The 57,671-nt window shown below is 36.5% G+C and carries 43 protein-coding genes and 1 other annotated feature (1 of these 44 running past the window's edge); of the genes, 35 read left to right on the top strand and 8 right to left on the bottom strand.

Going from position 1 to position 57,671, the window contains the following annotated elements:
* A partial coding sequence (locus AC6F8J_RS07620) for a diguanylate cyclase domain-containing protein (protein ID WP_500722220.1) occupies positions 1-2,365 on the top strand: 2,365 nt, incomplete at its 5' end.
* Entirely contained in the window at positions 2,325-2,756 is a 432-nt protein-coding gene (locus AC6F8J_RS07625) for a signal peptidase II (RefSeq protein ID WP_500722223.1), read from the top strand. The genes AC6F8J_RS07620 and AC6F8J_RS07625, both read left to right, overlap by 41 nt.
* Before the next feature lie 29 nt (positions 2,757-2,785).
* On the opposite strand, the gene AC6F8J_RS07630 is transcribed toward AC6F8J_RS07625, so the two are convergent.
* Complete coding sequence (locus AC6F8J_RS07630) at positions 2,786-3,682, bottom strand: diguanylate cyclase (RefSeq protein WP_500722225.1); 897 nt, start codon at positions 3,680-3,682, stop codon at positions 2,786-2,788.
* Between the two features lie 264 nt (positions 3,683-3,946).
* On the opposite strand from AC6F8J_RS07630, the gene AC6F8J_RS07635 reads away from it, so the two are divergent.
* Positions 3,947-6,259 (top strand): EAL domain-containing protein, encoded by a 2,313-nt coding sequence (locus AC6F8J_RS07635; protein WP_500722228.1) that lies wholly within the window; start codon positions 3,947-3,949, stop codon positions 6,257-6,259.
* A 162-nt stretch (positions 6,260-6,421) separates the two neighbouring features.
* Here AC6F8J_RS07635 and aroC read toward each other — a convergent pair whose 3' ends face one another.
* The gene (gene aroC, locus AC6F8J_RS07640; protein WP_500722231.1) at positions 6,422-7,522 is read right to left on the bottom strand and encodes a chorismate synthase; all 1,101 of its coding nucleotides are present in this window, start codon (positions 7,520-7,522) and stop codon (positions 6,422-6,424) included.
* Between the two features lie 178 nt (positions 7,523-7,700).
* Between aroC and AC6F8J_RS07645 the strand changes: the two genes are divergently transcribed.
* From AC6F8J_RS07645 to yajC, 3 genes are all read left to right on the top strand, one after another.
* Positions 7,701-9,119, top strand: a complete 1,419-nt coding sequence (locus AC6F8J_RS07645; RefSeq protein WP_500722234.1) for an FAD-dependent protein — start codon at positions 7,701-7,703, stop codon at positions 9,117-9,119.
* Between the two features lie 49 nt (positions 9,120-9,168).
* Positions 9,169-10,296, top strand: coding sequence for a tRNA guanosine(34) transglycosylase Tgt (gene tgt / locus AC6F8J_RS07650; protein ID WP_500722236.1), 1,128 nt, complete (start codon positions 9,169-9,171; stop codon positions 10,294-10,296).
* A 136-nt stretch (positions 10,297-10,432) separates the two neighbouring features.
* Entirely contained in the window at positions 10,433-10,774 is a 342-nt protein-coding gene (gene yajC / locus AC6F8J_RS07655) for a preprotein translocase subunit YajC (RefSeq protein WP_275843484.1), read from the top strand.
* A gap of 33 nt (positions 10,775-10,807) precedes the next feature.
* Here the strand turns inward: yajC and AC6F8J_RS07660 are convergent, their stop codons facing one another.
* A complete protein-coding gene (locus AC6F8J_RS07660; protein WP_500722239.1) occupies positions 10,808-11,689 on the bottom strand; it encodes a PHP domain-containing protein in 882 nt (293 codons plus the stop codon).
* 248 nt (positions 11,690-11,937) lie between these two features.
* Between AC6F8J_RS07660 and scfA the strand changes: the two genes are divergently transcribed.
* The 11 genes from scfA (at position 11,938) to aspS (ending at position 28,740) form a co-directional block, all read left to right on the top strand.
* Positions 11,938-12,087, top strand: coding sequence for a six-cysteine ranthipeptide SCIFF (gene scfA, locus AC6F8J_RS07665; RefSeq protein ID WP_500722241.1), 150 nt, complete (start codon positions 11,938-11,940; stop codon positions 12,085-12,087).
* Between the two features lie 204 nt (positions 12,088-12,291).
* On the top strand, positions 12,292-13,653 hold the full coding sequence (scfB, locus tag AC6F8J_RS07670; RefSeq protein ID WP_500722243.1) for a thioether cross-link-forming SCIFF peptide maturase: 1,362 nt from the start codon (positions 12,292-12,294) through the stop codon (positions 13,651-13,653).
* A 59-nt stretch (positions 13,654-13,712) separates the two neighbouring features.
* Positions 13,713-15,875, top strand: coding sequence for a protein translocase subunit SecD (secD, locus tag AC6F8J_RS07675; protein WP_500722245.1), 2,163 nt, complete (start codon positions 13,713-13,715; stop codon positions 15,873-15,875).
* Positions 15,876-16,029: 154 nt separating this feature from the next.
* Positions 16,030-18,078, top strand: coding sequence for a single-stranded-DNA-specific exonuclease RecJ (recJ, locus tag AC6F8J_RS07680; protein ID WP_500722247.1), 2,049 nt, complete (start codon positions 16,030-16,032; stop codon positions 18,076-18,078).
* A gap of 183 nt (positions 18,079-18,261) precedes the next feature.
* Positions 18,262-18,774 carry an adenine phosphoribosyltransferase gene (locus tag AC6F8J_RS07685; protein WP_275842579.1) on the top strand — a complete coding sequence of 171 codons (513 nt, stop codon included), beginning with the start codon at positions 18,262-18,264 and terminating at the stop codon, positions 18,772-18,774.
* 343 nt (positions 18,775-19,117) lie between these two features.
* Complete coding sequence (locus tag AC6F8J_RS07690; protein ID WP_500722333.1) at positions 19,118-21,337, top strand: RelA/SpoT family protein; 2,220 nt, start codon at positions 19,118-19,120, stop codon at positions 21,335-21,337.
* Positions 21,338-21,487: 150 nt separating this feature from the next.
* Entirely contained in the window at positions 21,488-22,117 is a 630-nt protein-coding gene (locus AC6F8J_RS07695; RefSeq protein WP_500722249.1) for an MBL fold metallo-hydrolase, read from the top strand.
* 18 nt (positions 22,118-22,135) lie between these two features.
* Complete coding sequence (gene hemZ, locus AC6F8J_RS07700; RefSeq protein ID WP_500722251.1) at positions 22,136-23,566, top strand: coproporphyrinogen dehydrogenase HemZ; 1,431 nt, start codon at positions 22,136-22,138, stop codon at positions 23,564-23,566.
* 399 nt (positions 23,567-23,965) lie between these two features.
* Entirely contained in the window at positions 23,966-25,264 is a 1,299-nt protein-coding gene (locus AC6F8J_RS07705; RefSeq protein WP_500722253.1) for a glutamate-5-semialdehyde dehydrogenase, read from the top strand.
* A 101-nt stretch (positions 25,265-25,365) separates the two neighbouring features.
* Positions 25,366-25,585, top strand: a binding site (T-box leader).
* 87 nt (positions 25,586-25,672) lie between these two features.
* On the top strand, positions 25,673-26,929 hold the full coding sequence (gene hisS / locus AC6F8J_RS07710; protein WP_500722255.1) for a histidine--tRNA ligase: 1,257 nt from the start codon (positions 25,673-25,675) through the stop codon (positions 26,927-26,929).
* Between the two features lie 11 nt (positions 26,930-26,940).
* Complete coding sequence (gene aspS / locus AC6F8J_RS07715) at positions 26,941-28,740, top strand: aspartate--tRNA ligase (protein WP_500722257.1); 1,800 nt, start codon at positions 26,941-26,943, stop codon at positions 28,738-28,740.
* Between the two features lie 97 nt (positions 28,741-28,837).
* On the opposite strand, the gene AC6F8J_RS07720 is transcribed toward aspS, so the two are convergent.
* Positions 28,838-29,038 carry a cold shock domain-containing protein gene (locus AC6F8J_RS07720; RefSeq protein WP_500722259.1) on the bottom strand — a complete coding sequence of 67 codons (201 nt, stop codon included), beginning with the start codon at positions 29,036-29,038 and terminating at the stop codon, positions 28,838-28,840.
* 563 nt (positions 29,039-29,601) lie between these two features.
* Between AC6F8J_RS07720 and AC6F8J_RS07725 the strand changes: the two genes are divergently transcribed.
* Positions 29,602-30,168: a hypothetical protein gene (locus AC6F8J_RS07725; RefSeq protein WP_500722261.1), complete on the top strand. Its 567-nt coding sequence runs from the start codon at positions 29,602-29,604 to the stop codon at positions 30,166-30,168.
* A gap of 97 nt (positions 30,169-30,265) precedes the next feature.
* On the opposite strand, the gene AC6F8J_RS07730 is transcribed toward AC6F8J_RS07725, so the two are convergent.
* Positions 30,266-31,084 (bottom strand): mechanosensitive ion channel domain-containing protein, encoded by an 819-nt coding sequence (locus tag AC6F8J_RS07730; protein ID WP_500722263.1) that lies wholly within the window; start codon positions 31,082-31,084, stop codon positions 30,266-30,268.
* Between the two features lie 223 nt (positions 31,085-31,307).
* Here AC6F8J_RS07730 and AC6F8J_RS07735 point away from each other — a divergent pair, with 223 nt between their 5' ends.
* Genes AC6F8J_RS07735 through AC6F8J_RS07750 form a run of 4 tightly spaced genes read left to right on the top strand, consistent with a single transcriptional unit; the run spans position 31,308 to position 33,304 of the window.
* Complete coding sequence (locus AC6F8J_RS07735) at positions 31,308-31,901, top strand: hypothetical protein (RefSeq protein WP_500722265.1); 594 nt, start codon at positions 31,308-31,310, stop codon at positions 31,899-31,901.
* Between the two features lie 33 nt (positions 31,902-31,934).
* Positions 31,935-32,132, top strand: a complete 198-nt coding sequence (locus AC6F8J_RS07740; RefSeq protein WP_500722267.1) for a hypothetical protein — start codon at positions 31,935-31,937, stop codon at positions 32,130-32,132.
* Positions 32,133-32,135: 3 nt separating this feature from the next.
* A complete protein-coding gene (locus AC6F8J_RS07745; protein ID WP_500722269.1) occupies positions 32,136-32,786 on the top strand; it encodes an isochorismatase family protein in 651 nt (216 codons plus the stop codon).
* A gap of 17 nt (positions 32,787-32,803) precedes the next feature.
* A complete protein-coding gene (locus tag AC6F8J_RS07750) occupies positions 32,804-33,304 on the top strand; it encodes a GNAT family N-acetyltransferase (protein WP_500722271.1) in 501 nt (166 codons plus the stop codon).
* Positions 33,305-33,335: 31 nt separating this feature from the next.
* Here the strand turns inward: AC6F8J_RS07750 and AC6F8J_RS07755 are convergent, their stop codons facing one another.
* Complete coding sequence (locus tag AC6F8J_RS07755; protein ID WP_500722273.1) at positions 33,336-33,509, bottom strand: DUF4250 family protein; 174 nt, start codon at positions 33,507-33,509, stop codon at positions 33,336-33,338.
* A 131-nt stretch (positions 33,510-33,640) separates the two neighbouring features.
* On the opposite strand from AC6F8J_RS07755, the gene AC6F8J_RS07760 reads away from it, so the two are divergent.
* From AC6F8J_RS07760 to pyrG, 10 genes are all read left to right on the top strand, one after another.
* Positions 33,641-34,021: a CoA-binding protein gene (locus AC6F8J_RS07760; protein ID WP_500722276.1), complete on the top strand. Its 381-nt coding sequence runs from the start codon at positions 33,641-33,643 to the stop codon at positions 34,019-34,021.
* Between the two features lie 27 nt (positions 34,022-34,048).
* Positions 34,049-34,783 carry a peptidylprolyl isomerase gene (locus tag AC6F8J_RS07765; RefSeq protein WP_500722278.1) on the top strand — a complete coding sequence of 245 codons (735 nt, stop codon included), beginning with the start codon at positions 34,049-34,051 and terminating at the stop codon, positions 34,781-34,783.
* Between the two features lie 246 nt (positions 34,784-35,029).
* Complete coding sequence (locus AC6F8J_RS07770) at positions 35,030-39,946, top strand: alpha-2-macroglobulin family protein (protein WP_500722280.1); 4,917 nt, start codon at positions 35,030-35,032, stop codon at positions 39,944-39,946.
* Positions 39,947-40,308: 362 nt separating this feature from the next.
* The gene (locus tag AC6F8J_RS07775) at positions 40,309-41,082 is read left to right on the top strand and encodes a hypothetical protein (RefSeq protein ID WP_500722282.1); all 774 of its coding nucleotides are present in this window, start codon (positions 40,309-40,311) and stop codon (positions 41,080-41,082) included.
* Positions 41,083-41,527: 445 nt separating this feature from the next.
* On the top strand, positions 41,528-42,583 hold the full coding sequence (locus AC6F8J_RS07780) for a D-alanine--D-alanine ligase (RefSeq protein ID WP_500722284.1): 1,056 nt from the start codon (positions 41,528-41,530) through the stop codon (positions 42,581-42,583).
* 11 nt (positions 42,584-42,594) lie between these two features.
* Entirely contained in the window at positions 42,595-43,017 is a 423-nt protein-coding gene (locus AC6F8J_RS07785; protein WP_500722286.1) for a DUF1934 family protein, read from the top strand.
* A gap of 303 nt (positions 43,018-43,320) precedes the next feature.
* Positions 43,321-46,293 carry an S-layer homology domain-containing protein gene (locus tag AC6F8J_RS07790; RefSeq protein WP_500722288.1) on the top strand — a complete coding sequence of 991 codons (2,973 nt, stop codon included), beginning with the start codon at positions 43,321-43,323 and terminating at the stop codon, positions 46,291-46,293.
* A gap of 14 nt (positions 46,294-46,307) precedes the next feature.
* Positions 46,308-47,798 carry an S-layer homology domain-containing protein gene (locus tag AC6F8J_RS07795; protein WP_500722290.1) on the top strand — a complete coding sequence of 497 codons (1,491 nt, stop codon included), beginning with the start codon at positions 46,308-46,310 and terminating at the stop codon, positions 47,796-47,798.
* Between the two features lie 21 nt (positions 47,799-47,819).
* Complete coding sequence (locus tag AC6F8J_RS07800) at positions 47,820-49,205, top strand: S41 family peptidase (protein WP_500722292.1); 1,386 nt, start codon at positions 47,820-47,822, stop codon at positions 49,203-49,205.
* A gap of 137 nt (positions 49,206-49,342) precedes the next feature.
* Positions 49,343-50,950, top strand: coding sequence for a CTP synthase (gene pyrG, locus AC6F8J_RS07805; RefSeq protein WP_500722294.1), 1,608 nt, complete (start codon positions 49,343-49,345; stop codon positions 50,948-50,950).
* A 136-nt stretch (positions 50,951-51,086) separates the two neighbouring features.
* Here pyrG and AC6F8J_RS07810 read toward each other — a convergent pair whose 3' ends face one another.
* Positions 51,087-51,851: an ECF transporter S component gene (locus AC6F8J_RS07810; RefSeq protein ID WP_500722296.1), complete on the bottom strand. Its 765-nt coding sequence runs from the start codon at positions 51,849-51,851 to the stop codon at positions 51,087-51,089.
* Positions 51,852-52,007: 156 nt separating this feature from the next.
* On the opposite strand from AC6F8J_RS07810, the gene pdxR reads away from it, so the two are divergent.
* A complete protein-coding gene (gene pdxR / locus AC6F8J_RS07815; RefSeq protein WP_500722298.1) occupies positions 52,008-53,456 on the top strand; it encodes a MocR-like pyridoxine biosynthesis transcription factor PdxR in 1,449 nt (482 codons plus the stop codon).
* A complete protein-coding gene (locus AC6F8J_RS07820; protein ID WP_500722300.1) occupies positions 53,419-53,901 on the top strand; it encodes a response regulator transcription factor in 483 nt (160 codons plus the stop codon). The genes pdxR and AC6F8J_RS07820 overlap by 38 nt, the downstream gene beginning before the upstream one ends.
* A gap of 96 nt (positions 53,902-53,997) precedes the next feature.
* Here AC6F8J_RS07820 and AC6F8J_RS07825 read toward each other — a convergent pair whose 3' ends face one another.
* Positions 53,998-54,948: a diguanylate cyclase gene (locus tag AC6F8J_RS07825; protein ID WP_500722302.1), complete on the bottom strand. Its 951-nt coding sequence runs from the start codon at positions 54,946-54,948 to the stop codon at positions 53,998-54,000.
* 202 nt (positions 54,949-55,150) lie between these two features.
* On the opposite strand from AC6F8J_RS07825, the gene AC6F8J_RS07830 reads away from it, so the two are divergent.
* Positions 55,151-57,671, top strand: partial view of an acyl-CoA dehydratase activase-related protein gene (locus AC6F8J_RS07830; protein WP_500722304.1) — the 5' portion only. Its footprint extends 1,766 nt past the window's final position; the window shows 2,521 of its 4,287 coding nt (coding positions 1-2,521); it begins with the start codon at positions 55,151-55,153; its stop codon lies off the right edge, out of view.

The raw sequence follows: 57,671 nt of genomic DNA on the forward strand, positions 1-57,671 counted from the left end.
GCGCGGTAATATTTTTGTCCGTAAAAACAACACAGAAATCACATCTGAAGACGACTTGTATGGCAGAGAAATCATTGTCATGAGAGGGGATAATTCTCAAGAATATGCCGAAAGGATGAAATTTACGGACAAGTTAATTCTCGTCGATACATACGCTGAAGCCTTTGAATTGTTAAGCTCTGGTGCACATGATGCTGTTCTTGCCCAAAGCCTGGTAGGGCAAAAACTAATAAATGATCACAAGATTACCAACGTTGAGGCGGTCACTAGAATGTCAGACGATGGTATTGATAGGATTAAAATTACGCTTGAAGGATTTGAACAAAAATTCAGCTTTGCTGTTAAAGAAGGCGACAAAGAATTATTAGCCTTATTGAATGAAGGCTTGGCAATCGTATCTGAAAATGGCACGTATGAGTCTCTTTATGTAAAATGGTTTCCATTTTTGGTGAATGTAACACCGGATTACAAACAAATTGCCTATTATTTTACTTTGGCGCTATCTGTTGTAATCGTAGCCTTGCTATTTTTTTCTTTTCTAATGATACGAAAAGAAGTCAAAAGGCAGACAGCAAAGTTGGAAAACAATCTGTATAGAAACACCATAATGTTCAATGTCATGAATCAGGAATATAGCTCAATTACAGACTGGTTAGATTACGTTCTAAACGAATTAATTAGGATGACGGGTAGTGAATATGGTTATGTATATTTGTTTGACGAGGCAACAAATGAGCTCACACTTAACTCATGTTCAAGAGGCCTTATGGCAAAGAGCCAAGATGCAGAGAAACAAAGGGTTTATCAACTGGATCAGACCGGCCTTTGGGGTGAGGTCATAAGACAACGAAAACCCATGGTTATCAATGATTTCACCAAATCAAATGACTTCAAAAAAGGTTGCCCTAAGGGTCATGTCAAACTGGATAACTGGATGGCCATCCCTATTTTTGAAGATAAAGATATAGTTGCCACAGTTGGTCTAGCTAATAAACAGGATAATTATGACGACAATGATATTTATCAGGTCACCGCTTTGATGAGTGGTGTTTGGAACATGATTGAAAGAGCCAAATACAGAGACAAGCTTGAGATAGAGAAGAATAAATATTTATCCACATTGGTGTCTATCGGTGATGGTGTTATGGTCGTCGGACTAAATGAGAGAATCGAGATGATTAATCAGGTCTGTGCAGATATAACCGGATGGACTGAAGAAGAAGCAAATGGGATGTATTATAAAGACGTCTTTAGAATATCTCATGAGAATCATGGGTATGATATTCTAGATCCGGTTGCGGAGGTCTTAAAAACAGGAATATCCCATGAACTAAGCAATCATGCGGTACTGACATCAAAGAATGGGAGTGTTTATATGTTAGAAGACAGTGCCGCACCAATAAAAAATCTTCATAGTGAAATGTTGGGTGTGGTACTGGTTTTTAGAGATGCGACACAGAAACTTAAACAGAGAAGACAGATAGAGTTCTTGAGTTTTCATGATGCATTAACCGGTCTATATAATAGAAGATTTTTTGAGGAAGAAATCAAAAGACTCGATACATCAAGAAACTATCCCCTGACCATCATAATGGCCGATTTGAATGGACTGAAGCTTACCAATGATGCATTTGGACATCATGAAGGAGATGCGTTGTTGAAACAAACTGCCAACCTTTTTAGAACATACCTTAGGTCTGAAGATATAGCTGCCAGATGGGGTGGAGACGAGTTTGTTATACTGATGCCAAAGACAAGCTTAAAGGAGGCTGAAAATATAGTACAAAGGATAATCCAAGGTAGTGAAAAATTAAACACGAATAAGGGTATTTTGTCCATAGCCTTTGGATGGGAAACCAAAACAGACCGTTCTATGAATGTGGAAGATGTATTCAAGAATGCAGAAGAATATATGTATAAAAAGAAAATCAGCGAGAGTCAAGGTGTACGCGGCCTGACCATTAAAACCATTATCAATACGTTATTTGAAAAGAGCCCAAGAGAGGAAAAACACTCGAAACGTGTCAGAGAATTGTCCATGAATATTGCCAAGGGACTGAATTTATCTCAGCATCAGCAAGACGATATCGCCACTTTGGGATTGCTGCATGATATAGGTAAAATCATCGTTCCAGGTGAAATACTTGAAAAACCGGGAAGATTAACAGATGAAGAATACGAAGAAATCAAAAAGCATCCGGAGATTGGGTATAGAATGTTAACAGCAACCAACGAATTTTCTAGCATAGCAGAGGGCGTCTTATGTCATCATGTGCTATCATATTTAGAAAGTGACGTAATAATACTTGAGGAGGATCGTCAGGATGTTGACATTATGGGTATGGACCATAGATCAAATTATTAAAAAAATTGCCATAAATAAGTTGTCGGGACAAAAACCAGTGTATTATCTTAATGAAAAAATCAGTTTTAGTCTGGTAAAAAACAGAGGTGCATTTTTAGGTTGGTTGAAAGACAAACCGGCTTATCTCCATGTTTTAACAATCCTATCTATCATTATGATTCTACTTATAGGTATACCTTACTGGACAACTGGAAAAGGTAAGTGGACTGGTATAGGGCTAGCGCTCATGCTGGGTGGTGCTCTTGGAAACCATACGGACAGAATCAAAAGAGGCTATGTGGTGGATTATATTGCCTTCGCACCCAAACACAACCTATATTTCAATTTAGCGGATTTTGCTATTTTTGAAGGGGCCTTTTTAATGTTCATTGGTAAGTGGATTGGAAAATAGATTCAGATAATACTTCGAATGCTCTTTCTTCATACAGCTTCTTCCTCATCGTCGTTAATCAATACACCATTTTTACCTGAATTTTTGATTTTATACATATAGCTGTCTGCTTTATAAAAAAAGTCTCTTGTTGACTCTCCTTGCCATTTTGCTACACCACAACTAAAAGATAGTTTATCCTCTTGGAATTCTACTTTGTTTAATTCTATCAATACATTTTCCATAATGTGACTGACTTCATTTGTTTCAAGATTCTTAAACATAAGAACAAATTCGTCACCACCATAGCGACCTACAAACTCAGCTCTTGGTAGATTATCTTTAATGATATTAGCAATACGACATAGTACCTTATCTCCAAAAGCATGTCCGTAGTGATCGTTTATTTTTTTGAAGCCATCTAAATCAATCACAGCTAAAAAAAGGTTTTCTTCGAAGGAGGCCACTTGTTCAATGTATTTTTCTATATACACATTAATCATGCGTTGATTATATAGCCCGGTTAGTGCATCCCTTTCAGATAAGTATTTTAATTCTTCATTCTTTTTTTCTATTTCTGTTTTGTCTTCTAAATAAGCAACGGCATAAAGATATAACATACGTGATATAAAAAATGCGATTATATTAATAACAAGTCCGTTAATCAGATGGGGAACGAGAAAAGACATATTTGATTGGAAAAAGGGTAAGCCAATAGCAAAGAAACTATAGCTTATTAAAAGTATAATACTAATGGTCCTAGGACGAATCCTAACGGCACTAATGACTGAAAATAGTACTAAGATATAAATACTAATATCCGAACTTATATCCTGAGCAAAAAATGTATTAAGAATAGACATACCAAGAATAACAAGCACAATGGCACCAATATATACATTTGAATGTTTGGTTAAGGTGTCAAAACTATATAGTTGAACTTTCACCTACCATATGTAGTTATGAATGTATCAACGTAATCTACATATGGTAGGCGAATTTAGTGAAACTTAGTTTTGACCCTTTAACCATAAATGTTATTTATATAATTTGGAATGTTGTTTGTATAATAGAGTTGACATATTATAATGGTTGCTTCAGAATGATGATGAGGCGTATGCTAAGTGAGAGATAAGATTGCAGAAGTTGCCGTTTATGTAAATATTAATAAGTAAGACGACTAAAATATACATGCATAAGGTGGTATAAATATGTTTAAGCAGTTAAATAAAAGTCTAAGAGTACGTATTACCTTTTTTTCTTTTATCGCAATTATCGTCATTCAATTAATATTTATTCTGGGAACATATACCATATATGGCAAGTATGTAATTAATAACAGTCTAGATACATTAAGTATTACGACGAATGAAACCTCAATCTTTCTTGAAAAAATCATAGCAAGCTATATGAAACCATTGAACAATTTATCAACGATACCGAATCTTAATAAGCTAGAGTGGGAAGAACAACGTAGTCTCATTGATAGTAATTTTAGTGGCTTTTATGATGAGATTGCGATGGTCGACATAGATGGTCATGCAAAATACTATGATGGCATGGTTCTAAATCTTAGTGATCGTAATTATATAAAAAAAGCCTTAATGGGTCAACCAGCAATTTCAGAGATGATAATCAGCCGTAAAACAGGTGAGCCTGTTATTGTTGCAGCTGTACCAATTGTTGATCTCCATAATGATGTTGTTGGTGCTGTTCTTGGTCGACTGGAGATGATATCATTATTTAATGATATTAAAACAACGGGTTACAAGCAGTCATCTCAAAGGTTTATCATTTCTTCAGGTGGAAGCGTCATCTATTCGGAGCTTGATGAATATTGGTTTATAGATAATAATTTTAAAAAAGAACTAAAAGGTTTTCTGAATACTGAGAATAACGATGGGTATGGCGTTAAAATACAAAAATATGAAGATGAAAACTATTATATTTTGTACAGTCAAATAGGTGATTATCAGTGGGGTCTTTATACTGTTATCTCGGAGTATAATATTTTAAAACCTATAAGAAACTTATTATATATATCGCTATTCTGCTCACTTATTTTTTCCTTCTTCATCATGCTATTCACATATATAGCAATAAAAAAAGCTTCCATGCCAATTAATGAATTGGATCAACTTATGTTAAGAGGCTCAGAGGGCGATTTTTCTGTTAGAGCCAAGTTTAATCGGCAAGATGAAATAGGACGCTTGGGTGACAGCTTTAATGTGTTGATGGATAAAATTAAGTCACTCACTTATTTTGATGTGGAGACTTCATTACCAAATGCCATAGTATTTGAAGAAGACTATCAGATACTCGCAAATATGGATCATAGTAAAGATAAATTAGGCCTATTAATGATAGAAGTGGATGAACTTATTAGTATAAAAAACAAACGTTCAGTTATGTATGCTACAATTGTTGAAAAAATTGTGAAGAGACTGAAGCGGTTTGTCCCAGCAAATAGTATTTTGTACAAGTACACAGATCATGCTTTTGCAATATTGATACCAGATTCTATGAGCATTATTACGCCGGTATTTGAAGAAAAAATATCGAAGTTTCTTGACGAATTTGAAAAGAAAAAATCATTAGACAACCATTTTATAGTCAATATTGGGTACAGCTTTATGAAGGATAACTCTCCATATATTGATTTAATCAATGCTGTAATAGCTGCGACAAAGTATGCAAAAAAAGATCAATATTCCAGTATCAAGCGGTTCACTGAATCCATGCTAGATGAATTAAATTATGATGCTGAAATGAAACTTTCCATAGCCAATGCTTTGAGAGAAAAGCAATTTTATTTGTTACTTCAACCGATTGTTTCTTTGAAAAATCAAAAAATTGTAAAAGCTGAAGCACTAATTAGGTGGTTTCATCCGGAAAAAGGGAATATCATACCGGATAAGTTTATTCCCATAGCAGAGACAACAGCTTTAATTATGGATATTGATTACTTTGTAATTGATGAAGTATGCCAATTACTAAGAAATCGGCAAATAAATAAAGACAAATTGTTTCCGATATCTATAAATATCACGTCAAAGACATTGGAGCAAGATGATTTTGTTCGTAAGCTTGAAGCTATACTTATGTCATATCAAGTAAATCCTAGTTATATAGAAATTGAAATTACAGAACGTGTTGTCATGAATAATTTTGACAAGAATATTGAAACATTGTTGAACCTTAGAAAAATGGGTATCAAAGTTTCTCTAGATGACTTTGGTATAGGCTATTCATCCTTAAGCTATTTATCAAAAATACCTTTGGATTTTGTTAAAATTGATAAGTCATTTATTGAGGCGATTACAGACAATAAGATGGCTGAACAAGTAATCAAGTCTATAATTCAGATGTGTGAAAATATGAGTCTTTCCGTTATTGCAGAGGGCATAGAAACAATAGATGAAGCCAGATTTCTTTTGAATAATGCGTGTTTATATGGTCAAGGTTATTTGTTTTCAAAACCCCAATCCATTAAGGATTTAAAGTTTGAATTTAATGTATTATGAGCATAATAGTATTTGTTATCTTATTGCAAAAATAAACTATTAAGCCTTGGAATACTTATTAGAAAAAAGAGGTTATTTCTCGCTTTGCAAAATAAATCTTTCTTAGAGAATAAGAAAAAGCAAGTACTGGAAGTTAGTCCTTGCTTTTTCCTGTCTTATGTTTTATTGTTTATAGATTTTCCTCAGGTAATCCATCTTTGCGGTCATATTCATCATCAGTGCATCTACGAGCACCAATGCAGTCATAGCTTCTAATATGGTAACTGCTCTTGGGACGATGACTGGGTCATGGCGACCTTCGATCATGATTTCTTTGTTCTCTTTTTGCCTTGTAATGCTGGGCTGTTCAATGTGGATAGAAGCGGTTGGCTTAACAGTGGCTCTAACGATTATAGGACTACCATCGCTCATACCTCCTACAATACCGCCAGCATGGTTGGTTTCTTTTATCAGCTTTCCGCCTTCATAGCGAGAGAAATCGTTGTTGTCGAAGCCTTTTTTGTCAGCAACACCAACACCTGCTCCAATTTCCACAGCTTTGATTGCTCCGATGGACATGACGGCTTTTGCAAGGTTAGCATCTAATTTGTCAAATACTGTCTCTCCAAGTCCGGTTGGAACGCCCGTTACGATACATTCTATAGTACCACCAATAGAGTTGCCTTCTTTAATGATATCATCTACATAGTGTCCGGCTTCTATTGCTTTTGCTTCATCCGGCATTCGAAATAGATTTTCATGAATCTGAGAAGCATCAAAATCAGCCATATCAACAATTACAGGTCCAACTGATCTTGTATAGCCAAGTAAGGTGACACCAAATTCGTTTAGTATTTTCTTGGCGATGGCACCGGCAGCAACTCGGCCTATGGTTTCTCTGGCAGAAGAACGTCCACCACCACGGTAATCACGTAGTCCATATTTTTCATCAAAAGTAAAATCCGCATGTCCGGGTCGATAGATATCTACAATGTTAGAGTAATCCTTTGGACGTTGATCCGTATTTTTGACAATTAGTGATATAGGGGTACCGGTTGTAAGGCCTTCAAAAACACCAGATAAGATTTCGACTTTGTCATTTTCCTTCCTAGGTGAAGCATATTTATTTTGACCGGGCTTTCTTTTATTTAATTCAAGTTGTATATCTCGCACTTCAAGTGATAATCCGGCAGGACAGCCGTCAATAACAACACCGACGCCTTGACCATGAGACTCACCCCAAGTAGATATTCTAAAAAGTGTACCAAATATTGATCCTGGCATAGAGAAATCCTCCTTTGCAAATTCGTTAGGGTTCTTATGATTATAATCAATTTAAAGTTATAAAGCAAGTAAGAGCCTTCCTATAATGTATGAATTGAATTGGAGGAGACGACCTCATAATTGAAGTTATATCTTTTTATCCATTAAGAAAAATGATATAATGGGGTGAAATAATGATATGGAAGTTAATGATAGAATGAATAAAAGAGGTGGATCAATGTATGATGTTATATTAATCGGTGCTGGTGCAGCAGGCATTTTTGCGGCCTATGAGTTTGCTAAAGACAATCCGGGTATGGAAATATTGATGATTGAAAAGGGTTATGCTTTGGACAAACGGTTCTGTCCCAAGACCAAAAATCCCACCATAACCTGTAGGTGCAAGACTTGTAGCATTATGGAAGGTTTCTATGGAGCCGGTGGTTTTTCGGATGGTAAATACAACATTACCAATAATTTTGGCGGCGAACTCTACCGTTATATCGGTGAAAAAGAAGCCATTGATCTAATGTGGTATGTGGATCAGATTAACTTAGAAATGGGTGGCGCAGAAGCGAAGCTCTATTCAACTGGCAACAGTACTTTAAAGGCGGAAGCCCTTAAACACGACTTACATCTTCTAGATGCCAAGGTGCGACATCTGGGTACAGACCGTAATTTTGTTATTGCCGGTCAGATGTATGATTTTATTAAGGACAAAATGACCATCCTGTTTGAAACAGAAGCAGAAACCGTCGATAAGGTCGAAGATCATTTTGTCATTAAGACCAAAGACCAGATTTTTGAAGGGAAAAAGCTCATTCTTGCAACAGGCCGAACAGGTTCCAACTGGATTAACAAGATCTGTGATCAATTTGGCATCGAAACAGAAAACAACCGTGTGGACATCGGTGTGCGTGTCGAGTTACCGGCACTTGTATTTAAAGAAATAACAGACCAAGTTTACGAGAGCAAGATTGTATATCGAACAGACCGTTACAATGACTTGGTACGAACATTTTGTATGAATCCTTATGGTGAAGTTGTGACAGAAAACTATGGTGACATCGTGACGGTTAACGGACACAGTTATTCAGATCCATCTAAGCATACAGAAAATACAAACTTTGCCTTATTGGTGACCAATAAATTCACAGAACCCTTTAAAAACAGCAATGAGTATGGTGAGCATATCGCCCGTCTTAGCAACATGCTTGGTGGTGGGGTTATTATGCAGCGCTTTGGAGATTTGATTAAAGGAAGAAGAAGTTCAAAAAGACGTATGCTTAAATGCTTTACAACACCAACCTTACATGCGACGCCTGGTGATTTGAGTCTGGTATTGCCCAAACGACAATTGGACAACATCGTGGAGATGATTTATGCTCTAGATAAGATTGCACCTGGTACCGCCAATGAAGATACACTCCTTTATGGCGTTGAAGTGAAGTTCTACAACTCCAAAGTAGAAGTGGACCAGAATCTAGAAACCATTATAAAAGGGCTTTATATACTTGGCGATTGTTCCGGTGTTACCCATTCCTTATCCCAAGCAGCAGCCAGTGGTATCTATGTAGCCCAGCAATTAAAGGAAGCTTATAAGAACAATGAGATATAAGTTATAGACAGTTTTTATCAGACAATGGAAAACGAGAGGTTAGTGCATTATGTATGAATTGTTAAAGAAGGATGGCATGGCTAAGCGCGGTACGTTTCACACAGTACATGGTCCTATACAGACGCCTGTTTTTATGAATGTAGGAACAGCAGCGGCAATAAAGGGGGGTGTATCCACCAATGATTTAAAAGATATAAAATGTCAGGTACAGCTATCCAATACTTATCATCTTCATGTTCGAACCGGTGATGCCACCATCAAAAAACTAGGTGGCTTACACAAATTTATGGTTTGGGATCGTCCGATTCTTACGGATTCTGGTGGTTTTCAGGTGTTTTCTTTGGCAGCCCTAAGAAAAATCAAAGAAGAAGGGGTTTATTTTTCTTCGCATATTGATGGACATAAAATATTTATGGGTCCTGAAGAAAGCATGCAGATTCAATCCAATCTAAGCTCAACCATAGCCATGGCTTTTGATGAATGCCCACCGATTCCGGCAACACGTAAATATGTAATAGACTCCGTGGATCGAACGACCCGTTGGCTAGAACGTTGTAGAAAAGAACTGACCCATTTAAACACCCTTGAATCTACCATTAACAATAGGCAGATGCTTTTTGGTATTAATCAAGGCGGTGTCTACGATGATTTACGCATTGAGCATGCAAAAGTTATTGGTGATATGAACCTAGATGGCTATGCAATCGGTGGGTTGGCCGTTGGTGAGAGTCATGATGAAATGTATAGAATATTAGAATCCACAGTGCCCTTTATGCCGGAAAATAAACCGACCTATCTGATGGGGGTCGGAACGCCGGAGAATATCCTTGAGGCTGTAGAACGAGGTGTTGATTTTTTTGACTGCGTCTATCCAACGAGGAACGGCCGCCATGGTCATGTCTATACCAATCATGGAAAAATGAACATATACAACGCCAAATTCGAATTGGACGAAAGACCCATTGAAGACGGTTGTGCTTGTGAAGCTTGTAAATCATATAGTAGAGCCTATATCAGGCACTTAATGAAGGCCAAAGAGATGCTTGGTATGAGATTGTGTGTCATGCATAATCTGTATTTCTATAATACCATGATGGAAGAAATTAGAGATGCAATCGAAAATGGTAACTATAAAACCTATAAAAGAGCTAAAATAGAAGGCATGAATTCTAATTAAAAAATAGGTTTTAAAGCTGTTAAATAGAGGATTACACATCTTAAAATTCTATAAAAGTGTTGACACAAGAGTTTTTAATGTGTAAGCTTAAGAAAGTTATCATGAATACATAATAGGAATCATTAGGAGGCAATATATGAATTTTTTACCATTATTAGAAGCAGGCGCAGGTACCGGTAGTACGGGCATCGCTTATTCACTTTTACTTTACGGAGCTTTATTTGCATTTATGTGGTTTGTCTTGATTAGACCACAGAAAAAAAGACAAAAGGAAACAGAAGCTTTACAAAATTCCATTAAAACAGGCGATTCAGTTTTGCTGAGTGCTGGTATTTATGGAAAAGTCGTTGATACAGTCAATGATATTGTAATTGTTGAACTTGGCACAAATAAGAGTGTTAGAGTACCAGTACAACGTGCCGGTATTATCTCAAAAGCAGAACCGGATTTATCCATCGTTAAATCAGAAGAAGAATAAGACAATTCATATGAAAAACTTAAGAAGGTTATCTCAACTCGTAGATAGCCTTCTTTTTTTGTTCATCAAATGTGCTTGGTAGAGTTCATCTCTAATGGAATAAGGTACCTGTAAGTCACCATAACCGGTACCAAGGTCTATACCCGGCTTATGGGCACCGTGAAAGTCAGAACCACCTGTGATAATCAATCCATGATCTTCTGCCATAGCTTTTATATATTGGGTTTCGTGAGTTTTATAGGTTGTATAAATACCTTCTATACCTTGTAAGCCATAATTAACCAGTTCACCTAGAAGATGATCTAAAGTTTTTAAGTTTAGTTTATAGAGTACAGGGTGAGCTAAAACAGGGACGCCACCATTTTCAAGAATCATTTGGATGGCCATTTTTTGAGTCACTTTTTCCCGTTCTATATAAAAACGACCGTTATTACCAATGTATTTATCAAAAGCTTTACGCATATTTTTGACAATGCCTAGGTTTTCCATGGCTTTTGCAAAGTGTGCCCTTGTGATGATGCCATCTTCAGAAGTTGCCAGAACATCTTTCATGGTTATCTTCAACCCTCCTTCTTGCATTTTTTGAATCATTTTTTCATTTCGATGGGTTCTAGATGCAATCAAGTTTTTTAACTGATTTTGGAACTTTGGGTCGTTTTCATCAATATAATAGGCCAATATGTGAATGTCAGAGCTACATAGGTCTGAGTGTGTGGAAAACTCTATGCCGGAAATGATTTCAAGATCAGGGTAACTAAGAGCATGAGTTTTGGCTTCTGCCAAGGCTTCGGTTGTATCATGATCTGTTATTGCAAGAACACTTAATCCTTTCACATGAGCGTAATCGACCAATTTTTTTGGGCTATATGTACCATCAGAAGCGATGGTGTGACTATGAAGATCAATTGTTTTCATTCGTATTCACCTTTTCTCTTTGTTTAGATGGATAGTGTAATTTATTATATCATATAGAATTCTTAATGTCATAAGGCTAAAAAGAATCTTTCAATAACATGAAGAATTCTAATTTTATCCATGAAATAAAGGTTTTATTCCATCAGGGAATATGTTATAATGATTCAGTTAAAAGTTACCTCTAACATAGGTGGTTAGGGTGCGTATTTTAAGATTATAAAATAACCAAAACACTTGGAGGAATGAATATGAAACATATAAAAACACTAAATGCAACCGTATTAAAAGAAACTTTGAAACATGGTGGATGCGGAGAATGTCAAACTTCATGTCAATCGGCCTGTAAGACGTCCTGCACCGTAGGTAATCAATCTTGCGAAAATGGAAAAATGAGATAGCAGTGAAATAATCACAGCTTCTTGATATAGTTAGAATATTCGTATAGGCTGCCTAAGGTAAACTGAAAAGACGAAGGTCTCTTTCAGTTTCTTTTTGTAATGTATTAGGAAATGATACTTTAACCATAGAACCATATTTAAAACAGATAGACTTAAAGTGGTTGAGAATAGAAATCAACTTCTTTTCATTGAAAGGGTAATGTAATGATACACCAGTATAAAATACAAGATATAAATATCGTCATGGACATTAACAGTGGTTCGATTCATGTGGTAGATGACATGAGTTATGATTTGATAAAGGATCTAGACAATGGTGTATTAATAGAAGACGCCATAAATGGACTGAATGAAAAATATACTAAAGAGTTACTTGTGCAAGCCAGAGATGAGATTAATGACCTTATAAGTGAGGGCTTGCTCTTTTCTAAGGATGATTATGAACAGGTTGTCCTAGACTTTAAAAATCGAAGCACAGTTGTAAAAGCTTTATGCCTTCATGTGGCACATGATTGTAATTTGGCATGTACCTATTGTTTTGCTTCAGAAGGTGAATATCATGGAGATCGAGATTTGATGTCCTTTGAAGTAGCTAAAAAAGCAATCGACTTTTTGGTGGCACATTCTGGAAACCGTCGTAATTTGGAGATTGACTTCTTTGGTGGAGAACCTTTGATGAATTTCGAGATGGTGAAAGAAACCGTACACTATGCCAGAAGCTTAGAACAAGAAAAAAATAAACATTTTAGATTTACTTTAACTACCAATGGCGTATTGCTTAATGATGATAATATGGCATTTATGAATGAGCATATGTATAATGTTGTTTTATCTGTTGACGGACGTAAAGCGACACATGATAAAATGCGACCAACACCAAATGGCAAAGGGAGTTATGATTTGATTATGCCTAAGTTTAAGGCTTTTGCCGACGCGAGAGGGCAAAAAAGCTATTACGTTAGAGGCACTTTTACCCATGAAAACATGGACTTCTCAGAAGATGTATTGCACCTTGCCGAGGAAGGCTTTGAGCAAATATCGGTGGAACCGGTGGTGGCACCTGATGAGATGAATTACGCTATTAAGGAAGAAGATCTTCCATACCTAAGAGAACAATATGAAAGATTAGCACTGGCAAAATTGGAATATAAAGAAAAAAATAAAGATTTTAATTTTTTCCATTTTATGATTGATTTATCACAAGGACCATGTGTTGCCAAACGTCTTGCCGGCTGTGGATCCGGCATTGAGTATTTAGCCGTAACACCGACTGGTGACTTGTACCCCTGCCATCAATTTGTAGGGATAGATGAATTCTTATTAGGTAATGTTAATCAAGGTATTACAAACACCCTTAAACAAGATGCATTCAGAGGATGTAATGTTTATGCAAAAGAAGCGTGTAGAGGGTGTTGGGCAAAATTCTATTGTAGTGGTGGTTGCAGTGCCAACTCTTATAATTTTCATGGTGATTTGCTTGCAACTTATGAAATCGGTTGTGAGTTAGAAAAGAAAAGAGTGGAGTGTGCCATTTATTTAAAAGCCAAAGAAATGCTGGCAAAATAAAAACGCAATTCAAAGCCATTATGCTGATATGGCATAGGGCAATACTAGGAGGATATGTGATGAAAGGGAAATATGTAGTAGCACTGATTATTTCACTAGTGCTTATTGTGGGTACAGCTTATGTAGCTATAGTAGGTGTGGGAGAGAACAAGAGTGGAAGTGTAGAAGAAATTAATCTTGGTCTCGATTTAGAAGGTGGGGTTAGTATTACCTATGCACCCAGTAAAGCTGATCCAACATCTGTGGAGATCCAAGACACGCTGTACAAGTTACAGCTTAGACTGGATGAATATGGATATACAGAAGGTGAAGTGTATCTTGAAGGATCCAGCCGTATCAATGTGGATATACCAGGCGTAAAAAATGCAGATCAAGTATTACTTGAGATGGGTAAGCCCGGTAAACTTGCTTTTATAGATGAGGATGGTATTGTCTGGCTAACAGGTGCAGACGTTAAGAACGCCGAGCCTGGAACGGATACTAGTGGCATGACAAGAGATTATGTTGTTCATCTTGAATTCACGCCGGATGGTGTAACGAAATTTGCTGAAGCAACAACCAAGAATGTGGGCAAACCATTGTATATATATTATAATGATGAGCCTTTACTGGCACCAACGGTTAACGAACCTATTTTAAATGGACAAGCGGTCATCAACAATATGGGCAGCTTGGTTAATGCGAGTCAACTAGCGGCAAATATCAGGATTGGCGCATTGCCACTTGAGTTGATTGAACTAAGATCAAATGTAGTTGGAGCCAAAATGGGACAAGATGCTATACGTACCAGTATATTAGCAGGGCTTATTGGTATATCGCTCGTATTCTTATTTATGATTGGTTTCTATAGATTACCAGGTGTGGTTTCTTCCATAGCATTGATTTTTTACGCATCCTTGATGATTGTGTCACTTAGTCTGTTTAATGTCACATTAACCTTGCCGGGTATTGCAGGGATTATACTCTCAATTGGTATGGCGGTGGATGCGAATGTCATTATTTTCTCCAGAATCAAAGAAGAAATTGGTTCAGGTAAAACTTTAAAAGCCTCTGTTAAGTCAGGCTTTAAAAAGGCCACATCAGCTATAGTAGATGGTAATGCTACCACATTAATAGCTGCCATTGTACTTTATATTATGGGAACAGGTACCATAAAAGGGTTTGCCATTACCTTAATGATTGGTATTGCAGTTTCCATGTTCACATCATTGGTGATGACAAGATTACTCTTATCTAGTTTAGTAGGCATGGGTCTTAGAGATAAGAAGTTATATGGTGTGGATCTTGGTCACAAGTCGGTTCAAGTCATTGAAAAGAGAAAAGTATTCTTTGCTGTATCTGTGGTCATTATACTAATTGGTTTGGTAATGATGCCAGTTAATCAAGCAACTAGAGATTCATTCTTGAACTTTGACATTGAGTTTGTAGGTGGAACTTCGACACTGGTTAGTGTGGGTGCAGGTCAAGGCTATTTAACTCCCGAAGCTCTCCAAGAAGCTGTTAAAGATTTGGTGGTTGAAGCTACAGGACAAACAACACCTCAATTTCAAAATGTTACAGGTAAAGATGAATTTATCATTAAAACACCGAGTTTAACCTCAGAAGAAAGACTGGCACTGTCGGAAGCATTAATTGAAAAGTACAATATTACATCCGATGACATTGAAAGCGAGAGTATTAGTGCGACAGTCAGTGGAGAGATGCGAAGAGATGCCATCATTGCCGTTCTAGTAGCTTCCTTATGTATTTTGATTTATGTAAGTTTTAGGTTTAAGGATTTCTGGTTTGGTATGGCAGCCGTGGTTGCTTTGGTCCATGATATTTTTATTGTCTTTGCAGTATACTCTATAGGTAATGTACCGATAAATAATTCCTTTATTGCGGCCATGCTTACCATTGTTGGTTACTCCATCAATGATACAATTGTCGTTTTTGACAGGATTCGTGAGAATATGTCATTAGAGAGAAAGTTCAGTTATAAAGATCTAATTAATATGAGTATCAGTCAAACGATGGGGAGGTCCATTAATACATCATTAACCACTTTCATCATGGTAGGTGTCTTGTACATCGTTGGCGTCACATCCATAAGAGAGTTCGCTTTACCCCTTATGATTGGTATACTTAGCGGTACCTATTCATCCATATTCATTGCAAGTCCAATGTGGTATATTTTCAAAATTAATCATGATAAAAAACTCAAGAAAAAAATCATTGAGTAATATGAAGCAGAAAAGCTAAGTCTAGGGAACAAGGCAGACCATGGGGAACATGTTTTGCCTTGTTCTTATTAATGAATGGATTAAAGCAGATGCTGTTGATTCATAGCAAAATAGTGTATAATATTTTCTTGAAGAGTCTTGTGGAGGTGTCATATTGAAAAAAAAAATATGGAAAATTAGAGAAAGTGATGATGAAAAGGTAATTAAGATCATGTCTGAGACGGCCCTATCTCCTATCATTGCCCGTCTATTAATAAATAGAGGTGTAGACTCTAAAGAAGCGGTATATCAGTATTATAATGCGACAACAGAGAGTTTTCATGATCCTTTTATGTTAACCGATATGTCAAATGCGGTTGAAAGAATTCTAAGAAGCAGGGATAATGCTGAAAAAATAATGGTTTATGGTGATTATGATGTAGATGGTGTGACCAGCACATCTATTCTATACATGTTCTTGGAGGAACTTGGATGTTTGGTGGAATATTATATTCCTGATCGACATGAAGAAGGTTATGGAATTAATAAAGAAGCTCTATCTGAGATTAAAGAAAGAGGCTTTGAGTTACTAATTTCAGTGGACACAGGTATAACGGCGGTCAAGGAAGTGGCATATAGTAATGAGATTGGATTAGATGTGATTATAACAGATCATCACGAATGCCAAGAAGTGCTTCCGAGTGCGCTAGCTGTAATCAATCCCAAAAGAGAGAAGGATAAATACCCCTTTAAAATGTTGGCTGGTGTAGGTGTCACCTTTAAGTTGATACAAGCACTGGCAAGAACAACGGGTATGGAAAATAAGATATGGAAATATCTTGATTTGGTAGCGGTAGGTACCGTTGCAGATATTGTGCCTATTTATGGTGAAAATAGGACCATAACGAAGTTGGCTTTTAAGTCTATGCCTACGACATGGAACAAAGGACTCGGAGCCTTGATGAAAGTCTCAGATTTGGAAGGAAAAAAAATGACAGCAGGGCGTATTGGTTATGGTATAGGCCCAAGGCTTAATGCAGCCGGTAGAATTAAGCATGCAAAAGAAGCGGTAGAACTGTTTATTCTTAATGATACAAAACAATGTTTGAAAATAGCTGAAGCCCTAGATCAAGACAATAAAAACAGGCAAGACTTGGAAAAGAATATTTTTGAAGAAGCAGTAGTCCTTATAGAAACAAGTTCGAATCATTTAGATAAGAAAGTTATTGTCGTTGCATCGAAAAACTGGCATCATGGTGTCATCGGCATCGTTGCTTCTAAGTTGGTAGAAAAGTATTACAGACCCATCATCATCTTATCTATTAGAGATGGGGGTGCATCCGGGTCCGCTAGAAGCGTGGAAGGCTTTAATATATATATGGCTTTAAAAGCCAATGCCCATTTATTTAATAAATTTGGCGGACATGAGATGGCAGCAGGTATGTCTTTGGAAGAAACCAATATAGAAGCCTTAGAAAAGGGATTAAACGCTTATGCCACCAAACATATGGAAAAGGATGTATTAATACCTAAACTAAAGGTGGATATGGTTATGAAGATGGAAGATATCAATCTTGAGTTGATAGACGAAATTCAAAAAATGGAGCCTTTTGGGATAGGTAACCCTGAACCTACATTTATATGTAAAGGACCTGTCAATCATATTAAAAGGATAGGTAAAGACCTGAATCATCTTTCTCTGGAAATGGGAATTGATTCGAAGATTAAAGGCGTTGGATTTTCTTTAGGTGAAGTAACAGAATGGTTGGATGATGGACAGCTTGCCGAATGTGTCTATAGTTTGGAAATCAATGAATGGCATCAACGAAAATCGCCTCAAATGATGGTGAAAGACATTAGGCATATTGAAGATACCCTTAAGGAAATAGAAAAGCAAATCACGAAGCATAAAAGCATTGACTATATAAAGGACTATGTAGTAGAGGATAAAAATCGCCTTAATCGAGATATGTTGACGGATTTTTATAGATTTTTGATGCAAAAAGATAGTGCCCTTAATCATCAGATCTATTTCACTAAAATCTTGGCTTACTTTGACTTAAAACGACCTCAACTCCTTAGTAAATACTTAATGATGTTGGAAATTTTCAAAGAACTTGGACTGATTCAATATCAGATAAATGGTTTATCCATGACTTTCAGTCTGAATAAGGGAAAAAAAGTTGATTTACATGATTCAAAGCTGTATAATAAATTCTTGTGATAGTATATGTATAATAACTCAACTTTCTCAGATGTTTTTCAAGCTCTTGGTTAGCAAGTTAGCCGAAAATCACTAAGAAATCCTTCAAGTGGGAAAGCCGAGTTGATACCCTATAAGCTATCCTTAAGATATTCTAAAAGGGGTATAGTATTAAAATCTGCGTAGCATTAAAGGAGAGATATTATGGATTTGAAATCACTGATTAGAGATGTTTATGATTTTCCTAAAGAAGGTATCGTATTTAAAGATATAACGACAGTGTTACAAGATCCAGCGGGATTAAGATTTGCGGTTGATGAATTTGAGAAGGCATTAAAAGATGTGGATTTTGACTTGGTTGTCGGTCCTGAATCCAGAGGCTTTATTTTTGGTGTACCTTTAGCGTATAATATGAACAAAGGGTTTATACCGGTTAGAAAAGAAGGTAAATTGCCTTATAAAACCAAATCAAAAGAATATGATTTAGAGTATGGTAGTGCGATTGTCGAAATCCATATGGATGCCATTAAACCGGGAGATAAAGTGGTTGTTGTTGATGATTTGTTAGCAACCGGTGGCACATCTAAAGCAATGGTAGAGCTTATTGAAGAAATGGGCGGTATTGTTGTAAAAATGGTCTATTTGATTGAGTTATCATTTCTAAAGGGTAGAGAAGTTCTTGAAGGTCAAGATGTTGAAGCAATTATAAAATACTAATTAATTATGTAGTGAAGGCTGTCAGACGATAAGATTGTTCTTATCAATAGACAGTCTTTTAATTCCTTGCAATTTCCTTAAAATATCTTTATAATAGAAATAATTCTGGTTAAAGAGTCAAAACTAAGTACCTCTATATTAACACACGATATATAGATTACTTTGATACATTCAGAACTATATATTGTATGTGAAAGTTGAATAATATGGTTTTGACGCCTTAACCAATTCTTATTGTAGAAACAAGTCATTTACATTATAATTCCTTAAAAACCCAAGTATAGGGTGGCTTCGAAATCGAGGATAAGGTAAACTTAATACTGAAAAAGTGGTGATAGAATTTATGCCGGAACAATTGTATATTGATCTTATTAATCAAATGAAAAAATACCATCCGTCTGATGATTTCTCAATGATTGAGAAAGCCTATCAGCTAGCAAAGAATGCCCATGTAGAACAAGTACGAAAATCGGGAGAACCTTATATTATACATCCGTTGTCCGTGGCTAAAATACTTGCAGAGCTAGAGTTGGATAAGGAATCTATTGTTGCGGGTATTCTTCATGATGTGGTTGAAGACACTTCTTATACAACTGCGGAAATAGCACTAGAATTCAATGATGAAATAGCATTGCTTGTTGATGGTGTCACCAAGTTGACACAGATTTCATATACAACAGATAAAGAAGAGATACAGGCAGAAAACTACAGAAAAATGTTTCTGGCTATGGCCAAAGATATTCGTGTTATTTTGATTAAATTAGCAGATCGCCTTCATAACATGCGAACCTTAAAATTCATGACTCCGGAAAAACAAAAAGAAAAAGCACGTGAAACATTGAACATCTATGCGCCTTTAGCCCATCGTTTGGGGATTTCTAAGATTAAGGTTGAGTTGGAAGATCTTTGTTTAAGGTACTTAGAAGAAGAAGCATACTATAAGTTGGTAGAGAGTATAGCTCAAAGAAGAGATGAACGAACAGATAACGTGGAAAAAATAGTTGCAAAGTTAAAGGAAGAATTGGATGCGGTTGGGATTGAAGCTACAGTGGAAGGCCGTCCTAAACATTTCTTCAGTATATATAAAAAGATGGTTAATCAAAATAAGGATTTGGATCAGATCTATGACTTATATGCTGTACGTGCTGTGGTTAAGACCGTAAAGGACTGCTATGGTGTATTAGGCATTATTCATGAGTTATATAAACCAATTCCTGGTAGATTTAAGGATTATATTGCCATGCCAAAGCCGAACATGTATCAGTCTTTACATACCTCTCTTCTTGGACCGGAAGGTTATCCGTTTGAAATACAAATAAGAACGATAGACATGCATAGAACAGCTGAGTATGGTATTGCTGCCCATTGGAAGTATAAAGAAGGCAAATTATCCGCCCAAGAATCCACAGAGCGTAATGCAGAACAAAAATTAAATTGGCTTAAACAAATACTCGAATGGCAAAGGGATATGTCGGATAACAAGGAATTCATGGATGCCTTGAAGTCGGATTTAGATGTTTATCAAGAACAAGTTTATGCATTTACACCAACAGGTGATATTGTCAACCTTCCGGCTGGTTCTACACCGATAGATTTTGCCTATCACATTCATAGCGCTGTTGGTAACAAAATGGTTGGCGCAAGAGTGAACGGAAAGATTGTCACATTTGATTATGTCGTTAAAACAGGTGACCGTATAGAAATTATAACCTCACAAAACTCAAGAGGACCTAGTCGAGATTGGCTTAAGATTGTAAAAAGTTCTCAAGCAAGAAGTAAGATTAATCAATGGTACAAAAAAGAGTTCAAAGATGAAAATATATCAAAAGGCAAAGAACTGATTGAAAAATACGCTAAACAAAAGGGATTTAATCTATCATTGCTTTTAAAGCCTGAATGGATGAAGTTGGTTCAATCAAAGTATGGTTTTAAAGACTGGTCAGCAGTTTGTGCTGCAGTCGGCCATGGTGGTTTGAAAGAGGGACAGATTGTTAATCGGTTACATGAAGAATATCGAAAAACCATTAAGGACGAGATTAAAGATGAAGATATATTAAAAGAAATTGTAGATCACCCCACTAAAAACCAAGTCAAAAAATCAAAAAGTGGTATTGTAGTCAAAGGCATTGAAGATCTTGCAGTTAGATTTTCGAAATGTTGTAGTCCGGTACCGGGAGATGAGATTGTAGGCTTTATTACACGAGGCCGTGGTGTATCAATACACAGAACAGACTGTGATAATATGATTCACTTAAATGAGATTGAAAGACACAGGATGATAGATGCTGAATGGGGTGGGAATGTCAAGAATTCCGGTGACATGGTGTACCGCGCTGATATTCAGATTTACGGATCGGATCGAGGTGGGCTATTATTTGATGTATCTAAGGTTCTTACAGAAGAGGATATCAAGGTGAAAGCACTTAATGCTAGGTCTATTAATAAAGAACGATCAGTATTTAATCTGAGTCTTGAGATTAAAGGCGTCGATCAGCTTAATAAACTAATTAAAAAATTACAGATGCTTCAAGGTGTAGATGATATTGTCCGAACCAATAATTAAATAAAGTGTCCCCAAAATGTATAGACTTGATGATGTGAGTTTCCATTTTTGATTTGTAAAAGACATATCACTCATGTATAATGAGTGTGTATAAACAAATTATAACTGTAACATGAATAGATATTGATAGAAATAGCAGGTGATGAAAATATGCGAATAAAAAGAATGGTATTAGGCCATATGAACAATAACACATATATCATTATTGGAAACGACAATAAAACGGCCCTAATTGTAGATCCTTCATATGAACCGGAGCGAATAATTGAATATATAACTGGCTTGGGTCTGGAACTCAAGGCAATGCTAATCACGCATGGTCATTTTGATCATATAGGTGCCGTCGACAAAATCAAAAATCACTATAATATACCGGTCATTACCCATATAGAAGAAGCTAAAATCATGGAAGATAGCATCAAAAATCTATCGACTTATTTTCTTGCTCGTGAAGTGACAGCTAATGCTGACACCTATATTGAAGACGGTAATCAATTGGAGTATGGTGATGACTTGGTATTTAGAGTCATCACCGTGCCGGGACATTCAGTAAAAGGTGTTTGTTTTTATAATCAAGAAGAGAATGTTGTTTTTACTGGAGATACACTACTTGCAGGTTCTATTGGCCGGACGGATTATTATAATGGTAATCAGAATGATTTGGTAGAAGCAATTAATAATAGGTTGATGTTTTTACCCCTTGAAACCAAGGTATACCCAGGACATGGAAACAATACAACCATAAGAAACGAGAAAAAAAATAACCCATTTTTGCAATAATGCAACTTGAGGACAGTTATGAATATTCGAATGCATCATACCCTGTATAGTAGGGAAATATTAAGCTATTTGAAAGTGTTTTATCCCTTGGAGAAGATTGAAGTCAACAACAACAAACAACCTTTATATGAGATAACCATAGGGTCATCTTTTATAGAGGTTATTTATTGTGGAGATGATTATGAGGATGTAAGACGGTATTGTAATCTTGAAAACAATGTACGTTATAATGACAGGCATATCTCTTATATAGCCAAAGCAACAGTCATCCTAAAAGGGATGCTCTATGATTTATGCAGTAAAGTGACCGGCATTGTACCCACTTGGGGGGTGCTGACAGGTATAAGACCTTCCAAATTAGCCTACAAACTTTGTGAAAGTTATGGACAAAAAGAAGCAGCATATATATTAGAACAGTACTACAAGGTTAATTCAGATAAAGTGAAGCTATTGTTCAAAGTGGTTGAAGTTCAAAAGCAATATTTTAAGCATCAACGTGTTCAACATAGCGTTTATATTGGCATACCCTTTTGCCCCACACGATGTAGTTATTGTTCTTTTACATCCCAGGAAATCAAGTCTCAAGAGACGGCATATAAAAGGTATGTGGATGTCTTAATTCGAGAGATGGTTGCAAAGAAAGATGCTTTTAAACATTTACGTTCCATTTATATTGGCGGTGGCACACCAACCAGTCTGACGGAAGATGATTTTAATAGATTACTGTGTAAAACAAGAGAACTATTAGGTAATCAAAAAGTTGAATTCACTGTAGAAGCAGGACGTGCGGATACGATAACAGAAAATAAGCTTATTAGTATGCAACGTTATGGCGTGAATCGAATATCCATTAATCCTCAGACAATGCAAGACAAGACTTTGGTTAAGATCGGTCGAGGGCACAATGTACAGACATTTATTGACTGTGTGCATATGGCGAGGCGGTTGGGATTTGATCATATTAACATGGATATAATATTAGGTTTACCAGAAGAAAAAGTCTCAGATGTTGAAGATACAATACGTAAAATTATTAGCCTAGAACCGGAAAGTATAACAATACATACCATGGCCCTTAAAAGAGGCACAAGACTTCTTGAAGACGAAAAGATGTATAGAATATTAATGAAGGATCAGATTGATGGCATGCTAAAAATCAGTCAAAAAATTATGGAAGAAGCAGGCTATGGAGCATACTATTTATATAGACAGAAAAACATGATTGGTAATTATGAAAATATTGGTTATTGTAAAGAAGGCTATGGGTGTATCTATAATATTCACACAATGGAGGAAAAAGAGTCTATTGTTGCTTTTGGTGCAGGGGCCATATCAAAAAAGGTGACTAAGGATAGATTGATAAGAAAAGACCATCCCAAGGATGTCAAAACGTATCTTGATAACATTGATGATATTATAGGCGCCAATAAAGCATTCTGGGAAAAATAATAAGTAGAATAACATCTTCTTTTCATATGCGCATAGCACGCGTAAAAAGAGAAGGCCATCCTTTAGGATGACCTTCTCTACACTTTAGAAGAATAAAATGTGTTAATTAACAGAGCGAATCAGACTCTGTGTTTATGGAGGTTAAAAAATGTAGTTAAGTACTTAATGTTGTCAAGGCATTAAGTTTAATAAATAGTTGACTATAAATGATAACTAATCTCATAAATATAATATCACGAATGAGAATCAATGTCAATACTATTTTTAATATTTTTTCTTTTTCTTTTCTTTAGGATGAAGGATTGCTATAATTAAGGAATATTATTTGATATCAGAAACAGGGTATGATACAATGATGCATATTTTCAATTCATAAAGCAGTAAAGTCGAGGTGATATTATGAGTATTTTAAATGCAGCAAAAGAAGCGAAAGCAGCTTCCGTTTTAATGGCTACGGCTGATGAAACTATAAAAAACAATGCACTTTTGGCAATTGCCGAAGCCTTAGAAGCCAATAAATATGCCATCATGGAAGCCAATGAAGCAGATTTGAAACGATCAGAGGAAGAGAATCTATCAAAACCTTTACTAAAACGTCTAAAATTTGATGAAAATAAAATTAATGACGTGATTGAAGGTCTGAAAAGTTTAATAAGCCTTAAGGAACCGGTTGGTGTGACACATTTTGCAAGAGAACTAGACCGGGGTTTAGATTTGTACCAAGTCAGTTGTCCAATTGGTGTCATTGGTGTTATATTTGAATCCAGACCGGATGCCTTTGTGCAAATATCAGCTCTATGTCTTAAAAGTGGCAACGCAGTGTTACTTAAAGGTGGATCTGAAGCAGCTTTAACCAATAAGGTACTATCAAACATCATAAAAAAAGTCACAACCTCAGTAGGCTTACCAAAAGGTTGGATAGGGTTATTAGAATCTCGTGAAGAAGTTACATCCATGTTAAAGTTGGATGAAGAAATCGATCTTATTATACCAAGAGGATCCAATGAATTTGTCCGTTATATTATGGACAACTCCAGAATACCCGTACTTGGTCATGCAGACGGAATATGTCATACCTATGTAGATCAATATGCGGATCTTGATATGGCCGTTGATGTTGTTCTTGATGCCAAAACACAGTACGTTGCTGTTTGTAACGCTACAGAGACCTTATTGGTCCATGAGAAAGTTGCAGCATCTTTGTTGCCAAGATTGGACCTTGAATTCAAGCAAAAAAAAGTAATTGTCAACGGTTGTAATCGAACAAGTTTATATATGGATGCCAAACCGACTACAGAATCCACGTGGAAAAATGAGTACTTGGATTACGAGATATCAGTCAAAGTAGTTGATGATTTAGATGAAGCGATTAGACATATAAATCGATATGGGTCAGGTCATACGGATGCAATAATTACTTCAAATCAAGAAGTGGCACTTAAATTTATGGATCATGTAGATACAGGAAATGCTTTTTGGAACTGTTCGACAAGATTCAGTGATGGCTTTCGCTATGGCTTTGGAGCAGAGGTTGGTGTTAGTACCAATAAAATTCATGCCAGAGGGCCGGTTGGCTTAGAAGGCCTACTCATCTATAAGTATAAAGTCATTGGTCATGGACATAAGGCCGGAGACTATGCCAGTGGCATCAAGTCATTTACCCATAAGCCCCTTGATAAAACATTTAAAACTCAGTAAAATTCAGACCTAAATCAAGAACTGAGACCAACCCCATTATAGGAAAGAATAAAAAAAACTTGACAAAAACAAGTCTACTCATTAGAATAAAGTAAATCATAAACAAATCGTTGATAAGGAAAAGTAGAATAAAGTCCCTCAGTATAAGGGAGAAAAGCCGAGACTGAAAGCTTTTTACTGATACCTATTTGAAAGACACCTTTGAGTGGTTGAGCGAAAACTATGCTAGTAGCTTAATCCGGCCGGTCATCGTTATAAGACCATTGAGTGGAGAGCAATCTCTATTAGGGTGGTACCGCGGGTTAATAACTCGTCCCTGACAACATATGTCAGAGACGGGTTTTTTATATTATCGAAATGTGTACTGGATAAAAACAGTACATAAGAAAGCAGAATTGGAGGATTCAAATGATTACTCAAATGCCAAGAGGCACCAAAGACTGGTTCGGAGAAGAAATGGTGATTCGTACCCGTTTGGAAGAAATAATACGTGAAATCTGTGTACAGTTCAATATCAAAGAAATCTCAACGCCGGTCTTTGAACATACCGATTTATTTTTAAGAGGTGTGGGTGAAACGACAGACGTTGTCCAAAAAGAAATGTATACCTTTATGGACAAAGGTGATAGAAGTATAACTTTAAAACCAGAAGGAACTGCCGGAGTGGTTCGAAGTTTTCTGGAACAAAAAATGTTCAATGAAGTTCAGCCAACCAAACTATTCTACATTACGCCTGCCTTTCGATATGAGAAACCACAGGCCGGAAGGCTCAGGCAGCATCACCAGTTTGGAGTAGAAGTATTTGGAGCGCCGGGACCATTGGCTGAGATTGAAGTCATTACGGTTCTTAGGACTTTATTTAATCGTATAGGCATTCAAAAAGCGAAGCTACACATCAATAGTATTGGTTGTGGGACTTGTCGATTAGACTATAATAAAGCCCTTATGGCATATTTGAATCAACATAAAGAAGGTCTTTGTGGTACATGTAAAGAACGTATGGAAAAAAATCCTTTAAGAATCATTGATTGTAAAGTAGCAGGCTGTAAAAAAATTGTCAAAGAGGCACCAAGAACCATTGATTATCTGGATGAAGATTGTAAGGTGCATTTTGATACTTTAAAAAAATGGTTGGATGCCCTTGATGTTTCTTATGAAGTGGATACAGATATTGTAAGAGGACTAGATTATTACACCAAAACCGTATTTGAATTTATTGATCAGGATGGTATGACCATTTGTGGTGGTGGAAGATATGATAAGTTGGTTCAAGAAATAGATGGAAAGATTGATATGCCGGCAGTGGGTTTTGGTATAGGTATAGAACGTTTATTACTTGCCATGAAAAAAGAGGATATAACACTGGCAACAGCTTTGAATATTGATTTGTATGTTGGCATTTTGGGAGAAAAAGTGACAGCAAAAGCCTATGAGATTGTAACGCGTCTTCGACTTTCAGGTTTAGTTGTTGAAACAGATTATCTTGGTAAAAGTGTTAAAGCTCAAATGAAATATGCTAATAAAATAGGAGCACTTAAGACCATAATCATTGGAGAAAATGAGCTTAAAACGAACCAAGTACAAGTAAAAGATATGGAAACAGGTGAAACAACAGAAATAAAACTAAGTGAAATATTAACCTGCTTTATAGGCAAAGAAGCATAGGAGGCATTAAAATGAGTTTTAGCGAATCGATGACGGGTATGAAACGTACTCATATGTGTACGGCATTAACAGAAGAGCATATTGATGAATATGTAACCATTATGGGGTGGGTTCAAAAAAGACGTGACCTAGGTGGAGTCATATTCTTGGACGTAAGAGATAGAACTGGTTTGCTACAAGTTGTCGTGGATATCAGTTCTATTGGTGATGAAGGCTTTAAGAAATCCGAGAAAATTCGTTCGGAATTTGTAATCGCTGTAAAAGGCTTGGTAGAAAAACGAACAGAAGAGACCATTAATACCAATCTTAGGACAGGTACTATTGAAGTGCGGGCAATGGAACTTCGAATCTTATCTGACGCTGAGACACCTCCTTTTCAAATTGAGGATAACAGCAGTGTAAGAGAAGACTTGAGACTGAAGTACAGATATCTGGACCTAAGAAGACCGGATCTTCAGAAAAAATTAATGCTAAGAAGTAAATTGACAGAAGTGGTTAGAAGTTTTATGAGTGAAGAAGGTTTTGTTGACCTTGAAACACCAATGCTTACAAAATCAACACCGGAAGGTGCAAGAGACTACCTTGTACCTAGCCGTGTGAATCCAGGTAATTTTTATGCATTACCTCAGTCACCTCAGATTTTTAAGCAATTATTGATGTTATCTGGTTTTGACAAATACTATCAGATTGTTAAATGTTTTAGAGACGAAGACCTTCGTGCAGATCGTCAACCTGAGTTCACACAGATTGATATTGAGATGTCCTTTGTTGATGAAAATGATGTTATGAATATGAATGAAAGATTGTTAGCAAAGATGTTTAAAGAAGTCATAGATGTGGATATTGCTTTACCGATTAAAAGACTGACTTATCAAGAAGCTATGGACCGCTTTGGTTCCGATAAACCGGACTTAAGATTCGGCATGGAACTCGTAAATGTCTCTGATATTGTTAAAAACTCTGATTTCAAAGTCTTTAGTGGCGCAGTATCAAGTGGTGGCAGTGTTCGTGGTATCAATGCAAAAACTTGTGGAGATATGCCAAGACGACAAATCGATGCATTAGGTGAAGCGGCCGTTAGTTATGGAGCGAAAGGCATGGCTTGGATAGCCATTACCGAAGAGGGTGCTTATAAGTCAGCTATTACCAAGTTTCTGTCAGAAGAAACGGTTGAAGCCATGGTTACAGCATTGGATGGCCAACCGGGAGATTTACTCTTGTTCTGTGCAGACAAAAATGATGTGGTCTATAATACACTTGGGAATCTAAGGTTGGATATCGCTAAGCGTTTAGACTTGCTTAAAAAGGATGTATTTGATTTTGTTTGGGTAACAGATTTTCCATTAGTGGAATGGAATTCTGAACAAAAACGCTATACAGCTATGCACCATATGTTTACAATGCCAAAAGAAGAAGATATGGAGCTGATGACGACAGATATTGCAAAAGTACGATCAAGAGCTTATGATATTTGCTTAAATGGTAATGAGATTGGTGGTGGATCACTTAGAATTCATCAAAGAGAAGTTCAAGAACGTGTTTTTGAAGCCCTTGGATTCTCAGAAGAAGATGCCTATGATCGCTTTGGATTCCTTTTAGATGCCTTTAGATTTGGCGTGCCACCTCATGGAGGCCTGGCCTATGGACTTGATAGAATTGCCATGTTAATGACGGGTTCTGATAGTATTAGAGATGTCATTGCTTTCCCAAAAGTGAAAGACGCATCCTGTCCGATGACTTCGGCGCCAGGTGGTGTTGAAGAGAAACAACTTGAAGAACTTGCTATACGAATCGATAAGATTGAACTATAGGTTAAGACCTCTAAATAGTAGCGATCAAATAAAGGACTGTCATAGACAGTCCTTTATTTGATCGCTACTATTTTATGATGTTACAAAAAACAAGTAATTAATTTTTGGTAACATTTGACGCTTGAGGTCCTTTTGCACCGGTTGTAATCTCAAAAGAAACAGCATCGCCTTCTTCAAGCACTTTGAATCCGTCAGATTGTATTGCGGAATAATGACAGAAAACATCTTCGCCATTATCAGTAGAAATGAAACCAAAGCCCTTTTTTGCATCAAACCATTTTACAGTACCGTTTTGCATGTGTTATCCTCCTAGAAAATATTGGTGTTGAACAATAGAACATCTTAGTAAACATTGTTTAATATTTCTCTAGTCCGTAAAACCCATCCACGATACCAAGAATTTATATAATCAAATATCTACGATGTACATCTATCAACTGCAATCTAAGAATATCATAGGATACTGTATTAGTCAATAATATTCAGATGAGGAATTGGTAAAAACGCCATATTTATACTTGAATTAATGATATATTTAGTCGTTTTTATATAGATTTTGAAGATGGGTCAAAGCGTCAAAAGTAAATTCTTCTAAATATATACAACATATGAGTTAAATTAATATACTCATTACAATACATTTTTGACCCTTTAACCAACGATAAAAAAAGATAGTAGAATTGATTATGATAAACGGGTAAGAAACATAAGGCTTGAAAAATCAAAGGATAATTTCAAGTCATTAATTAAAAAAATATTTTAACGATAAAAAAACGTAATTAAATAGACATAGACGGGACTTTATGTTATTCTTTATAAGGATGACAAGACATAATACTATAAGTGATGAGAGGTTAGAATATGAATGCCATAAGACAGATTGAATCGGATGACGAGATTAAAATCTTTTCAGATCCATACAGAATGAAAATAATCAATGCTTATATAAAAGCCAGAAAACCCTTAACAGTTAAAGGCGTAGCAGACATCATGGGAGAAGTACCAGCAAAAGTACATTACCATGTGAAAAAACTGCTATCCATTGATATCCTAGTGCTAGATCATACAGAAGTCATCAATGGCATTACAGCTAAATACTATAAGCTGACTACGGAACAATTCAAAGTTGCTTATCAGAATATTAACAATCATGAGGCCTTATTTGATTCAACGACAAATATGATTCTCAGTGTGGTAGATGAGTTTAAAGAAGACATCATGAAGGGTGCTAAACACCTAAAGCAGACGCATGAAAGAAAAGATGAATCAAGAAATGGATATATAGACAAAGAAGAAATATATTTAAATGAAGAGGAATATTTTGCTTTTGCAGAAGAACTGCGCGCCCTAATTGAACGTTATCAAGTTGAAGGTGAGCAAAAGGCAGTTTACAATATTTTTACTGGCTGGTTCAAAAAATATTGGTAGGCTTCTAGAATATCAGAATTAGATTATAATATAAAACAAGAGGGTTCTATCCTAAGTATTGGATAGAGCCCTCTTATAAGATATGTCAAGTGATCAATTATTGAATTTTGTTAAGATGAACATCCATTTGTGGAAAGGGTATGCTGATATTATTTTCATCAAAAGCCAGTTTCACTTGAGTCATCAAATCATAATGAACAGTCCACATATCGGAAGTATTACACCATGATCGTGTTTGGAAAACCAAAGCACTATCACCATGTTCAGCAAGCTTGATAAAAGGCGCTGGGTCTTCATGGACAAGTGGGTGCTGACTAATAACCGATTCAAGGACTTGAGCAACCAGTTTGATATCGGCATCATATCCGACACCAAAAGCAATATCAACACGTCGAGTTGGCTTTTCAGTATAGTTTATAACACTGGCGTTGGACAGTTGGCCGTTAGGAATGGTGATGACTTTATTATCAATGGTAATTAAAACAGTGTTAAAAACATGGATGGCTTCTACAGTACCTTTATGACCTGAAGTTTCAACGAAGTCACCAATTTTGAAGGGTCTTAGGGTTAGAATCAAAAAGCCACCGGCAAAATTTGACAAAGCACCCTGAAAAGCAAGACCGATAGCCAAACTGGCAGCACCAAGCACAGCAACCAAGGAAGTGGCCTCACCAGCCATATTGATTACACTTACTATAAGGATGATTTTCAAAGAAATCGAGGATAAGGATATAATAAAAGGTTTCAAAGTTGGATCGATTTTACTGTGTTGTAGGACTTTTTTTAAGATTTTCATAATCCAACCAATGGCAATCCAACCGATAACAAGTACAATAATGGCAAAAACAACTTTATTGATAGTATCACCAATCGCACCTTGAAAGTTGAGCTTGATGTTGTTCATAATAGTTTCCATAATAAGAATCTCCTTTACAAAATTATGCCACTTTTATTACTCTAATGTCGGAAGTTTTAAGTGGTTTGTTTTTTCTTCCTAATTAGTTTATCATAAGTCCTTACAAAATGGAAAGAATCCATGAATTTCTTCTAGCACAATGAACGCCTCTGTGATATGATGGTTTTAAAAATATGCTGAGTTTAAGACATAATAAAGGCTCTGGACAAAATTAGGAGGAATTATGAAACCCATTATCAATCGTGAAGAATATAGAAAGTCAGCCAACAATATGTTTGGCAAATTCCCATTTTTACTGTTGCTGTTTACATGGTCGGCGGTTTTTCTATCAAAAGCTATTCGAGAGTTGATTGTAACAGGCACCCTTGTAGAAAATATCCAACAGGAAAAACTAGGAAATACATTTTTTCAAGGTGTTTTAGGTGCTGTTATTATATTCTATATAGCTAGGATGGTATTGGACCAATTCATGAAAAAAGCTTTTGATTTATCAGAAGAAAGCGAAAAAGGATATTATTTACCTTGTATGCGCCATAATAGTTGGTATGATTTTTCAGTTGGCAACCTTATCGTTAAAAAAAATCAGTTTTATTTCCAACCGGATCGACAAATGTCCATGATTCTCTCTTTTAATTATGAGTCAGCCAATGGATTTACAGCAGAATTAAGTAAAAAATGGGAAAGTATCGGACTCTATTTAATAACAAAAGAAAAATATATGTTGGTTATTCGTGACCGAGAAAAAAAGGTAGTAGGAAAATTCATTGTAGCTGATGTGAGTAAATACCTACCAACCATTCAAACGATGCTAAAGTAAACATAGCTTTCTTATCTGTAGGGGATGAAAAAAGTGTTAGAACGAAATGAAGTGAAAAGTTGCATAGGTTGCTTGTATTATTATGTTACATGGGATGTAAGAAATCCAAAAGGCTGTAAATATTTCGGATTCAAATCCAAACAAATGCCATGTTTGGTCGTTTATAAGTCTGCAGGACAGTACTGCAATATGTACGCGAAAAAAGAAGACAATCAGAAAGGTAGGTTATAGCAGATGGAAAATATAAAATCAGCAATAGAGGCTATAAAAGTACAACTGATGGGTGCAGAAACAATAGGGTTAGATGATTTTGATCCCAATAAAACTATTTTGGCGGTAATCGATATGAATAAAGGGTTTGCTCAAGCAGGTGCTCTTTATAGTCCAAGAGTCGGTAGAATGATTCCGGACATAGTGGAACTAAGTGAAAAAGCTTTGTCAAAGGGTATAAAGGTTTATGCTTATACAGACCATCATCCGGAGGATGCTAAAGAGTTTTCAGCATACCCTTCTCACTGTGTAGGCAACACAAAGGAAAGTGAGTTGGTAGATTCACTTGCGGCTTTAGAAGTAAAAGGACTCACCACAATATTTAAAAACAGTACCAACGGTATTCTTGCTCATAATCCGGCTACTATGAATCTTGACATATCTAGTTATTTGGTTGTAGGTTGTGTGACGGATATTTGTGTTTATCAATATGCTGTTACATTAAGAGCTTATTTGAATGAGCATCAATTGGATGGAGAGGTCTATGTTTGCGAATCTCTTGTTCAGACCTTTGATATAGAGGGCTTTCATCATGGTGATCTTATGCATGATATATTCCTAAAAAGCATGATGGACAATGGTATTAAAGTTGTAAAAGAAATAAAAATAAGTTAACAAGAGGTTTAAGAGGAATGGATCGAATTGTTTTTGAAGCAATCACAAAAGAAGATGTAAGGGATGCGTTAATACTATATAATCATTACATTAAAACATCGACCTCCACATTTTCGATTGCGCCTATAGAAGAAGATGAAATGGTACAGATTCTTTTTTCGGGTATGGATCGTTTCCCATCATATAAAATCCTTATTGAAGGTAGATTTGTCGGTTATGTGCTTCTAAACAGATATAAGCCAAGAGAAGCCTATGATCAGACAGCTGAAGTAACCATTTATCTAGACGAAGCTTTTCAGGGTAGAGGCATTGGATATGAGGCATTGAAGTATATTGAGAATTTTGCAAGAAACCATAACTTTAGAGCGCTACTTGGAGTTATATGTACTGAAAACATAGGAAGTATAAGGCTTTTTGAAGGCTTGGGTTATTTTAAATGTGGGCATTTTAAAGAAGTCGGTAAAAAATTCGACCGACTTTTAGATGTGGTTATTTATGAAAAACTCTTGGAATGTTAAAGATATGTATAATAATAGAGGTGCCTAGAAGCTATTTGAACTGGTTAGTTTGAGGATCATAAACATAATTGACCTTAGCAAGGGTTTCTAGAATCTGATGCTTTTGATGATTTTCACTTATACAATAATCATCTAAGGACTTGTGATGGTCACGCAGCTTCATATTTATCATACTGAGTAATATAAATGGGTCTTGTGGTAACATAATAATCTCCTTTGTGATATAATAATGTGACTAAGGCGTCAAAATAATACTAACAATCTAAGAATAACACAAATAATAATGATTATCAAATGGAAAATAGGATTTTTCGAAATGAAAGAGAGTGAATAAAAATGAGTCAACATGAATGGTTAGAATACAAGAATTGGGCGGTCATAGGCGCCAGCGAAAAAAATATAAGCTATGGTAGAAAAATAACAAAAAGGTTATTAGATGAAGGTTATAAAGTAATACCGGTATCAAGAAACTATGACACAGTATTAGGTGAAAAATCATATCAAAAATTGACGGAGTATGAGGGAACAATTGATGTGGTGGATTTTGTAATAAACCCTTCTATTGGGATTAGAATCCTTGATGATGTTATAGAAAAAGGCATTAAGAAGATCTTATTGCAACCTGGATCGGCCAGTGCCGCATTGATTGAAAAAGCCAAAAATCATGATATTGAAGTGTTGCAATCATGTGTATTGGTTCTATTATCAGAGAAATAATAAGGAGATTTAAGAAAGGCGAATTTTATGAACTTAAAACACATACTATCAATAGGCCTTCTAGTTGGGACCATGGTGTTTGTATTGGCAGCATGTCAAAACGAAAATACACTAAAAGATGACCAAGTAGATGAAAACAGTGAAAATATTGAGGACAATGAGCTAAATGAGCTTATGAATTTTGAACAAATGAAGGCACCAGAAAAAGGCGATATACTCGCAACGATGACAACGAATCATGGTGTGATTGAGATGTTACTTTTTCCGAAAGTTGCTCCAAAGGCTGTGGAGAATTTTAAAACCCATGCCGAAAACGGTTATTATGATGGGTTGATTTTTCACAGGGTAATAGATGACTTTATGATACAAGGTGGGGATCCTACAGGTACCGGTAGCGGAGGCGAAAGCATATGGGGTACGCCTTTTGAAGATGAGTTTGGACTTTTGTTCCCTTATAGAGGGGCTTTGTGTATGGCCAATTCAGGACCAGGTACCAACGGCAGCCAGTTTTTTATCGTTCAACTGTCCAATCCAACTGAAGAAGTGGCACTGAGTATGGAACAAGGTGGTTTTCCGGAGGAAATGATAAATGCTTATAAAGAAGTAGGTGGCACACCGTGGTTATATGGTAAGCACACTGTATTTGGTCAGGTGCAAACAGGTATGGAAGTTGTGGATGCCATAGTAAAGGTAGAAGCAGTTAACACAAAACCTATTGAAGATGTGATTATTGAAAAGATTGATATTAGAATAATAGAATAAAGGCCGGCTTAGGCAATGATAGAAAACCGTCTCGTCCATTTTAATGGTGAGACGGTTTTAATCATTCTGTAATATTAATCAATCTTGGAACATATTTATAATGAATGCGTCAAAAAAATAAAGGTACTAAGAGCTTAACCATCCAGATGATAGGATTTCATTAAGATGCCTGAGATAGTGTCTAAATACGCTTGAGATTCTCCGGTAAAGTTAAGTTATAACTATATGTTGGGAAGGAAGATTGAAATGGATAAAAGAGTCATCATTAGTTTCACAATGATTGTTGTTATGATTACAGGATTATTTGGTTATCAGTATTTTACAGGAAACAATTCAGGGTATGTTTATGCAGAAAGTTTTCGAGACGGTGTGTCCCTGACCCCTACAAAGATTGACAGTAGAGGGATTGATGTTACGACATCTTTTTTGATTGGTTTTGAAGAAGGAAAGGAAATGACTTTAGATGAAATCAAAGCGCAATTGATTATAAAACCTAAAGTTGTTTTTGACTTAGAAGAAGTGGATGAACAACTGGTGCTTAGTTTTGCCGAGCCATTAGAGGAAAACCAGGTATACAAGTTTTTAGTTGGGAATACTTCATGGGTTTTTCAAACAAAAAGTCTTTTTACTCTTGTAGGTAATTTACCGAGACATCAAGGGACTGGTGTACCAACGGACAGTGGCATCGAACTATATTTTAATGGAAAAGTGAAAGACTTGTCACAGTATTTTTCAATAGAACCAGTGGTAAATGGATATTTTGAATCCTATGGCAATACAATGGTGTTTATACCAAGGAAACTAGAACCGGAAACCTTGTATACGGTTACAGTCAAAGCAGGTTTGCCTCTTGAGGGTTCCAGTGAAACCTTGATAAAAGACCATGTTTTTTCTTTTGAAACAACTTCAACAGACAGTGGATTGTTTAAAGAACCAAAAGGCTATTTCAATTACAGAAGACTCTTAAACGACTTTTCGTCGAAAGAACCTTTATTCATACCATTTAATTTTTCGATTTATGATAAAAAAGCAGAAATGAAAATCACATCAAAAGTTTATGCCTATGATTCAATTGAAAGTTTTTCTAAGGCCATTGAAGATTATGGCAACTATCCGATTTGGTCTAATTTTAATCAAATACCGGAAGAAAGCGGAACATCCAATCTAGAAAAAGTATTGGATTTTGAACAGATTTTAGAGTCACCCGATGGTTATGAAGACAATCTTAGACTACCAACCATGTTAGAACCCGGATTTTATGTGGTTCAATCATCTTGGGAAGATATGTGGTTCCAGACATTCATACAGATTACGGACCTGAGTTATTATTATTTTGCAGATCATACCCAGGGTTATTTTTGGATGCACGATTTAGAAACACAAAAACCGGCTTCCGGCGCAAAAGTATCGATTATGGGAAGCTCTACAACAGCGATAGCCAATCAAGAAGGATTGGCAGTATTTGAAGACGATACCACAAAAGATATGGTTTTTTATCATCTGTCTTATAATAACATGGAGAGCTTGAATTATCAGTATAAAGGGTATAGATTTGATCAACAAGATTATTGGAATTATTTTCAAACAGATCGTGGTCTTTATCAACCGAATGATGAAGTAGCTTTCTTTGGTTTTCTTCAAAATAGAGAAACCGCTGATTATCCAAGCAAGGTTCGTATTGAAGTCACTAAACAGAATTGGTTTTTTAGAAGTTATTGGCCGGGTATGGACAAACAGATACCTTTGATTTCAAGGGAAGTACAACTTGAAAATGGTTTTCTTAAAGGTGAATTAGAATTACCGAATCTAGAAGCGGGAAGTTACCAGATGAACATCATGTTGGATGATCAAACATTGGCATCTCATCATATAATAGTTGATAAGTATGTCAAGCCGGATTACAAAATGGATTTATTCAAAGACAAAGAAGCCATATTTGTTGATGAATCATTGAATGTTAATGTGAATACCAGCTTTTTCGAAGGGACACCGGTTTCAGGCATTGATATTCAATACAATGTTTACGGTATAGGTCATGCAGAAGGTCAGATGACAACAGATTTAGAAGGCAATGCTCAATTTGTGTATACACCCGTCTATCATGAAGAGTATCAAGGTAATCACTATGGTGGTATTAATATTTTTGCGACCCTTCCTGAAAGCGGAGAAATCCATCACTCCGAGAATATAAGAATCTTTGCCAATGACATTCATGTGGGCATTGAATCAACTCTGAAAGAAACGGATGCTACAATTATAGCAAATGTGAATAAGATTACGCTTGAACGATTAAATAACGGTACAGCAGAGGATTCAAATGATTTCTTAGGACAAAGCGTACAAGGCCATGTTATAAAAGGTATTATTAAGAAAAATGAATGGGTGAAGACAGAAGTTGGAGAAAGTTATGATTTCATTCATAAAGTGGCGGTAAAAAAATATGAGTATAACTTAGTAACAACAGACTACCAAGCGGTTGAACTTATAACCAACAACCTTGGCGAAGCAAAGGTGAACTTGACACTACCCAAAGAAGACTTTGTACACTATAGCTTGGTGACTCAAACACAAGACACAAAAGGGCGTAGAATAGAGCAAACTCATTATTTTAATAACCATAATATTTTTGGATATGTAGAAGATAATAGGTTATTTATTGAATCAGATCAAGAAAGCTATGATCTTGATGAAACAATAAAGTTATCTCTTAAGGATAATGCCGGTAATTTAGAAGGTCTTGAGTATTTAATCATGTTTGGCACAGATGGTGTAAAAGAGCTTAAGATTGCAGATCAACCTAATCTGGATACGACTTATAAAAAAGCCTTTATGCCGAATGTAGAAGTCACAGGCGTTAGCTTCACCGGAGAAACATATCTAACAACAGAAGGCTTAAATATAAGCGTGAATAAAGAGCGTTTTAAGGTTGATTTGAAGGTAACAACGGATCAAACAACCTACAAACCGGGGGAAGAAGTAACCATAGAGGTAAAAGCAACTTACAAAGATGAAGATGGTACCACCAGAAGCCTCCCAAGTGGTATAGCCAATCTGAGTATTGTGGATGAAGCATTGTTTGCACTTAATGAGCAGGAAATCAATATACTAGAAAGTCTTTACGGTATGGTTTCAAGTGGCATTCATATTAAACAAGGCTCACATAATAACAGCAATTATCCCAATGGACCGATTTTTGGTGGTTTACGAGGTTATGGAATGATGACAGAAGGGATGGATATGGCCAAAGAAGAAGTGGCGGCGGAACAGCCAACATCTATAGCTTTGGATTCAGCAACAGGAGATCTAAATGTTCGTTCCGAATTTAAGGACACGGCTTTGTTCTTGAACTTGCAACTTAATGATCAAGGGTACGGAAAAATCAGTTTCAAGCTACCGGATAATGTTACAGCATGGCGTATAACAACAGCTGCCTTATCAGAAACTTTGTATGCAGGTTCAGAGAAAAAAGAATTAAAAGTAACCCTACCATTCTTCATTAATCCAGTCATGAACCGAACCTACCTGGTTGGGGATCAACCCTATGTCAATGTTGCCGGTTATGGTAACGCTATAAAAGAAGATGAGATTATTGAGTATGAGGTTGTAAGTGAAGAAATGGATTATACTTATTCAAGTAGAGGAAAGGCATTTGAAAAAATCAGTCTGCCTTTATGGAAGCTTGAAGCAGGTGACTATGATATACAAATAACAGCTAAGACAGAATCCGGCCTTACAGACAGCTATGTGGAAAGAATTCGCGTCATTAATACCTATCAGAAGATGGCTGTTATAGACACTTATCAAGCAACTAAGAATTTGAAAATTGTAACAGGCTCAGAAGATATGACAACCCTGACTTTTGCGGATCGATCAGCAGGTCAATATATATCGACTTTATACAATCTCTATTATTCAGAAGGGAAAAGAGTGGACCAGATCTACTTAGCATCTGTAGCAAAAGATAGACTAGGATCAATATTTAACATAGAATTACCGGAGGTAGAAGTTCAATTGTCAGATTATATAACAGATGAAGGCGGTATAACCTTACTCCCTTATAGTGAACTAGATCTTACAACAACGGTTAAGCTGGTTAATTATTTGGAAAACGAACAGCAGATTGCAGAAGTTAAAGCATTTCTATACAATGGACTATTTAAGAAAAATTCCGACTCAAGAGGACTTATGATCTATGGTTTAGCGAGGCTGGGTGAACCTATGCTACTTGAGTTAAATGACTATGTTATATCAGGCAATCTGAGTTTTGAGGATCATATCATTGCAGCCTTGGCTTATGGTAGCCTTGGTGATGATTTTATGGCTGAAAAACAATACAGAGAATTTATAAAACCATATGTAGAGCATTTTGATAATCAGGCTAGAATCATCTATGCAAATGATGAGGAAAGTCAGATTAGACATTCTTCAATGGTATTGCCATTACTTGCTATGTTAAATAATGAGGATGGGCAAAGGATGTTAAACTATGTGACTTCTAGACATTCAAAAATCTATTTAAACCACTTGGACCTCCTTCATTTTATTGATATTTGCTTGGAATCAGCCAATAAAAATGAAGCAACATTAACCTATCGCTATGATGGTGTCAACTATGACGTAGATTTTAAAGACTGGTGGGGCACTTCGGTGACTTTACCATCTGCTAAAATGGATGCCTTTGAGATTGTGGATGTAACCTCTGATGTATTGATTGCTGCAAGCTATGATAGCAATAATCTTATTGATCGGGAGAAGGATTCAAAAGTATCGGTTACAAGAAGTTATGAAGATTATAGAACCGGAGAGAAAAAATGGAACTTTAAGACCGGTGATATCGTCAAAGTAATCATAGATTGGAAAATTGATGAAAACGCCATCGATCAAAGCTATACCATTACAGATTATGCACCATCCGGTCTGGTACCAATGGAGAACCCTTGGGACTATGGATTGGAAGATCATTTCTACTGGTATAGAGATATTGAAGATCAAAGCGTGAAGTTTGGTGTATATAAAGATATAGAAAACTATAGACCAATGTTCTACTTTGCTAGGGTGATTTCACCAGGCTCTTTTACAGCAGACGCAACCATGATTCAAGGTATGTTGATAAAAGATAGTTTCAATCTTGGTGACAGGTCAACTGTTACCATTGAGCCATAAAAAAAGAAAAGCTCATGTAGGATCAAGCATAGTATTAAAAGGGGAAAAGTCAGACGGTTGGTCTGACTTTTTTTGTCTATTTTTTTTACTATTCAAAAAACTCACCTAATTCCATGAATTTGTGATATCTATCATTATATCGGCAGGCCAAAAAAGTAGATGGTTTGAGAGAATTGAAGTTAAACATCTGATAAGAAGGCCATTTTTAATGACTTAACAGTTGTAATTACCTTAGTCATTACAAGGGGTCACTTTAGTCATGTAAGTTAGTTACCATCTACACTATCTCTAATTTTGTTCTATATGGTACAATTTTCGTGACATGTCGGGAACATAATCAACTTAGCTATTAGGAGAGTATAATGAAAAAAAATATTTCAATATTATTATGTATGGTTATCATGCTTGCTTCAGTTAATACTGAATTACATGCAGCCAAGGATCAAAACAGTAGTTTTATGTTATATGAGAATTACGAAAAATATTCTGATGATATGTCAGAAATTCAAAAGTATGTTACAATAAAAAATGGCCAATATAAGCTCAATCTTAGCAAAGAAGTTAGAAAATTGTTTAACAAAGAAAGTATCTCTTATGCCAAACAGCATGTACAGGCACTTAATAACATAATTATACAGAATGAGATTAATAACTTAAGTTTGGAACAAGGCTTTACAATAGCAATTACTGACGAGAAGATAATTAAAGCATACGATGATGCAGGCTTTGATACCAAAGCTATCATTAATGATCAATCTATTATGTCAGAAAATCTGACAATTGAAAGATCAACAACTTACTCAAGAAGTTCCAGAACTCCATTAACTACTGGTGGTGTTACAAAGATAACTTTCATGTGGGATGGTATTGAAATCTGGTTAAGTTCAACTGCGACAAGATTAGTAGTAATTGGCGGCGCAGGTGCTTTGTCAGGTTTGTTTGCCAATGCACTTGGAGCAGCTGCACTTGCAGCAGCCATAGGAGGAGGTGTAGGTTCAATAGCTGGTGAATTACTCTCAGGTGTATCTTTCCCTCCTTTGGTCTACAAATACAGATTCGCTTCAATATATGACCAATATACTTGGCAAACCGCTGGTGGTGGAAAAGGTCCGTTCATGACTTATGTCAGGCATTAACGTAAAGGAGTATGACATTGAAAATAGTTAATATATTGTTTGATTGTATATTTGTAGCATTAACTCTTATAATCACGACTAGTTTAGATCTTGATAGATGGCTTTACTATGTCATTACTACTGTAACAATATTCACAATCATACGTACAGGTGACAAGCTGTTCGGTGATAAGAAATAAAAGGGGGCAGTCGGAAAATAGCCCTTATAGAAAATAGTATGGCACTATACGCCATACTATTTTTTTGCAAAGAATTAAGAACCATCTTCTCTCAGTCATATTATATAAAATTCCTACGCTAATAAGAAAATAGGTATTTAGAATAAAAAAATATAGACTATGGCACTTGAATATTTGGAAAAAAGCATATAGAATGTAGAAGGTAAGAAATACTTATGATAAAAGTAGTATTATGAAGAATAGCTAAGTGCTAATAGAGGTATAAGATGAAGCAAAATGTTGTGGTAATTTTTGGAGGGCAATCAACGGAACATGATATATCAAAAAGGTCGGTATTGACCTTCCTTAGATATATAGATCAAAGTAGCTATATTGTCAAAGTTGTTGGCATAACAAAAGAAGGCAAATGGCTTTTGGTAGAAGGTGGTATTGAAGAAATTCAATCCGGAGCATGGGAAAAAAGCAATGTTTCTGCAAGGCTTTTGCCGGATGCCACACTTAAGTCCCTGTTAATCCAAAGAGAAGAGAGCTTGGAATATTTCAAAGTGGATGTCGTTATACCGGTCCTACATGGATTGTATGGGGAAGACGGCTCTATACAAGGCTTACTAAAGCTTGCCAAGATTCCTTTTGTAGGTTGTGGTGTATTAGCATCGGCTGTATCCATGGATAAATTATACACCAAGTTGCTTGTAGAACCCCTTGGCATACGCCAAGCTAGGTATATAGGTGTGTATAAGGAAAGTTATGATCAAGAGGCTATTGAAAAAAAAGTAGTGAATCAACTGGGATATCCGGTATTTGTTAAGCCATCCAATGCAGGATCATCCATTGGAGTGTCCAAAGCGGTAGATGGCATTACTTTGCATAAAGCGCTTTTGAATGCTTTTATACACGATCGAAAAGTTCTTATTGAAGAGCATATAGATGGTAGAGAAGTAGAATGTGCTGTTATTGGCAACCTAGAGGTTAAAGCAACGGATGTTGGAGAAATTTTATCTGCAGAGGACTTTTATGACTTTGAATCAAAATACAATAATCCAGAGTCAAAAACTATACTATCAGCAGATATGCCGGAAGAAACCAGACAGCAAATTAGAGATGCAGCCATAGCTATTTTTAAAGCAGTTGATGGCCGAGGACTTTCAAGAGTGGACTTTTTCATTGAGAACCATACCGGTGAAGTGGTCTTTAATGAAATCAATACTTTTCCTGGCTTTACAGATATAAGCATGTATCCCATGCTGATTGAAGCTGAGGGAATTAGCAGAAGTGAATTGATTGATCATTTGATTCAGCTTGCAATAGATGATTGTGTTTAGTGGGTGATCCGATGAATAAGAATGTACTTATAAAAGTCAAAGGTATCCAAGGAAGTTTGGTTGAAGATGATGCCATCGAGATGATCACAACAGGACAGTATTTTGAAAAAAATGGAAAGACATATATTAAATATGAAGACACTGCCCTTGATGAAGACGTCGTTACATCTACAACCATTAAAATTGATACAGCACAGGTTAGTGTGTTAAGATTCGGTGCGACCAATACACAACTTATATTTGAGAAAGACCAAGAGCATTTCACCCCTTATGAAACACCATTTGGTGTTTTTGAGATTATTCTTAGGACGACAGATATTCAGTTTCATAAGGAAATGGATAAAGCGACTTTAAATGTGGCTTACAATATCGAAGTAAACCATACCGGTTCCATAGCATCCAATTTTCAAGTTGAGGTAACCAATCAAATGTAAAGGCTAAAGGCTGTCTCTGAAATTTGAGTCAGCTCATTTTCTTTTACTCCAGTACATCAGTCAAGACATCTTTTTTGTAATAGAATAGTCATTAAAATGGATGGGTAAAATGAAGGCAAATGCCGATATAATGGTTAAGGGTCAGAACTAAATAGTTGAACTTTTGCAGATCATATAAAGTTACGAGCGCATCAACGTAACTCTATATGAAATGTAAATTAGTGAAACTAAGTAATGAGCCTCTAACCATATGGTTAAGGGTCAGAAAATAAAACTCATCTACAAATTGATTCGGAGGTAAGTATGAATAGAAAAAGATGGATCATCTTATTAGGTTTAATATATGTTATACAATCCTCATGGACCAGTATGGCAGTAACAGATCGAGATATTCTATCAGATCCCGTTGCCAATGTGTATACAGCTAATATCCTTGGTCAAACTATATCCGATATCTTAAGTTTTACGGATGTGCCTAACAATCATTGGGCAAAAGATCCAATCACAAGATTAGGTGCACTATCGATTGTAAAAGGTTATAATGAAAACAACGCAATGCGTTATAGACCAAACGGGAATGTATCAAAGCAAGAAGCCTTGGCCTTTTTACTAAGAGTCATCGGACTTGAAGCGGCGGCCAATCAAGCAGCCGAAAACCTTGAAGTCGGTGAAGGTGAGGGCCTGCTTAACATCTGGTCAAAAGGCTACTTGCAAGTGGCAGCCAATAATGGTTTAATTACTCAATTAGACTTAGGCGATGGACTAATACTTGACCAAGAAGCCTTAGATCCTGAGTTTAATTTTATTCGCGCGCAAAATGTCACTAGAGAACAAGTGGCTATGTGGTTGGTACAAGCGATTAATATTGGAAATCCAGGTCGTATTGAACCTATTTATGTTAATAACAAGATCTTTACACTGAGTGACTGGCAAAGCATTGACTTAGCTTTTGTGCCCTATGTCGAAGCGGTCATGCAGGCAGGTATCATGATTGGAGACGCCAATAGATTTAGGCCAAAAGGAAGCTTGACAAGAGCGGAAATGGCACAAATCATTGCAAATATTGATGATATTCTTTATGAGACCCTTGATAAGACAGTAAAAGCCGGTATTGTTGGTAGCATTAGCGATGCCGGTGTAATCGGTTCTATAAACAATGAGAGCAAAAGAACCATATTAATTCGTAACGATGAAGGCTTAGTCGACCAAGTGGATTTAATCGTTACATCCAATGAACAAAACAAAATATCGAGATTAGATGTACCCGTACTTGGCCCAAGTGGCGTAAGAGGCCTATCTTCCTTAAGAGAAGGGCAGAGTATTGTTTATATCGTTGACAACACAACACTTGAAATGGAATATGTCGTCATTAAAGGTGATATAACCACCACACAAGTAAAAGGTGTCCTTCAACCACTGATAGACATTGATAATGGTAATATTACTGTAAAAAATACTTCAGGTGTACCGCTAACGTATAAGTTATCTGTTGGCCTATATGACCTTGAAGATAGACAGATAAAAATAGGTGAGTATTACAGATCTATTGACAATGCACCGGTATCAGAGACCATAACATTAACCATTCAAAACAATCTGGTGACCAAAATCGATCAGGAAGGTGCAACACCTCTTTCATCAGAAGTCAGCGGTATTGTAAAAGAAATCAATACACAATTTAATTTTATTACCATTGAAAAATGGGATGGTGGCGAAATCACAAAATATTTCAATAAGGATCAAGTACGTGTTGAAAAGCAGAATTATTATGATGTAGAAGATGAAATCGGATATATTGATGAGATTTTTCCTGAGTATGGATTTGATGAGAGAGATACAGGTATTGAAGCCATTGAGGTGGGTGATGTTGTTCATTTGTTAATGAGCAGCAATGGCCAATACATAGAAGCCATCAGCGCAAAAACCAATTACAATGTCAAATTTGGAGAGATTGTATCCATGGTATCTTATGGCGCAAATGGTGTTAATATTAGAGTCAACTATGGGGACGGTTCCATTGGTTCATTAAATGTGGACGGTTTTGTGCCGGTGTTACGTTCATCAAGAAACATTGGTGTCGGTAACCTCCAAGTAGGGCAAATGATAAAAATCCTCATGAATCAAGGTGTTCTTGCCCCAGGTACAGTCATAGAGACTGTAAAACAGATTGATGTAGACCCTTACGGCAATATCTATGCAAGAATTTATAAAGGCGATCTCGGCTATATGAATATGGCAACAGGCACTTTAAGTCTATTAAACAGTTATCATTTGACTAAAACCGGCTGGAGTGGCTATAATCCGATGACAGATTTAGAATTGTCAGGAGCAGGTGTTGAGATTTTCCATAATGGCAATCAGATTAGTTTAAGCTATGCGGATCGTTTTTTAAGAATAGATACGATGCAAGCCTATGTTGTAACAGAAAAACACTATGACCGTGAAAGAATCAAAAAAATTGTATTTGAAGACGGTCGAGATGATGTTCTGGCCTCAACCAATGTGAGTTATTCTAATGGCTATGATGCCATAAGACTTATAAGCTCTGTAGGCGATATAGGAATCAATCCGGGAACGATTGTACTTAAGAACAATCATATTGTATCTACAGGCAGCATCCTGTCACCGGATTATGCTCAAGTTGTATTAGCCGGTCAAGGTAGGGCTGTTATTGTCAATGTTTTACCTGAACCTAATAATGATGCTATATCTGTTTTTAGAGGGCGTATCAGCAATATTGAAACCAACCGTGAGGTGAAAGTTGAATCTCAAGCGATACTAAAAGATATGACTTGGATCTACTCACCCATACAAAGAGAATTCACACTTTCCTACGATACGATTATCATGGATGAATCCGGAAGTATACCCCTTAGCGACTTCATCGATTATTCGGAACTATCAAAAGTGGATGAAGTTTATACCATAATCGCAGAAGGTACCAAAGCCACCCATTTGATTAAAAATCCTTATGCAACGGAAGGCGTTGTAGGGGAGATATACAGCATAAACAATGATAATATAATAGGTATAAAAGATGCGTTGGTCTACGACAGTACGACAAAACTATGGACTGAGTTGAGTATTAGGAACAATTATGCTTCACTAGAAATCGTGACAGAATCCGTTATAATCAAGAACAATAAAGTTGTTGGTATGGAAGATTTGGAACTTGGGGATAGAGTTAGAGCCATGGTTACTGTGGACTTAAGTGAGCAGTTGAAACTAACAGATAACCGTCAAGCAACAGGTTACATCCTGTTTGTAGAAGATTAGAGAGGAAGATGGTCATGAGAAGACTTATAATAATGGGCATAATGATGACGCTTCTTCTAAGCCAAAGCGTATATGGTAAAGAAGGTGATATGGGGCATATGGGTGGGATATCCGAAGGCAGCAACCTTCCAAAAACCATTGAGAGATATGTTACCATACCCACAAATAAAACCAGAACCTATCAATACAAAGAAGTGGTATTTTTGTCTGGTGTACCGACAGAATTTAATGGTACTATAACGGTGAATAATGATGATAGCGTGACAAAGACAAAAACTGAAGGCAGTTATAAAGAAACGTATACAGTGACAGCAACAAGTGTAGAGGGTGAAGGTGAGCTTAATAGAACATTAGCTTTCACCACCTACTACAAGGTAAATAATAATATGGACTTCAAGAACCAGATTATTACCAACTCAGTCTTAACAGGTTGGGTTGAAGAAGTTACGGTAGGTGATATGGCATATACACTTGATAGAGTGGGATCATCTTATTCTAAGGCAGGTGTTAAGGATCTGACACCTGGTGTTGCTTATTTTAGCACTTCCATTTCATATGTAGCTAAATTCCTAGATGGTGATGGCAATCCCGTGACCTTAACAAGTAACGGTAGCAACTATGGTTATGATCAACCATGGTCAAAAATAGAGACCCAAGAAAGAAATATTGGCATTTCAAAAGGTGAAGGCAACTCAGGTAATATGCAAGTGAGAGTCCGAACGGTTCATGAAGCCAAAAAGACAATTTATTATGATGCGACGGAACCCTTTGCCATTAGTTTTGGAGGCACTTATAATCAACGTATGGAAAGCGAAAGTAATTTGACCTATGAAGTGCTTTCTTATCACAGCAATCTGACCAACAGGCAGAAAAGTGGCCGTATTTCCATTAAGATGGCCAACCAGATTGAAAAATTGCCGATTCCCGGTAACTTGGATTTTTTACAAGGACACTGGGCAGAGGCTGATTTTAAAAAGCTATACAGCATGGAGGTGTTCACAGAAGTACCCCATAGTGGTATGCAATATGAGGCAATGAGCAGAGGGGCTTATATTAAGGCACTTTGTCTTGCTATGAACATTGACATCTCAAAGTACACCACACGTCCCAAGACGGTCATCTTTGGCGACGTCCCTGTAACACATCCCTATTATCCATATATTATGGCGGCTTATGACCAGAAACTTATCAAAGGAACAGGTGAGAATTTCGATGTGGATCGCCCAATTAATAGAGAAGAAGCCTTTGTGGTCTATGTACGCGTTATAGGCTTGGAGCGTCTTGGCGTGACTGAATCCCCCATGACCCCATTTGTTGACGATGGGACCATCGCTTCATGGGCCAAAAAGGAGATTATGGCCGGATATAAGCTTGGGATTATTAAAGGAGATGAGCTTGGAAGGGTCAAGCCAAAGCAATGGATATCCAAGTCGGAAGCGGCGGCAATTATCAATAGGCTAATCGACTACTTAAGATCAGATATTGGAGAAGATTACCGTAAATAAGCAAATTTAAGGAGAACAATTATGAAACCTTGGTTAAAAAAAGCTACTGCATTTTTATTGTTTATGGCCATATCGTTGTCACCGGTTTACGGTGCAGAGCAAGGCGATACCTATGGAGGTCGACTTGAAAGTGTTATGCAGATGATTCTAAGCAATCACATCAATGCTGATGCATTAACTCCGGATATATTATTTGAGGCAGCCATGAATGGCGTTTTTGATATATTGGATCCCTACTCCATGTATATTGGCGCTCGTAACGCAGAGTCTTTTACAGATACCCTTAATAACTCTTACGTGGGTATTGGTGTTTCCTTGATTCAAGAAGGTGACTATGTCGTCATAGAACGCGTCTTTTTAGATGGACCGGCATATAAGGGTGGCCTTAAAGTTCATGATAAGATTATCAGTGCTCAAGGGACTTCTTTGATTGGGAAAACCCCTGCAGAAGCGGCTGCCATTATTATCGGAGAAGAAGGTACCAAAGTTACGCTTAGAATTAACAGGCAAGGCTATGAATTTGATATGACTTTAGTCCGAGGTAGAGTTACTATTAATGCCATAGACCAAGTCGATTTATCAGAATTATATCCGGACCTACCCAAAGCAGTTGTTGATCAAATCGGCTTCCTAAAGATTTCCAGTTTTACAAGAAATGTGGATGAAGAATTAGAACCAATTTTGGATGCCTATAAATCTCAAGGCAAAAAGTATTTGTTATTAGATATGAGAGATAATGGAGGTGGCTATGTGGATTCGGCAGTCAATGTATCGAATTTATTGGTGCCGGAAGGTCCTGTACTAAGATTTGTTAATAATACAGGGAGAGAAATAGTCTATTACTCAGAGCTAAAAGACCCTAGTTTTGAGATTGTTGCACTTGTAAACCGTAACAGCGCATCTGCTACGGAATTTGTAGCGGCGGCCATTAGTGAATCAGGTATAGGGAGTCTTGTTGGTGAAACAACGTATGGAAAAGGTTTGGCTCAATATCTGTATACCTTAGATGATGGTGCTGTTGTTAAGTTAACTCAAGAAACTTTTTATTCCAGAGCCAATAATCCAATTAATGACATGGGAGTAACACCAGAGGTTCTTGTCGAGTATCCCCAATATCTAACAAAGACAAGTAAATTTTATCCACATGATAAAAATGCTGAAATCATAGAAGTGGAAAAAATACTTGCATTTTTAGATTACGAAGTAGATACACCCGATGAGCTTTATGATAACAAAACCTTTGAAGCCATACGACAATTTCAAAGCGATCAAAAGGTATATGCCTATGGGATATGTGATTATTTAACCCAGGATCTATTGAATAAGGCTTTTATGGAAAAGAAAAATGAAAAAGATTTACAGCTTGATAAAGCGATAGAAACACTGATAATGCAAATGGAATTGTAGAAGAAAAATATAAAATTTCTTGACTTCTAAGAAGGCAAGTAATAGAATATAGAAGTTGTTTTGAAATGAGAAATATTTTATATAAATATGTTTAAAGGGCACAAATTAATTTGAAGCAAAAGTCAAAGAGGTGAAATATGCAGACAAAGTATATATTTGTAACCGGTGGCGTAGTATCTGGTTTGGGGAAAGGCATTACAGCAGCATCTCTAGGTAGGCTCTTAAAAGCTAGAGGTAAGAAAGTGACCATACAAAAGTTCGATCCTTATATCAACATAGACCCCGGAACCATGAGTCCATATCAACATGGGGAAGTCTTTGTAACAGAAGACGGTGCTGAAACAGATCTTGATCTTGGTCATTATGAACGTTTCATAGATGAAAAATTAAGTAAATACAGCAACATTACAACCGGTAAACTTTACTGGTCTGTGCTTAATAAAGAACGCAAAGGGGAATTTCTAGGAGCAACAGTTCAAGTTATACCCCATATCACCAACGCTATTAAAGACCGTGTCTATAGAGTAGGGAAAAATGTGCATTCAGATGTTGTTATTACAGAAATAGGCGGAACGGTAGGGGATATAGAAAGCCTACCTTTTCTTGAAGCCATTCGTCAAGTTGCCGGTGATGTCGGACGTGAGAATGTTATTTATATTCATGTCACACTAATACCATATCTATCTAAGTCAGGTGAAATGAAAACAAAACCTACACAACATTCAGTTAAAGAATTAAGATCAATCGGTATACAACCGGATATATTGGTATGTCGTACAGAACATGAAATGACTCAAGATATGCGTGATAAGATGGCACTCTTTTGTAATGTAAAAAAAGATTGTATCATTCAAAACTTAGATGCGGACACACTCTATGAAGTGCCTTTAATGCTTGAAAAAGAAGGTCTTGCGAACATTGTTTGTCGTCACCTTGAGATTGAAAACGTCGAACCGGATTTAGAAGCCTGGTCTGCTATGGTCCAGAGAGAAAAAAATCGTACAGAAACCATTACAATTGGTCTTGTTGGGAAATATGTAGAGCTTCATGATGCGTATATATCCATTGTTGAATCTCTTAATCACGCGGGCATTCATCATGGCATTCGAGTAGAATTAGATTGGATTGATTCTGAAAAAATTGAACCAGATAATGTAGGCGAAACGCTTAGTAATGTGGATGGTATTTTAGTACCTGGAGGCTTTGGAGATCGAGGTATAGAAGGCAAGATTTTAGCGGTTCAGTATGCAAGAGAGAAAAAAGTACCATTTTTTGGTATATGCTTAGGTATGCAATGTGCTGTCGTAGAATATGCAAGGAATGTATTAAATATGGTAGGTGCCAACAGCTCAGAACTTGATCCTGAAACGCCTTTTCCTGTTATTGATTTGATGCCGGAACAAAAAGACATAGATGAACTTGGTGGAACCATGCGCTTAGGTTCTTATCCATGTAAGGTTATTGAAGGTACTAAAGCTTACCGTGCCTATGAAGATGAACTTATTTATGAGCGTCATAGACACCGTTATGAATATAATAATGAATACCGTGATGATTTGGTTGATCATGGACTGATCATCACAGGATTATCACCAGACGATCAATTAGTGGAAATGGTTGAAATTGAAGACCATCCTTGGTTTGTCGGTGTTCAGTTCCATCCGGAATTCAAATCCAGACCCAATCATGCCCATCCATTATTCAAAGATTTTGTTGGTGCGAGTATGGTTAAACCATCTAAATAATAATGGAACTTATAATACAATGGTTAAAGGGTCAAAGTATAGTTTTGATTCTTTAACCATATAATAACAAAAAGCCTTTTATCAAGTTTTGATGAAAGGCTTTTTGTTATTATATGTGAGAAAGTTGAGTAGTAAATCAGGCTTGCTTTTTTGACAATTGGAATCTAAGTGTAACAGGAAGCATCAAAGTGGCCAGGATAAGTCCAAAAGCAAATTGCACCATATTAGCAGGAATGCTAAATACCGGTATAATCCAGTTGCCATACATAATACCATAAGTACCATAATAAAGAATAACCATGACAGAACCAGCAACGATAAAGGCACTTAATTTGTTGAAGTAAATAGCGATGGAAGGCCTAAAACGGCTTATACCAAAAACAATAAACAAAGCCATAGGTAATAGTAAGGCAATAGCTAGTATGATGTTTTGTGTTGATAAGACAGTGGAGATGAGCTCGGTTTCACTGGCAATCACTTCTTCAGCAATTAGGTCTTGCGTCGCATCCAAAATACGGTTTGAAGCAATCAAGCCTCGCACCAAAAAACCGAAACCTAGCCATAAGAAACTGTAGAAAGCAGTTATAAAACCGGTTTTCTTAAAGTTACCTAGATCCTCAAAGATGTAACCGATTATGTAAGCCATTAAAGCTTTAATGATAAAAGTGGGGAGAGCCCAAGAAGCATAGCCCAAATAAATATCAGCCAAAGCAGATCCGATGCCGGCAGCTAAAGCGCCATTTTTTTTACCTAGAACGACACCACAGCTAAGCACGAGAGCATCACCGATGTGGATATAACCACCTGTAAAAGGAGAAGGGAAGCTTAGTATACTGGTACTGATAAAGGTTAATGCAGCCATTAGACCAGAGTAAGTCAAGTTTTTCGTTGCGTTTTTCATAATAATCATCCTAACTTGTTTTATTATGTCAAAAACATATAGTTGTACTTATGTACTTTAGCGAAACTTAGTTTTGACACTTGAATAAACTTATATTATAATGAATTTGACCTGTTAGAAAGTGCCAGTTTTAATTATATTAAGGGGGACAGATGGATGTTGCTCACACCTGAAATCAATTATGAGTTAAAAAAACCTATCTATATGCAGATTCACGATTATCTTGTTAAAGAAATAGTAGAAGGAAGATTGATAAGAAACGATAAGTTGCCTTCAGTAAGGGTTTTTTCAGACCACTTAGGTATAAGCCGCAATAGTGTTGAGAATGCCTTCAATCAACTCTTAGCTGAAGGCTATATTCTAAGTGTACCAAGAAAAGGGTACTATGTTGCAGAAATCGAAGATATTAAAGGAAAAAAAATGCAAAACATTGAAGAAATTTCCTTAGAAACGAAGCAAAAATATGTCTATGATTTTAAAAGTGAATACGTTGCGAAGGACAGTTTTGATTATAAGCTCTGGAAGAAACATCTTAATTATGTGATGAACTATGATGTAGATGTATTATATGAGCATGGGGATCCAAGGGGAGAGTATGTTTTGCGTGCAGCGATTGCTAAACATTTTTATAGAACAAGAGGGGTTGTGGCGCGAACGGATAGTATTGTTATTGGTGGTGGCATTACCCCCTTATTAACCATTTTAGGCAAACTTTTTGATTTCTTAGAACTGGATGATATTGGCATGGAAGATCCTGGATTCAATAAGGCCAAGCATGTTTTTGATTATAGTCATTTGAAAACCATACCGATTGAGGTCAATGAGAAAGGTATTGATATTTCCTTGCTTTATCAAGAAGGAGTTAGGTTATGCTATGTCAGTCCGTCACATCAATTTCCAACAGGAACCATTATGCCGGTGGACAATCGGCTGAAATTATTGAACTGGGCAGAAAAAGTAGATGGTTATATCATTGAAGATGATTATAATGCAGAACTTAGATTCGAGGGTCAACCTATACCCGCAATGCAAAGTTTGGATGAGGGGGATCGTGTCATCTATCTTGGTTCTTTTTCCACAGTATTGGCACCAGGTATTCGCATCAGCTTTATGGTATTACCAAGGGTATTAAATCAATATTACACAAAGAACATTGAATATTTTTCTCAGACAGCCTCTAAGTTGGAACAGTTGGCGTTGTCAAAGCTCATTGAGTCAGGAGATTTTGACCGACATGTTAGAAAAATAAGAAATTATTATGCAAAGAAACAAGGGAATGTGTTAAAATATATAAAAGTACATTTACCAAAAAATGTTATTCCGAAGCATGGAAAAGCTGGTCTTCAAATTATCCTAAGACTGCCCGATGGATGGGAAGAATCTGATGTGGTATTAGCTTGTGAAAGGGAAGGTATAGGTATTAGTGGTTTGGGTGTTTATAGAAGTATTAAGAAGAAGCCATCAAAACCTTACCTTATTTTAGGATATCGAGGTATTGATGAGAGAATGATGGAAGATGGCATCAAGGAACTGGGAAAGGTATTGAAGATGTATAAGGAGACTTATGATGAAAAAAGCCTTATTGGTAAACGATTCCTTATTTGAAAGCTTAATTTTAAAAGATCTTCTCTTACAGCTCAACTATGAAGTTGAGCTTGCAGATGAGTATGATGCCCTATACCAAGTGGAACAGTTTGAGCCTGAACTCATTGTGGTCAACTATATCATGCATGAAATACGCGGAGACCAACTTATTGAACAGATTAAAGAGGATAAACCGGATATGATTTGTCTACTCTCTTCAAGCAGTATGATACAAAAAGATGAGGTTGAGAAAAACATATTGGACGGTGTTTTAAGAACACCGGTAAGCATGTTTACATTGAAGGATCTCTTAAGAAGAATCGATGCCAATATTTCTAAAACTATAGTAGAGAAAAAGATCAGTAAAAGTGATGGTGAAGAAAGATTTTGTGACCACTGTAACGCAGATATTTCAGAATTTAGTCTCCATATTGTATTTTGTCCCTTCTGTGGCGAAGAATTATAATTTAACATAGCGAAACACTTGTATGCTTTTCTTAAGGGAATTCCTATTATGTAGAATATAAAAACCAGTATCTTGCAATTATGCAAAAATACTGGTTTATTTAATAATAATTCTATTTTTACCGGTATGCTTTCCTTCATACAAGGCTTCATCGATTCGATTTAATATAGAAATATATTTCTCATTAGGTTTAAAATCAGAAAGTCCACAGGTGAGCGTCAACTTAAAGTTATATTGATTATAAGTGAATGTATGTTCGGATACAGCGTTTAGGATTCTCTCCATAATGGGTAGAGCGGATTCTTTGGTGGTGTGGGGCAGAACTAACAAGAATTCTTCACCACCCCATCTGGATAGATAATCATAATCTCGAACTTTGGATTGGATGAGGGCAACGACTTCGTTCAAGGTATAGTCCCCACAAGGATGGCCGTACTGATCATTGACCAGCTTAAAATCATCAATGTCGAACAAAGCTAGGGATATAGTAGTCTGATCCATTTGATGCTCTAACAGAAGTTCTTTTAAGGTGGATTGTATGAAACGTCGGTTGTAGAGTCCTGTTAGGTGGTCTCTTGATGCTAAATATTCAGAGTGTTCCTTTTCTTCTTGTAACTTCGTATTAATGGACTCTAGTTCTTGGATATAACTGTTTAAAAGTTTTCGGTTATAGACATGGTCAAGCTGATTAGTAATTCTGGATTCTAAGATGGTTTCGTTAAAAGGCTTCGTAACGTAATCATTCCCACCTAATTGAAAGCCTTTCACGATATCATTTTGATCATTGTTAGAAGTGATAAAGATAATTGGGATATGGTAGGTATCAGGTGTATTTCGAACATGCTGGCAAACATCATAACCACTACAACCGGGAAGGTGGACATCTAGTAGTATCAAGTCGGGTTTTTCTTCTCTTAATAGACCTATGGCTTCTAGGCCATTAAAGGCACTTATGTACTCATATTGTTTTTTGATCATGAGGTCTGTTAAGTACTTTTGGTATAGCCTACTGTCCTCAACTATCATAATCTTGAATATCTTATCCACCGACAATTCACCTCTCAAAATCTATTCTTATATATTCTATCGACATATGGTGAAAAACACAATAGCATCATGAGAATTATTATAAAAACATTGAAACTTTAACCTTAAAAATTAATATGGTATAATGAGACGTTAGTAAGTGAGAGTATTTTCAGGTGAAGTATTCACTAGGATGTGTTTATAGATATTAGGAGGTAATTTTTTGGAGAAACATTTAAAAATAGGTTTAGATATTGGATCGACGACAGTGAAGATGGTTGTCTTAAGCAGTCAGGGAGACATGTTATATAGTAAATACAAGCGGCATTTGTCAGATATTAAGAGCACGGTTTTGTCGATGGTAGGCAAGGCTTATGAGCACTACCCGGAGGCCGTGATTACCATTCTGACAACAGGCTCAGGTGGTCTATCAGTTTCTAAGTGGTTGGACATAGGTTTTATACAAGAAGTTGTAGCATGCGCTAAAACAGTAGAGCATCTTATACCTAAAACAGATGTTGCCATCGAACTCGGTGGTGAAGATGCCAAAATCACTTATTTTGAAAGTGGCTCAATCGACCAACGTATGAATGGTACCTGTGCCGGAGGGACGGGTGCTTTTATTGATCAAATGGCATCCTTATTGCAAACCGATGCAATGGGACTTAATGAATTAGCAAAATCATACAAGGTGATTCATCCAATTGCGGCCAGATGTGGTGTCTTTGCAAAAACAGATATTCAACCTCTTATTAATGAGGGTGCGGCAAAAGAAGATATTGCCGCTTCAATATTCCAAGCAGTGGTGAATCAGACCATCAGTGGCCTAGCTTGTGGCAAGCCGATACGTGGTCATGTTGCATTTTTAGGCGGACCTTTATATTTCTTATCAGAACTTAGGAATCGTTTTGTAGACACTTTAAAACTGACAAAAGAACAAACCATCATACCGGAGCATTCTCAACTTTTTGTTGCGACAGGGGCCGCCATGGCTTCTATTATTGAGGAACCTTTAAAGTTTGAAGAACTCTATGGAAGCGTTAAACGCCTTAATGTTTTTGATATTAATGAAGTTCCAAGGCTTCAAAAACTATTTGATTCAGAAGAGGCTCTAGAGGTTTTTAATGAAAGACATAGTCATAATAAAGTTGTTAAAGGACGTCTTGAAGATTATATAGGAGACTGTTATTTAGGTATAGATGCTGGATCAACCACAACTAAATTGGTTCTCATTGATGATCAAGGTCAGCTTCTTTATGATTATTATGGTAGCAATCAAGGGAAACCCTTAGCATTATGTAGAGAAATACTAATGGAAATATATGAAAAGATGCCTAAGGGAACTAGAATAAAAAACAGTTGCGTTACAGGTTATGGCGAAGGGTTGATTAAGGAAGCATTGCATATGGATATAGGTGAAATAGAAACCATGGCCCACTTCAAGGCGGCAGAATTCTTCCTTCCCGGTGTTGAATTTATCTTGGACATCGGCGGACAAGATATGAAATGTCTGCGTATTAGAGAAGGTATTATTGATGATATTCTATTAAATGAAGCCTGCTCCTCCGGATGTGGTTCCTTTCTTGAAACTTTTGCTCAGTCATTGGAAATGAACATACAAGATTTCGCTAAAGCGGCTCTAGTCTCAGAAGCACCGGTAGACTTGGGTTCGAGATGTACAGTTTTTATGAATTCCAGAGTTAAGCAGGCCCAAAAAGAAGGCGCTTCTGTAGGCGAAATATCAGCAGGATTATCTTATTCTGTTATTAAGAACGCTTTGCAAAAAGTCATAAAAATAAGAGACCCTAAACAAATTGGGGATAAGGTCATTGTACAAGGCGGTACATTTTATAATGATGCAGTTTTAAGAGCATTTGAGATGATATCGGGTAAAGAGGTGGTTAGACCGAATATTGCTGGTATTATGGGTGCCTTTGGTGCGGCCTTGATTGCCAAAGAACGTTGTGTACAAACGTCAGAATCCACCTTACTAAAAAGTGAAGCATTAGAGCATTTCATAGCACATAATGAAATGTCTAGGTGTGAATTATGTAGTAATAGATGTATGTTAACCATCAATCATTTTTCTGGTGGCCGCCAATTTGTATCCGGTAACCGTTGCGAACGAGGGGCTGGTATGGCCATAAAAAATCATGATATACCGAATCTTTTTACATATAAGTATAAAAGAATCTTTGCTTATAAGTCTTTGTCCCTAGAAGACGCACCTCGTGGCACTGTAGGCATTCCAAGGGTTTTGAACATGTATGAAAACTATCCCTATTGGCATACCTTTTTTACGCATCTGGGTTATAGAGTTGTACTATCACCAAGGTCCAATAAAGCCGTTTATGAAGCCGGCATAGAGACCATACCTTCTGAATCGGCCTGTTATCCTGCAAAAATTGTACACGGGCATATTATGAAGCTGATCGAAAAGAAAGTGGACTTTATATTCTATCCCAGTGTACCTTTTGAGGTCAAAGATGTAGAAGGTGCAGACAATAATTATAACTGTCCGATTGTAACCAGCTATCCTGAGACCATTAAACATAATACAGATGCTATCGTGAATGAAGAGATGGAACTGATGAGTCCCTTTTTACCTATGGACGAGCCAGAGAGATTGGCCGTTCGACTCTATGAGGAATTTGCGACGAAAGGACATACTGAATCTGAGATATTAGAAGCAGCAAAACTGGCATGGCAAGAAAAAGAAAAAACCAGAGCAGATATACAACGAG

The organism is Petrocella sp. (assembly GCF_059865615.1).

What these genes read in the sequence shown, in the direction of transcription:
- AC6F8J_RS07760 (WP_500722276.1), top strand. Translation starts at nt 33,641, where the DNA reads ATGAGTCAACATGAATGGTTAGAATACAAGAATTGGGCGGTCATAGGC.
- scfA (WP_500722241.1), top strand. Translation starts at nt 11,938, where the DNA reads ATGAAACATATAAAAACACTAAATGCAACCGTATTAAAAGAAACTTTG.
- AC6F8J_RS07685 (WP_275842579.1), top strand. Translation starts at nt 18,262, where the DNA reads ATGGATTTGAAATCACTGATTAGAGATGTTTATGATTTTCCTAAAGAA.
- AC6F8J_RS07705 (WP_500722253.1), top strand. Translation starts at nt 23,966, where the DNA reads ATGAGTATTTTAAATGCAGCAAAAGAAGCGAAAGCAGCTTCCGTTTTA.
- AC6F8J_RS07810 (WP_500722296.1), bottom strand. Translation starts at nt 51,851, where the DNA reads ATGAAAAACGCAACGAAAAACTTGACTTACTCTGGTCTAATGGCTGCA.
- yajC (WP_275843484.1), top strand. Translation starts at nt 10,433, where the DNA reads ATGAATTTTTTACCATTATTAGAAGCAGGCGCAGGTACCGGTAGTACG.
- AC6F8J_RS07645 (WP_500722234.1), top strand. Translation starts at nt 7,701, where the DNA reads ATGGAAGTTAATGATAGAATGAATAAAAGAGGTGGATCAATGTATGAT.
- AC6F8J_RS07755 (WP_500722273.1), bottom strand. Translation starts at nt 33,509, where the DNA reads ATGTTACCACAAGACCCATTTATATTACTCAGTATGATAAATATGAAG.
- AC6F8J_RS07690 (WP_500722333.1), top strand. Translation starts at nt 19,118, where the DNA reads ATGCCGGAACAATTGTATATTGATCTTATTAATCAAATGAAAAAATAC.
- AC6F8J_RS07735 (WP_500722265.1), top strand. Translation starts at nt 31,308, where the DNA reads ATGAAACCCATTATCAATCGTGAAGAATATAGAAAGTCAGCCAACAAT.
- scfB (WP_500722243.1), top strand. Translation starts at nt 12,292, where the DNA reads ATGATACACCAGTATAAAATACAAGATATAAATATCGTCATGGACATT.
- pdxR (WP_500722298.1), top strand. Translation starts at nt 52,008, where the DNA reads ATGTTGCTCACACCTGAAATCAATTATGAGTTAAAAAAACCTATCTAT.
- AC6F8J_RS07720 (WP_500722259.1), bottom strand. Translation starts at nt 29,038, where the DNA reads ATGCAAAACGGTACTGTAAAATGGTTTGATGCAAAAAAGGGCTTTGGT.
- pyrG (WP_500722294.1), top strand. Translation starts at nt 49,343, where the DNA reads ATGCAGACAAAGTATATATTTGTAACCGGTGGCGTAGTATCTGGTTTG.
- AC6F8J_RS07635 (WP_500722228.1), top strand. Translation starts at nt 3,947, where the DNA reads ATGTTTAAGCAGTTAAATAAAAGTCTAAGAGTACGTATTACCTTTTTT.
- AC6F8J_RS07725 (WP_500722261.1), top strand. Translation starts at nt 29,602, where the DNA reads ATGAATGCCATAAGACAGATTGAATCGGATGACGAGATTAAAATCTTT.
- hisS (WP_500722255.1), top strand. Translation starts at nt 25,673, where the DNA reads ATGATTACTCAAATGCCAAGAGGCACCAAAGACTGGTTCGGAGAAGAA.
- aspS (WP_500722257.1), top strand. Translation starts at nt 26,941, where the DNA reads ATGAGTTTTAGCGAATCGATGACGGGTATGAAACGTACTCATATGTGT.
- AC6F8J_RS07765 (WP_500722278.1), top strand. Translation starts at nt 34,049, where the DNA reads ATGAACTTAAAACACATACTATCAATAGGCCTTCTAGTTGGGACCATG.
- secD (WP_500722245.1), top strand. Translation starts at nt 13,713, where the DNA reads ATGAAAGGGAAATATGTAGTAGCACTGATTATTTCACTAGTGCTTATT.
- AC6F8J_RS07745 (WP_500722269.1), top strand. Translation starts at nt 32,136, where the DNA reads ATGGAAAATATAAAATCAGCAATAGAGGCTATAAAAGTACAACTGATG.
- AC6F8J_RS07780 (WP_500722284.1), top strand. Translation starts at nt 41,528, where the DNA reads ATGAAGCAAAATGTTGTGGTAATTTTTGGAGGGCAATCAACGGAACAT.
- AC6F8J_RS07800 (WP_500722292.1), top strand. Translation starts at nt 47,820, where the DNA reads ATGAAACCTTGGTTAAAAAAAGCTACTGCATTTTTATTGTTTATGGCC.
- AC6F8J_RS07660 (WP_500722239.1), bottom strand. Translation starts at nt 11,689, where the DNA reads ATGAAAACAATTGATCTTCATAGTCACACCATCGCTTCTGATGGTACA.
- AC6F8J_RS07695 (WP_500722249.1), top strand. Translation starts at nt 21,488, where the DNA reads ATGCGAATAAAAAGAATGGTATTAGGCCATATGAACAATAACACATAT.
- AC6F8J_RS07820 (WP_500722300.1), top strand. Translation starts at nt 53,419, where the DNA reads ATGAAAAAAGCCTTATTGGTAAACGATTCCTTATTTGAAAGCTTAATT.
- AC6F8J_RS07770 (WP_500722280.1), top strand. Translation starts at nt 35,030, where the DNA reads ATGGATAAAAGAGTCATCATTAGTTTCACAATGATTGTTGTTATGATT.
- AC6F8J_RS07730 (WP_500722263.1), bottom strand. Translation starts at nt 31,084, where the DNA reads ATGGAAACTATTATGAACAACATCAAGCTCAACTTTCAAGGTGCGATT.
- AC6F8J_RS07775 (WP_500722282.1), top strand. Translation starts at nt 40,309, where the DNA reads ATGAAAAAAAATATTTCAATATTATTATGTATGGTTATCATGCTTGCT.
- hemZ (WP_500722251.1), top strand. Translation starts at nt 22,136, where the DNA reads ATGAATATTCGAATGCATCATACCCTGTATAGTAGGGAAATATTAAGC.
- AC6F8J_RS07785 (WP_500722286.1), top strand. Translation starts at nt 42,595, where the DNA reads ATGAATAAGAATGTACTTATAAAAGTCAAAGGTATCCAAGGAAGTTTG.
- AC6F8J_RS07625 (WP_500722223.1), top strand. Translation starts at nt 2,325, where the DNA reads ATGTTGACATTATGGGTATGGACCATAGATCAAATTATTAAAAAAATT.
- aroC (WP_500722231.1), bottom strand. Translation starts at nt 7,522, where the DNA reads ATGCCAGGATCAATATTTGGTACACTTTTTAGAATATCTACTTGGGGT.
- AC6F8J_RS07795 (WP_500722290.1), top strand. Translation starts at nt 46,308, where the DNA reads ATGAGAAGACTTATAATAATGGGCATAATGATGACGCTTCTTCTAAGC.
- AC6F8J_RS07790 (WP_500722288.1), top strand. Translation starts at nt 43,321, where the DNA reads ATGAATAGAAAAAGATGGATCATCTTATTAGGTTTAATATATGTTATA.
- tgt (WP_500722236.1), top strand. Translation starts at nt 9,169, where the DNA reads ATGTATGAATTGTTAAAGAAGGATGGCATGGCTAAGCGCGGTACGTTT.
- AC6F8J_RS07750 (WP_500722271.1), top strand. Translation starts at nt 32,804, where the DNA reads ATGGATCGAATTGTTTTTGAAGCAATCACAAAAGAAGATGTAAGGGAT.